Below are 57671 nucleotides of genomic sequence, written 5' to 3' on the forward strand. Positions count from 1 at the left end.
GGAATCATGATATACGGATATATTTCCGCTGCCAGGGTATAATGCTGGTACGCCTACTTTAGCAAAGTTGAAATGATCTGAACGGAAAAACCAGCCACCTGAAGGATTTGCTTCTGGTATTATGATTCTGCCTTGCTTCTTAGCGGCTGCCTCAGCATAATCGTCAAGATCAGACTGACCAAGGCCCATAATGGTAATATCTTTCGTACGACCAAAGAAATTCAGCACATCCATATTAATATCGGCAACAGTAGAATCCAGCGGATATACGGGGTGTGAAGCATAGTATTCTGAACCTAGTAAACCCTGTTCTTCACCAGTGAGTGCGATGAAAAGAACAGAACGTTTAGGGTGCTGTTTTAGTTTGCTGAAAGCAGTTGCCAGTTGCAGGAGTGCAGCGGAACCAGACGCATTATCTGCGGCACCATTGTAGATAGAATCTCCTTTGATCGCTTCTCCTACACCAAGATGATCCCAGTGTGCAGTATAGATGATATATTCATTTGGCAGAGAGATGCCTGGCCATTTTGCCAGTACATTATGTGATGTTGATTTCCTGATCTTATTGTTAATTACCATGGAAGTTGTTACATCCAATGGAATCGCTTTAAACCCGCGATGTTTAGCCTGTTGCATCACGCTATCGGATACACCGGCAAGCTTGAACAACTGTTTTGCAGATCCCTGAGAGATCCAGCCTTCCATTGCTGCGCGTGACATATTATCATCTGGCGTTTGCAAATCAAGACGGGGTTTGGACCAGCCACTACGCACTACAGCCCAGCCATAACTGGCGGGCAACTGATCATGAATGATGATAATACCGGTAGCTCCCTGGCGGGCAGCTTCCTCAAACTTATACGTCCAGCGACCATAATAGGTCATCGTTTTCCCTTTGAAAAGCGTCTTGTCGTAGAACCCTGGGTCATTCACCATCACAACGACAGTCTTTCCCTTCACATCGAGTCCTTCATAATCATTCCAGTTATATTCAGGAGCAACAATCCCAAAGCCGGCAAATACCAATGGGGAATTACTGATACTTACCTTCTCCTGTACACGACGGGTAGCAATTACGTATTCATCAAGATAAGGCAGACTAAGACTCCCATTCTTTCCCTTGAACACCAACGGCCCTTCAGGTTTAGACGTCAGCTCTACCATAGGTACTTCCTGGAAATAGCTGTTGCCGTTACCGGGTTGCAGACCAATTTCCTTAAAGCGCTGCTCCATGTAATGGATCGCTTTTTCTTCACCTGCAGTAAATGGTTTCCTACCCTGGAATTCATCAGAGGCAAGCATACCGATATCTTTTACAAACCCCGCGGAGTCAATAGCTTTAATGGCTGTTGAGTCACTGTTGGCATCATTGTCACCTGAACCCTTACAAGCTGCCAGGGTGGCCAGGCATATTACCAGATAGGATAATTTCATTGAGAGATAGTTTGGGGCTAAGATAAAAAACATATTCTAAATCAATATTGCTATGAGCTGTTCATGAAACACCTGATGGGACTGGTTTTATATTATCGCCATTTAAAAATAAAACCATAACCAATTAATAATGAATGAAATACAAGATAAAAACTTCACATGCTGATATAATTTATTGCAGGATAGCTCTGCAGACTATTGAGTCCAAGCAGAAAAGATGCATGGCCTTTTTTGACAGATACTCCGTTTTTTAGATAAATTGACACAAAAAACAGATTTGGCGTATTTTAGCTTCTTAAATAGCTGCCTGGTTTAACAGGTACTTATTTAAGTGATAATAAAATATGAGCGACCGAAAGTTAAAAGAAGTCACAATTGAAGGATATAAATCAATACAGAGTTTAACAATTTCTGTAAATGATGTAAACGTGCTTATAGGTGCCAATGGTGCAGGGAAAAGTAACTTCATATCTGCTTTTAAATTTCTTCGTAATATCATACAAGAACGTTTACAGATTTCTGTCAGGGAAGCCGGAGGAGCGGATACGCTACTATTTTATGGCAGTAAACAAACTAAAAATTTATCTTTAAGCCTCTCTTTTACATACGATCGTGTGTATAAAATTATCCTTACTCCCTCTGTTGATGACAATCTTTTCTTTGAAGGTGAATATTGTATCCCTGATTCGGGAATGGGTCCAGATGATATGGATAGGTACCTGGAGAATTTCAATCCCGGAGGACTGGAATCAAAGCTAAAGTACAATTCGAAGGCAGAAGATTCATTTTTACGCCCTAACCAGGAACTCATTTATAATACATTATCCACCTGGCGTGTTTATCATTTTCATGATACCAGTGAAAGTGCCGGGGTGAAAAAATATGGCTCGCTTTCTGATAATCACTTTTTATTTGAAGATGCCTCAAACCTGGCGGCATTCTTATATATGCTGCAACGTACAAAAGAAGATTATTATAACAGGATCATAAAGACAATCCGGCTCGTTATCCCCTTCTTTAGTGATTTTTTATTACGCCCTAATCGTCTCAACCCTGATACTATCCGTTTAGAGTGGACTGATAAAAATTCTGAGAAAACATTTTCTGCCAGTTCATTATCAGACGGTTCATTACGTTTCATTTGCCTCGCGACTTTATTATTACAACCAGTGTTACCCGGACTGATTTTATTGGACGAACCTGAGTTAGGGCTGCATCCTGCAGCCATCTCAATATTAGCGGATCTTATTAAGAAAGCTGCTACTAATACACAGGTAATCCTTTCTACTCAGTCTGTAAACCTGGTAAATGAATTTCAACCGGAAGATATTATTGTCGTTAACAGAGAAGGAGATCATACTTCTTTTAAACGGCTGGATAATGAAAGTTTGAAATCCTGGATGAAAGATTATTCGCTGGGGCAATTATGGGAAAGTAATGTAATAGGAGGACGTCCCCCAAAACGACCAACACAGCTTTCATTTCATTAACAACTATACTTCTGCCGTTACTGCCGGCAATGGTTTCTTCTCTGCTTTTGATTTCTTCTTCCCTTTATTCAACCATACCAGCAATCCCGTTACAGGTAAACTGGCGCAGATCAGGCTAATGATGAATGCCAGGATCTTTCCGGGTAATCCACCGATGGCACCCACATGGATATCGTAGTTCATTCCTATCAGCTTCTCTCCTGCATTTCTGTCTTTAGCGGTGATGCGACTGAGCACTTTACCGGAGTATTTATCAAACCGGAAATCATCACGGTTGTAGAATGTTTCCTTTCCATAATACCCGGACATATAGATAGGTGCAGAGGCTGCAGGTGCAACTGCACTGGCGCTAAAACGCCGTGCATCAGGCATTTCTTTTAAGAGATAACTATAGGCGATATCCAAGGCATTCGTAGATGGCATCTGCAAGGTATCGGATTTGAATTCTTTTTGTTCCGGTGGTGTGGTAGTACGGGCTGCAATTACATATACCGTTGCCTCAAACCATTTGAAAGCCCATACCATTCCGGTAAATGCGATGACTAACGCCAAGAGCATACTGTAAAATCCAAGTACGTTATGGAGATCATAATTGACACGCTTGAACTTGGCAGACCATTTTATTTTAAAGCTCTGTTCACGACTCGATTTAGTCCACTTTTTAGGCCACCATAGTATTAAGCCGGTTATAAGCAGGATCACAAAGATCAGTGTACTCCAGCCTACAATCCCCTCTCCGATGGGGCCATTGAGCAACAGGCTCCAATGGATATATTTTACGATAACAAAAAAGTCATGTTCATAATCATGGATTCCGGTGATCTCGCCGGTATAAGGATTTACGAATGCACTACCGTAATAGTCTATAGAACCGAAAAAGGTGATGGCTTTGTCATTGCCCGGTTTATATGCACTGAACTCCCAGGCTCTGTCAGGTTGCCGGTAGAAGGTCATATAAGTGATAGGGTTATCTTTACCCAAAGCTGTCTGTGCTTTAGCCTGCAATACACTTGGTGGTAATATTGGTGTGGACTGTGGTGTAACAAAAAGGGTCTTCTTATGGATGATTTGTGAGATCTCCTCCTGGAATACAAAAAGACAACCTGTGATACTAACAATAAGAACAACCAGACCGGACGCAAGCCCAAGCCAGAGATGTAACCAGGCATTTAGTTTTTTTAACCAGGACTTACCCTTTTTTCCTGGCTGCTGATTCATTTTACTCATTCATTAAAATTTGAATGCTAAACATCCCAGGAACTGCCTAGTGCTTTCATTGGCAAGTTAGTAATTGATAATAATAAATTACAATACATAGCTCTAAAAATTATGTTGCATAAGCTTCCTATATCCCCGAGCGCGCAAAAGTCGGTTAAGGGTATAACATGACCGAGACAAATCGGGAATATTTTTTACGAGAAGCGGAAATTGATCCAGAAACGCCTCTTCTACACACAAAACTGAGATCTTCTTTCCACGTACGAATTGCTAGTGACGGGGAAGACTTCCGGGAGAGTTCGGAGAGACTTCCAGGATTGACAGGTGATTAACAGGGGTTAAGCAGGGGTTTGGTCGGTGGGAGTCAAACTAACCCCTGTTTAACTCCTGTTTAACTGCTGTTTACCTCCTGCTTAACCCCTATCAAAGGTGCCACTCACTAACTTATTCCCCATTTACGCATATACAAACATCTCTCCTTTCCCTGTTTTTTGTAAATCATATTTTCATCGTACTCTTTTCAGTTTTGAAAAACTTTCTTGTATAAACTTTATTCAGGAATGGACTTTACCTACCATACCAGTCCGTTGAAAAAATAAAAGAATACTTTCAGGCAGCAAATAAAAAATAGTCACAATCCTCCTACTTTTTTTCAGTCATGACGTTCTGTTGCAGTGCATAGTTCTAAATTGCTATACAGATGACCCTCCCATTGTCAATTACGACCCCGATTGGGCAAGCGATCCTGTTCTCGCCTGGTTTGCCAGTTGCATTAACCAGTTTTCAGTTACAGGGTACTATTCCCTTTTATGCGCAGAGCGAGAGTTTTGGGCACCTTATCTTTCAACAGATAACGATCGATAGATATATTGCCTGGGTGAGCCATTATATTATCACTAAACCTACTGAATTCAGAATCTCCGCTAATGTGGGTGATCTGCTGATGCATTATACAGTAAAAGGTACAATGCATTATGTGATGGAAGAAGAGGAGATGGAAACCAGTGACCATCAGATGAATATCCTGGTAGCGGATATGTTACATCACGTAATCAGGTTTAAATCACCGGGGATTTACATGGCGATCAATGTACATATCCCTATTAAAGAACTGGAAGAATACCTCGACAGTTTTCCGGTAGTAGAGCTCTTTCTTGAAAAAATAGACAGCGGCACTGTTATTACGCTACTAGATCATAATATAGTGGCTCCGGAACGTTTGCGGAATGTTATTAACGATATCACAGAACGGCGCTTACCATGTGTTGCAAGTGAGAAATACAGAGAACAGAAAACAGGAGAACTCATTATTGAATCCCTTGACATGTTATCACGTTATCTGACAGACCACAATGGACTTAATACTGCGGATCATGAAAGAGGAGCGCGCACTGAGGTTTTGCTGTTACAGCACGTCCATCATCCTTCTCCTCCTACCCTGAAACAGCTGGCAAAGTTTGCGGGGACCAATGAGAAAAAACTGGAAGATATCTTCCGATCCCGGCATGGTATCACTGTATACGACTTCTTCCAGAACGCACGAATGAAAATCATACACCGCAAATTGACAGAAACAGAAATTCCGCTGCAGGACCTGGCAGAAGAATTTGGCTATACCGATTATTCCAGCTTTTCATATGCGGTTAAAAAACGCTTTTCTCTAGGTCCCAGAGAACTAAGAAAGAATAGTAACTGAGTTTGAAAAAATTCGCTATTCCCTAACTATTTTCCTTCCCTCCTAATTCTTTTTAGGAACCAATGAAGGAACTTTAGAGTACGACTTTAAAAACACATTTAATGGTATATTGAGGAAAACAAATGTCCCGGTTATCTAGTCGGGACTCTTTTTTTTATAACCCTCCAACTCTCACTTTTTATTCGCTATCTCCTAACAATTGTCCCGGTCAATTAGCTTATTTTTTACGACCCAAAGTTTAACCATGACATATCTACTTCTGGCTATCTGTTGTATTTGCCCAACAATCCTATGTGCACAGTCTCCCCTGCAAACCCGCTGGGCATCACAGGTGGACCCTGCACATCCGCTACAGGAATATCCGCGTCCGCAAATGGTACGTTCACAATGGCAGAACCTGAACGGCCTGTGGGAATATACTATCACAGATACCTCTGCTACACTCCCAAATCAATATGAGGGAACTATCATCGTTCCCTACCCTATTGAATCTGCTTTATCTGGCGTAAGGAAAACCCTGCTGCCTGCACAACGGCTCTGGTATAAAAAAATGCTGGAGAAGCCTGCCATCCAACCAGGGGAACACATCCTGCTGCACTTTGGGGCGGTCGACTGGCAAGCGATGATATATGTGAATGGCAAAGTTGTGGGTAGTCATACGGGGGGATATCAACAATTCTCTTTTGATATTACAGATGCGCTGCAAACCGGCGACAACGAACTACTGGTAAGCGTTTTCGATCCTACCGATGAAGGGCCTAATCCACATGGCAAACAGTCACTTCAGCCTCAGAATATTCTCTACACTGCCAGCAGCGGTATCTGGCAGACAGTTTGGCTGGAAACCGTGCCTGCGGCTTATATCAGCAGCATACAACTGACACCCGATATTGACAGTGGCCACCTGCGCATCCGTGTGAATACCACCGGCGCCACAAAAGATTATACGCTGGAAGCTGTTGCTTCCAATGGCCGCTCTATTAAGGGAAAGATTAATAGTTCTCTATTACTGCAGGTTCCGGATGCACATTACTGGAGCCCGGATGATCCTTATCTCTATCAGCTTAATATTCGTTTATTATACAAAGGGAAAGTGACAGATACCATTGGCAGTTATTTCGGAATGCGGAAGATTTCTGTACAGAAAGACCACGCCGGCGTTGAACGTCTTTTCCTGAACAATCATTACACCTACCACCTGGGCGTATTAGATCAGGGATTCTGGCCCGATGGGCTGTACACCGCTCCTACAGACGAAGCGCTGCAATTCGATATCCGGGCTATCCGCAATATGGGTTTTAACACCATCCGCAAACATGTAAAAATAGAACCCGACCGCTGATACTATCATGCAGACCAGCAAGGGATCCTGGTATGGCAGGACATGGTGACCTGCACTAATGCGAGTCGCGAGGCACAGGCGGAATTTGAAAAAGAGAACAGTGAGAATATTGCACAATTATATAATCATCCTTCTATTGTGGTATGGGTGCTCTTTAATGAAGGTTGGGCAAGGTATGACCAGGAAAGACTGACACAGACAATCAGACAATACGATCCTTCCCGGCTGGTAAACGGGCATTCCGGAGAGAACTATGATCGTGGTGCTCCACAGAATCCCAATGATAAATGGGCTGGCAGTGATTTGACGGATGTACATGAATATCCGGGCCCCGGACTGGCGCCTGCTCTTCCCGGCAAGGCCAGGGTATTGGGAGAATGGGGAGGGGTGAGAGTTAGCTCCCCCGGTCATCAGTGGAATGCAACAGAAGGATGGGGTTACATCCAGGTACCCGCCGCCGGATTTGCAGATAAATACGCTTTCATGCTGCGACACCTGGAACTGTATGAAGAAGAAGGCTTGTCGGGTTCCATCTACACCCAACCATTTGATGTGGAAACAGAGGAGAACGGGTTGATGACTTACGACAGGGAAGTGATTAAGATTCCCGCAGAAAAGCTCCGCCAGCTGCATAGTGCATTGCAACCGAGTGCAAGGAGTTATGCAGACATATTAGAGATTAAACCGGCAGACATCACGAACCCGGACAATCAGTATCCGGCACTGCTGGCGCAATATAATCAGGGTACAAAGGAATCTGAGTTCCTGCGCAACCTGGCTCTGATGGCGGTAAGAGTAAATGATAAAAAGAATGCGGAAAAGATTAGCGGGGAATATATCAAAGCAATGCCCGATCCCTACACGCGTGCTAATATTAGCTTTATCTCACAGTTTACCAAAAGTGTGATAGATCCCGGCTTCCAGATCTTTCTGAAGCACCCGGAAAGAATAGATGCGGTACTGGGAGCTAACCAGGCGGAGCAAAAAGTGATGAATATTATCTTCCAGGACGAGATCTTACCCTTTATCAACAGTCAGGGTAAAACGCCCAACTGGGCAATGTTTGAAAAACATATTACAACATTGTATGGTAATCCTGGTGAAGAAATTTACCTGCGGGCACGCGTTATCCATAGTTTAAATAATAATGACTGGGATAATTTTTCTGCCGCCATCATTCCTTACATCGTAAAATATGGGGAACGGATTTCTCCCGGTGATCTGAATATTTTCGGTGCCTTTGTAAGTGTCAATGCAGAACGTATGTATAAGCTGGGCCAGAAAATAGCAGCCATTGAATGGCTGGAAAAGGCGCTGGCAATGGTATCTGAAAAAGATAAACCGGCTATTAAAGCCTCCCTGGAAAAAATGAAGGGCAACCAAAAGGCCCCATAAGGGCCTTCCGGTAATTGAATATAGATTGAGAACAATAATCTTTTTTTTATTTCTGATGTTACCTTTTGCAAACCAGTGCTATTACAATGACAACGTAAATTATTCTACCAAGGATAACGTTGAAAGACACAACTATTACTTCGTCACATGTTTCCCCAAAAATCATCAACCGATTCCGGCTTCGCCCGGGATCGGTTTAGTGTAATGTTCCTGCGGGGTGAAGCTCTCTTTTACCACATATCCCAGCATTAATCCCCCAAAAGCAAGGGTGATAATGAACGGAAATGCCTGGTATCGTAATACGATAGGCGATGCCAATACACTGAATGCAAGATTGGACACCCATACCAGCAACATAATCAGCAGCGCTTTTTTATAATAAGTATCCACATTTCGAAATCCTCCCAGGAACATAAATCCTAAGAATCCCAGGAAGAAAATAATGTTGATCATAGCCAGGATGGGAGGAAAAAATGCTGTCAGGATGATCTTCCTGTCTTTTGACAACGAAGTCACTTTATTCTTTTTATACCCAAACCACATAACTGCTCCCTGATCTACAGAATCCTTGCCCATATTATCTATTGCCAGGAATTCCGGCGATGGTGAGTAATAGTTCACCAGATTGGGCAGCAGGTAATACTGCACGTATGCACTGGGATGTTGTTTAATCAACCATGCGCCGTACTGTGCGTACAATGGCGCAACACTTGACCATCGTTTTAAATAAGGAGTGGTACTGTCACGCGCATACTTTTGTGCCATGTAAATCTTTAATGGCGCCTTCTCATCCCACAGGTAATAAATACCCAGCTCATTATCCGGGCGTTGTTTTACATGCCTCAGGGAATCCATATGTTTCGTGGTGATCTGGTGGATCTTTTTAAATTTTGCGGGAACCGGGCTGGTAGCAGCTGTAGGGACATGCGCATACATGAATAACGCATTACTGCCAAGCTGCCATCCGCCGAAGGCAGAAAACTGAAACACTCCCGTTTTTTCCTTATACGTCCAGGAAGTATAAATCACAAACCAGGATACAGGCACCAGTATGATAAGTAATGAATATAATTTCGCTTTCCCGGTTCCCTTTGCGAGTAAAATTACCAGAATGCTGATAATAGGGTAATACAGTGCATTATAGCGCACGGAGAACACATATCCTAATACTAATGCATGCAGGATCAGCATCCGTAAATTGGGCAGATAAAGAATCCAGAATAAACTTGTGAACCATAACAGGCTGAGGGCTGCAAACAAGGCATCGCTGGATACAAAGTTGCTGATATAAAACCACAGCGGATTGAGTACCAGGAACGCAAACAGGATACGCATTACCCATTTACCGGGATGTAATAAATAACGGATGGTAAATAGGAAGAAGAGGATGCTTGCCTGTAATAATAAATATTGGATGAGTGCCATGCCTGTATCAGAACGATTAAACACACTGATAAAACGCAGGAACTTAGAATAACCTACCGGCCACATATTGATGTTCACATTATTAAATGCGGCATCTATATAAGAATAGGAATCCGGCAGAAAATTAGGGAAGGGATATAATCTTTTGAAGATAAAGAACAGGATCAATGCCGCGATAACTGACAATAACAGGGAAATACGATTCTCCCTGTCATGCCAGATATATTGCTTGAATTCATGGGGTAATAAAGGCGTTTTCATTGTCATAATGAGGATTATGTTTAAATACTTTTTTCTTCTGTTAAATAGTCCCTGAAGGAAGGCTTCAATTGACTCACCGGTATTGCAACAGGCGTGTCAGTTGAAGCCTTTTCTTCATGGTATTCCTGTTCTGTATTGATAGCCCAGATATTTTCTTTGGATGTGATACCCGCGCTGATGTTATCCACTGCTACCATCGCAGTAAGCATGGAATGGTCTGCATTGTTATATTTATGCATCCCATTCCGGCCCACCAGGAAAAGATTTTCCAGGGTATCGGTATATGCCTGCACTTTGCCGAAATGTTCATAGGCACCGAAATAAGCGGGATAAGTTTTCTCTACGCGTAATACAGTACTGTCCAGTACATTTTCGGCAGTAGCCAGTCCTATTTTTTCCAGTTCTTTAATGGCCAGTGCTTTAATCTCTGCATCGGGTAATTTCCAGAAGGCATCAGTTTCATTGCAGAAGAACTCCATGCCTACCCATATGGTATCCGGATCTTTCACCATGAAAGGGCTCCAGTTATTGAAGATTTGTAATCGCCCGACTGTCACTTCTTTTTCCTGGATATAGATCCAGGTATCTTCCAGTTTCAACGCCTTCCACTCTCCGGTATGTTTATCCTGGTAAGAAAGACGTTTGAGTAAAATACCTACGGTGATAAAATCCCGGTATTGCAATCCTGCAGCGATCTCTTTTACATCGGGAGGCACCGGACCGGCAATACCGGCAATCAGTTCTTTCACCGGCATGGTGCTGAAAAAGTAATCGCCCTGCAGGTGTAAGGCTTCGCCTGTTACCTTGTTCACCGAGGTAACTTCTGTTACCTTATTATATTCGGTATGGATATATTTTACATCCTGGTGCATGTGGATGATACCGCCCATTTCCTGTACCTGCCTTGCTACTTCCTCCCATAACTGTCCCGGGCCGAATTTGGGATACAGGAACTGTTCAATGAGGCTGGTTTCAGTATCCTTTTGTGATATATCGCCTGTTTTTTTCTTCGACTTTGTTGCCTCCTGAATGGCATGCTGTAAGGCTTTGCGGATACTCACACCTTTGATACGCTGAGCGCCCCATTCTGCCGGGATTTCATGGCAGGGTACTCCCCATACCTTTTCTGTATAATCTTTAAAGAAGAGGTTATAAAGGGTTTTCCCGAACCTGTTGATCATAAAATCTTCCAGGTTGTTTTCCGGTTTGCGGGGGAATAACTGAGCTTTCAGATAAGAGAAAAGTATGGCAATGGTTCTGAACACCCCCAGTTTACGCAGGGTTTCTATAGATAAAGTAATGGGGTAAGTAAAGAATTTCCGGAGGAAATAGATCCTGGACAAGCGCTTGCGAACCAGCATGACTTTATCCGGATCAGCTACAGAGTTGCCATTTGAATGGACATCCCTGGATTTACGCTGATAATTGATAGTAAAGGAGGAGCCTGCTTCCTGCTGGGGAGGCATGATATTCATCCACCAGTTCATTACACGGTCCGACTTCGAAAAGAAGCGGTGCCCGCCAATGTCCATGCGGTTTCCTTTATAGTTGATTGTTTTTGAGATCCCGCCTATATCATCACTTTTCTCGAGTATAACGGGAAGAATATCAGTACGTTTCAGCATTTCGTAGGCAGCTGTGAGGCCGGCCGGACCGGCACCAATAATAATAGCCCTTTTCTTTTCTGTATTCATGTTGTAGTCTCTGTTTGGGTGTAACAATGCTACTTCAGCATTTTTGAGGCACGGGGTCTTAATGCTGATAGATATCGAAGTTAAACCTGCTTAGAGGTTTTCTACTTAGGAGACAGAGAATAATTTTAGGAGATCCGAAAATTTACTTGCAGATGACCGTGTTACTATTCCTTTCCAGCTGCAACTTCACTTGTTCCATATTTTCTAATTTTTTCTAACACCAAACAATCAAACTTTCAATAAACAGCTATCATGAACAGACTGAAAAAAGCCCTTGCTCTTGCAATGGTGCTATGTGCTCCACTTTTACATGCCCATGCTCAAACGGCCTGGAAAATGCAGCCGGTAGGCATACAAACCCGCTGGGCCAAAGATGTGAACCCTGAGAATGTACTTCCTGATTATCCACGTCCACAAATGGTGCGGAGTGAATGGCAGAACCTGAACGGTCTCTGGGAATATGCCATTATGCCTAAAGGTCCGGCTATGCCCAGCGAATTCGATGGCCAGATCCTGGTACCTTTCCCGGTAGAGTCTGCCCTTTCCGGCGTAAAGAAACCTTTACTGCCAAATCAGTTGCTCTGGTATAAGCGAACTATTACCAAACCAGACATCAAAGGTGGCAAACGCATATTAATCCACTTCGGTGCGGTTGATTATCAGGCCACTGTTTTTGTAAATGGAAAAGAAGTTGGCGGGCACGTTGGTGGTTATCAGAATTTCTCTTTCGATATCACGGATGCCCTGAAAGCAGGCAATAATGAACTGCTGGTAAAGGTTTGGGACCCTACCGACCAGGGGCCTAATCCTCATGGCAAACAGGTACTGCAACCCCAGAACATCATGTACACCGCTACCAGCGGAATCTGGCAAACGGTTTGGCTGGAAACAGTTCCTGCTGCGCATATCAGCAATCTCGTAATGACTCCTTCTATCGACAGCAATCACCTGCGTTTAACAGTGAACACTGCCGGCAATGCAAAAGATTATACCATCGAAGCTGTTGCTTCCAATGGCAGTACTATCAAAGGCAAGCCAGGGGCTCAGTTGCTGCTGCCTGTAAACAACGCTCACCTGTGGAGTCCGGAAGATCCGTATCTCTATAACCTGAGTATTCGTCTTCTTTACAAAGGCAGAGTAATCGATTCCGTAGGTAGTTATTTCGGGATGAGGAAAATTGAAGTGAAGAACGATGACAAGGGTATGGCCCGTCTGTTCCTGAACAACAAATACACCTATCACCTGGGTGTATTGGACCAGGGCTTCTGGCCGGAAGGACTCTACACCGCTCCTACTGACGAAGCGCTGAAATTCGACATCCTGGCGATTAAGAATATGGGTTTTAACACTATCCGTAAACATATCAAACTGGAGCCTGCCCGCTGGTATTACCACGCAGACAAGATCGGGATGCTGGTATGGCAGGATATGGTGACTTGCGCCGGCGATGGTCCTGATGCCCATGAAGAATTCGAAAAAGAGAACAAAGAGAATATCGCGCAATTGCATAACTACCCTTCCATCGTCATCTGGGTATTATTCAATGAAGGCTGGGCGCGTTACGATCAGCAACGCCTCACCGAATGGATGAAAAAAGCAGATCCTTCCCGTGTAATTGACGGTCATACCGGAGAGAATTACGACCGTGGTTCCCCACAGAACCCTATGGACAAATGGGTAAGCAGTGATATGACTGATATCCACGACTATCCTGGTCCCGGTATTTCTCCTTCCCTTCCAGGCAAAGCCCGTATACTCGGCGAATGGGGAGGTGTGCGTGTGGTAACACCAAATCACCAGTGGAATGGTGCTGAAGGATGGGGTTACATCCAGGTATCTCCGGCTGAATTTGCGAAGAAATATGAGTTCATGCTGAAACACCTGAAAATATTTGAAGAAGAAGGTTTGTCTGGTTCTATCTACACTGAACCTTTTGACGTGGAAACAGAAGAAAACGGGATGATGAGTTATGACCGTGAAATCATCAAAATTCCAGCGGAGAAACTGCGTCAGATTCATAGTTCTTTAGTCCCTGCTGCAGAAAGTTATGCCTGGAATGGGTTCAAAGCACAGGCTTCTGATACTACCAATCCGGATCTCCAATACGCCTCTTTATTAAATCAGTACAAACAAGGCAAAAAGGATTCAGCTTTCCTGCGAGATCTGGCTCTGATGGCCACACGTGTAAATGATAAAGCAAATGCATCTATGATAGCATCTGATTACATCAAGGGCCTGCAAAATCCGTTCACCAAAACCAACATGACCTTTATTCAGCAGTACACTACTAGCAGTAAAGATCCCGGCTTCCAGCTGTTTTTAAAACAACCTGAAAACGTAGACAAAATCATTGGTGCTCATCAGGCAGTGAATAAAGTAATGGGCATCATCTTCACAGAAGAAATTGCTCCTTATGTAACTGGCAAAGATGCAAATCCCGACTGGAATACATTAGAGAAATCGGTAGTCAGCAAATATGGCGCTCCAGGCGAAGAAATCGTTTGGCGTGCTAAAACCATCCATTGCCTGAACAGGCAGGACTGGTCAAACTTTGCTGCAACGGCAACCCCTTACATCGAGAAATATGGTGCACGCATATCTCCCAATGAAATGAACAGCTTTGCATGGACCGTGTTTGAGAATGTATCCGATAAAGAGATCCTCACCTCTGCACTGGCGTGGAGCAAACGTAGTTTCCAGCACCAGGAAGATCCTAACTTCATAGATACGTATGCAAACCTGCTGTATAAACTGGACAAAAAAGAAGAAGCGATTACGTGGGAACAAAAGGCATTGAATATGGCGCCGGATAATGCGAAGCCTACTTTCCAGGCCACGCTGGATAAGATGAAGAGCGGAGAGAATACGTGGAAGTAAGGTTTACGCTTTCATTATACTAAGCATAGAAGTATCCCATTTTTAATAGCTTTAAAAATGGGATACTTTTAAAACTAAATGGTCCGGGCAAATTCATGATGAATAGATGTGGAACTGATTATCAAATCTACCCGACTTGAAGAACAGAAACTATCCGGAAGTTCCAGACAGTTCAAAAGAGAGAAGTAACAAGAAATATTGATTTCTATAACCTTGACGCTATTATATCGGTGGGTTACCGCATCTGGCAACTAAGCCCCTGCGTAAATTTATAATAAAAGGATTTGTGCTGGATGACAAGCAGCTGACCATATAAGGTTTGCAGAAAGACAACAGCTAGAAATACTAATGTGAAATCATATCGAAGGCTCCATGATAGTACTTGTAAGGGTGGAGATAAGGTGGACTTTTACCGGATTGGGGTTAGAAAAGGGTTATTTGTTATAATAAGCTTCATTAAAGTACTTTTTCCGGGAATAAAGTGCTGATTGCTGGAAGTAACCCGTTTAAAATATAGATAAATACTCTTATAAGGCATGACAATACTAACGGAAGCCTGTTCCGTAGTGTAAAAATCCTAATTTATATTGTGGGAGACCTGCCTGACATCACCCTTCCGGTAGGGAACAGAAGGCAACAGGTAGTATGTTACCAGAGCGTCTGGCAGGTTGAACATATGATGGAATGACCCTGAGTTTGGGAGCTTTGTTACGGTATTTCCTTTTTATTTCTTTAGGCTGTTCTGCTGGTGGTAGAATTGCAATAATATCCAGTGCAGATCCTTTTCTGTTCTGGCATTGATACAGCTGACCATTTACCTCATAACAGGATTGTATTTCCAGCATAAGAAGGGTAATATCCTTTCTACCAGGATTTAATGTAAGCGTGGGTAGAATCTGTTTTTCACCATATCTGATCACTACTGTTTCACTTGACAGTTGCCGGGTTGTTTGCTGTGTAAAATTGACTGATAGTGCTATCGCTTTTATTATGATATGGGTTGCTTTGTTATTGTTGATGACGGTTTCCGGGAATGAGATGCTGATGCCACCATCATCATTATTCCCAACAACAGGATTACCTCCTAAAAGGTGCTCAATACCTGTATGATGGTTAAACCGAAACCCACGTAAAGATTGCATATTAGCAGCTACCGGTATGCGTACACCGGCTTTGTGACCGTCATCGGCGCGAACTATTTCACCTAGTGTTTTATTCAGGCGGTTAGTCAATGAGCTATCGTAAGAATGCTGCAGGAATTCACTCAGCGCATGGCGGATAAGCCGGCCGGCTTTACTGGCGGTTCCAAAATCCCTTGCAGCTCTTTTGGTAGCAGATGTTTGCCTCACGACAGAGGAAGCACTGCGTAGTAAATAGTCTTTCTTGTTCCGGTAACCGATCACATTTCCCAATTTACCGGTGAATTTTAGCAGGCTTTCCTGTCTGGCCATAACATAATACTTTGAGTAATCTTAAATTACTGAAAATCTGTGATTCTAACAAAATCAGGGCCCGGATCAATTACAGTTCCCCTCTCTATATACTATCCTCATAGGACTCACTCAATAGTCATGGTATCTCATCTAATGATTCACTTTACCTTTACCCTATACGGTATTAAACCATTAGTTTTCTTATCCGTTAACCTCACATTAACTTCCCGCAGTTTTTTAAATAATACTTTTGGATAGCAACTATTGTCATGTAATACAAGGGAAACGGCTATGTTATATACAAATGATGAAGAAATGCTACAAGGTATAATAGCAGGGCACGAACCTGCTTTTACTGCCACGTACAATCATTACCAGCATATGCTACTAATGGAGGCTTATTATAAGATCCGTTCCTATTCAGAAGCTGAAGATATGGTACAGGAAATTTTTGCTTCTCTATGGCAAAGGAGGGAAAAACTTTCAATATCAATTCCGTTGAAACATTATCTGCTAAAAGCAGTGCATTTGCAATATGCTTATAAATGCCGCAAAAGTGAAGTAGCCAGAAGGTTTATCCAGCATACATTGTATGTATCTAAAGAAGCGACCGTTAATTACGTACTCGAGAATAAAGAAATTTACAGTCAAATAAGAGATGCCATGGCCTGCATTACTGCACCTGCCTGCCGGAGAGCATTTGAGCTGTTGTATATAGACAACAAAAGCCACAAGGAAATAGCTGTTGATATGAATATTAAGCCACAGGTTGTAAAGAACCAGGTAAGCCGCGCGCTCAAAGTGATCCGCACGCACCTTAAGAAAGTCATATGACAATATGTTACTTTTGGGGCTTATCGGCAATTCACAGTTATCATGAAGATAAAAAAAGAACTGATACATCACCTTGCTCTGGAAGAACTGGCAGGTGTAATCAGTGAGGAAGATCTGGCCTACCTCAGCCGTATTATCCGTGAAAACCCCGAAGCATTCGAAGTATGGCAGGAAACAAGGACCATACTAAATACTCCGGATGTAAAAGAATTTTTAGCACGCCCCAGATCTGCAAAAGATATCCTCCTGTTACCGAATTGCCCAAAACATACTAATTTCTGGCAACCATTTTCTCTCAGCGTTACTGCATTACTAATTATCAGTTTAGGCTTTTCTTTCCTGCTTCACCCACTGGAAAAAACCATCCCTGCCACGAATGTAGTCAGTCATAAAAAACTGCTTTCAGAAGAGAAAACAGTAACCCTTCCCCTGCAAAAAGGAGCTGTGAAAACAGAAAACATTAGCCTGCCAGATAGTACTACTATATGGGTTAACTCCGCAACAACATTACAATTTCCATTAGCTTTTACCAGATGTAAAAAGGAATAATATCACTGTCCCTCATCATCATAAACCAACCAGTCCGGCCATTCCATCCCTGTTACTACAATGTAAGTATACGGCCATCCGCCAATTGTCGTTGTTGTCCAGGTAGTACTGGTGTACAGCCGCATTGTTACACTAACAGTGGTTTGCGTAGGTGAGGTTTGAAATGTGCGGTAAGGAGAAAGTGTGGCATATGTGAGGTGCCGTCCTGCCCCGTTTAATACGAATACTCCTGTGGTTCTGTAAAATAAATTTGTGAGTCCCATCCTCTGGACTTTAAACGCCGTTAATCCACCAAATACGGCTATGAGGATGATTGTCCCTAAAACGATTCTTGCCCTTTTCATAATAGATGTTTTTATTGATAGAAAGGTAAGAAGACTAAAGAGGATAAGAGTTAGGAGATAGAGAGGATAAATTTAGAATGCCGGTTTTTTTTATTCATAACCTACATTTTGTTTGAGATGAGTGTTCAATAACAAATCACTTTGGGGAATGGGATATAACTGCAGATAAGTTTTCCAGCTCCCACCTTTTTGTGTTGTCATTCTTTCCATCACTGCATCCACAGTTCCAGTCCGTTTTAAGTCCAGCCAACGGTGGCCCCATTCCGCAAAAAACTCTACCTGCCTTTCATGCATAATAGCTGCTAATAATTCTGCTGAGGTAGAAGCAGTTGTATTTGCCAGTCCGGCGCGATGCCTGATCACATTAAGATCTGCGCGGGCGCCGGCCAGATCTCCCAGTTGCACAAAGGCCTCTGCACGGATCAGGTACTGTTCTGTGATCCGTAATACCATCAGGTATTCGGTGATCGTTTTTGCCTCCCGGGAGGTTTTGTATTTAAAAGGATAACAAGGGTTTCCTTCCCGCGAATTACTTTTCAGCCAGCTGCTTTTGCGGAGGTCGTGAGGTTCAAATGCCTGTAACAGGGAAGGACTGATATATACCGGAAGAGACGAAATGAAAAGTTGCCCATCTTCTGTATACTTACCATTCACCGGCTGCAACTGCCAGATAGCTTCTTTGCTGTTTTTCAGGAAAACCTCATTTAACGGCGCAATATCAAACAAGGAAGTATGATCAATCACTGTTTTAGCAGCAGTAATGGCAGCGGCCCAGTTGCGCCTGAATAACTGTACCCTGGCCAGTAAGGCTATCGCCGCCCAGCGCGTGGGGCGTAACCTTTCACTGGTAAGCGTTGTAACATTCGCCTCCAGGTATTGATCACTTAACAGCGTTTGCGCAGCTTCCAGGTCGGTGGCGATTTGTATATATACAGCATCCATATCTGCACATGAAAGACCCTTGTTAACTTTATAATCAGTGCTCACTACTAAAGGAACTTTCCCAAAGAAATTCACCAGGTAGAAATAACATAGCCCGCGGATAAATTTTGCTTCACCCATAAGTTGTTGTTTTACAGACAATGTGAGGGCAGTAGAATTTGATAATCCTTCGATAGCTGCATTTGCATGAAAGATATAATTATAAAATTGGGTCCATAATGGTACATTGGCCGATGTGAGCGCATTCTTATAGGCTGATTGCGCCAACTCATCCTGGTCAGATAAAGTAAATTCGTCGGCAGATAAACTACCATAATATGTACAACTCAGTTCACCAGTTGCCGGCCCACCGCTACTCATTATGTAATAGAGCCCGGTAAGCACATCAGCAGCATTTGCATCAGATTTATATACAATGGGTGAAACAATCACACCTGATGGCGATCCCACATCCAGTAAATTCTTTTTATTACAGGAAATACAAAAGAAGAGCATTCCCAAAAGCAGCATTCGCATGATAGTTTATTTTAAAAGAGCAGTTGCATACCTGCCATCAAAATACGCAATGGAGGTATCGCTGTTCTTGATTGTGTTTCCGGATCCATCCCCTGGTATGGGGTTAGCGTAAACAGGTTTTGTGCCTGCAATGAGAATTTACATTCCCTGAAATGGATCTTATGTAAATAGTGTTCCGGCAACTGCCAGGAGAAAACCAGGTTCTTACACCGGATGAATGATGCATCGGTATATTTCAGGTTACTCTCAATCGCCATCAAATACCCTTTCCTTAAATTTCCGTTTTGTGTGAACCGTTGCCTGTTACTCACATCACCTGCAGTCTTCCAGGGATTTGACACCGCTGCCGCATATTGATTTACCTGATAACCCGGCTGGTATACCGGATCAAATGCATCTGTTACTCCCAACTGGCGGGTAAACTGTAACAGTACTTCCAGCTGGAATTGTTTATAGCGGAAAGTATTCATCAACCCGCCAAAATATTTTGGAACAAGATCTACCGGGGTTACCCTTGGCACAAAACCATCTGCAGAAACGATATTGCCGGTAGCATCTGTAAACCGGTAGGCACCCGTTGCCTTATCCACATCTGCCATCTTATATACAAAGAACTCCGACAAAGATTTACCTACCAGTGTGGCTGGCCATTCGTTATTATTCCTTCCGGGATAATATAAAAGACGGTTACGTGCAATAGAGATGTTAAAAGATGTAGTCCATACAAAATGACGGCTTTGTATATTCTGCATCGTCAGCAGGAACTCCCATCCGGAATTACCGATTACGGCAGGAAGGTTTGCCAGGATAGTTCCGGCACCCTGCATGTCTGCAATAGGGTATTCCACCAGTTGATGAGTAGACCTGTAACGGTAGTAACTGGTTGATAACAGGATACGGTTATCCAGAAAACCTAATTCTGACCCCAGTTCCAGCTTCCTTGTAAGTTCCCAGGCATAATCAGCATTAAACAGGCTCACAGGCTGCAGCCCCACTACACCCTGATAAGTACCTCCTACCCGCTCATAACGATCCATGAACTGGTAATCACCAATCTGGTCATTGCCTGTAGCACCATAACTGACCCTTAATTTACCATAACTCATAAAAGGAGAGAGGCGCCGTGCAAATTTCTCACTGGTAAAGATCCAACCGGCACCAATGGCACTGAAAACAGCATACTGCATACGTGGACCATACCGGCTGCTGCCATCCCGGCGTATGCTCAGGTTTAACAGATATTTCTCTTTCCAGTTGTACCCCACACGACCAAAGAGTGCCATATATTTATAGGCAGTATGTGCCGTTGTGCCGGAGATTGTTCCCGCAAACGACAGGTCATTCAGTTGTCCATCATCCTTAAATCCTTTTGCCTTAATGATCTCCTGTTCTTCAGTATATTGCTGTAAAGTTCCCCCTATTAAAGCTTCCAGCTTCCCTTTCCATAAACCACGGGTATAGGTGATTTGCGGTTCAAAGATCCGGGAGGTGGCCTCATAACGGTTCGTAGAACTTGAACCGGTTACCCCCTGCCGCTGATCCGGAGCCATAAGTGCAATAGGTAAAATAGATAATCCATGCCCGCTGAGAGTCTGGTACCCCAGGTTCGCCTTTACATGCAGGCCGGGAAAGATCTCATATTGCATGCCCGCATTTCCCAACAGGTTTTTCACATTGATATTTACCGGCGCTAACAGAGCCCGGTACGGATTTACCCAGGAGTAATTCAGTTTCCCGGCCGCATCATAAGCAGGAGGAGCATTCGGAGATACTGTAATACTGTTGATGAAATCATTCGCCGGTAGTATTGTACGATCTACCAGGAAGCTACCCGTTAATGTTGTTTTGAACCGTTGATTAGCAGAAGAACTGCTGATACTAAAGTGTGTACCCCACTTTTGAGAACCAAAATCATCCGGAAACACGGTTGTCTCTTTCCGGTAACTGCCACTCACCAGGTATTGCACGATGGTATCTCCCCCGGAAACTGATAGCTGTGCATTGGTGATATTGGAGGTGCCACCAATAAATTCCTTTTGCCAGTTGGTATACCTGCTGGTATCCCATACCAGGAGATCGGGCGCATTCACAGAAGTAGGGGTAACACCATCATTTTTGAAAGCACCCCGCCTCATTTCAAGGTATTGGGTAGTATTGAGCAGTTGAACAGGATGTGCAATAGTTCCGGCACCATAACTAACATTAGCCCGTACGGCAGTTTTTCCTTTTTGCCCTTTTTTCATGGTAATCAGCACCACCCCGTTTGCACCACGGGAACCATAGATGGCAGTAGCATCTGCATCTTTTAATACATCTATACTTTCAATATCGCCCGGATTAATATAACTGACAGCAGAGGCATTCACGCCAAAGATAAACGACCCGAAACCGCCATTCACTTTAGCATTATAAGGAATTCCGTCCACGATTATGAGCGGTTCCGTTCCATTACTTAAACTGTTCTTACCACGGATCTGGATCTTTAGTTCTGTACCGGCAATGCCTCCCGTTTGCATGATACTCATACCCGGTACCCGTCCTTCAAGCACCAATAAAGGATTCGATATTGGTTCAGCATCAATATCGGCGGCCTTCACCGCGTATACATTTCCGGTATTAAAACGCGGAGTTGTAATACCATATGCAATGACCACTGCTTCGTCCAGCATTTTACTAAAAACGTACGTTGTATCCCTCAGTGGCGCCTTTACCGCAGCAACCGGCTTTCCTGGTTTTTCATTCAGGGATATGAGCCGGTCATTATACGTCCAGCTAATATTGATCTCCCCCAATAAAAACGCCAGCACATCATCCAGCGGTGTATTGTCAAATGCCACATTTACTTTCCTGTTCTTATCTATTAGCGGTGAGAAATAACTAAACCGGAGTTCTGTCTGATCTTCTATCTGTAAAAAAACATAACCGACAGTCACCCTTTTCTTTTTAAGTGTGATCTTCTTATTGCCCAACTGGCGGCCTGATACCTGTGCAGGGATGCAGGTATATAGCAGTAGTAATAACAATAAGGACAAAGCAGGCTGATGGCCTGAAAGTACGGGAATCTTCATACAAAGCATTCGTTGTATTTAATATTGCAACCCTCTAAAGCGAATCTATTATGTCATTCACCTACTACATTGTTGCTCTTATTATATATAAGTACCCATATAATCCACACCGTTAACAGCTTATTAACTCATTGCCATTTAGGATTCCCTACATTTAATGCTCATAATGATATTTAGTTTTTCATATGAAATCATTTGCGCAATTTTCGGAGGATGAGATTTTTCAATTTTTCAGTAATGGGGATAATAGAGCTTTCACTGCGCTTTACAATCGTTATGCAGAAGTGCTTTTCATCATGGCGATGATTAAACTGAAAGATAAAGCGGAGGCGAATGATGTAGTGCAAATAGCATTTCTCGCACTGTGGAAGAGGAAAAATACTGATATCAGGAATGTAAAAGCATACCTGTGTGGCACGGTAAACATGCTGTGTAAAAATATTACACGTACTAATTTCAATTTGCGCGGTCAGCAGCAGGAATACATACAACTGCAGAATATTTCAATAACTGAAACACCGTTTGAAAGAAAAGAACTGAACCAGGAACTGGTTATTGCCATCAATATGGTTTCTCCTGCCAGCAGGGAAGCATTTATTAAATTGTACATCCAAAAGAAAAGAATAAAAGAAATTGCCATTGAAATGGACATTACTGTCCAGTCTGTAAAAAACCATATCCAGCGTGCCCTGAAAATACTCCGCGGGCATCTGAAAAAAAGTTTGTAATCCGATAAGTACCTTTTTTTATTTCGTACCACTATATAGTGATTCACATATGAATTGATCACTATTACAGGTATTTATCATGCCCCACAATACGGAATACATTGAACAGCTGGTACTGGAAAAACTTGCAGGGGTTATTTCCCCTGAAGACAGTGCTACCCTCAAAAAAATGATTGAAGAAGATCCCGCAGCACGGGCTATATGGGACGATTTCAGTCAGCAACTGGACAATCCTGACATGAGCGCTGCCCGGGAAGAATTTCTCAATACTCATACAGCAGAGCAACTGGTATCCGGAATTAAAAAAAGAAAACAACGATATATATATAGGGCAACGGGCCTTGGTATTGCAGCTTCATTATTAATAATGCTGGTGACAACCCAGGTGAGGCAGCCCGAAAACGTAAAACAATCACCGGTCTCTCTCCATTTTACCCAAAAAAACGTTGCTTTAAAGCTGCCCGGATTTCCTTTAATGGAACTGGGCAGCGAGAAGCAACAGAAAATTGCCTTCGGTGATGCCATTTTCTACCAGCAGTCCGATCAGCTGTTCTGGACTACCGGCCCCCGTGCCAGCAGGCAACCAGCTACCATACTGGTTCCACGGGGTAGAAAATATACAGCAACCCTTCCGGATGGCTCTACCATTATCCTTAATGAGGAATCGACTCTTGAGTTTCTGATAGCCTTCAATGGCCCCACCCGTGAAGTTACCATCAGCGGTGAAGCCTACCTGAAGATAATGCCGGATCCGCAAAGACCATTCCTGGTACATGTACCTCATGGCACTGTACATGTACTGGGTACAGAATTTAATGTGAATACCCGCGACAGCAAAAAGGTAAAAATTGCACTGGCTACAGGTGCCATTAAAGTAGTGACAGCTGCAGATACCCTTACATTACGCCCCCGGCAGATAGTGAATTATGAGGAAGGTAAACCACTGCACCCCGAAAATCTTAACAACCAGGATCCTTTCTACTGGAAAGATACCTATCCTTTCCAGAATACGCGAGTCCACGACATTTCGCTGAAGCTGGTACAACTCTATCAGATTAATGTGAGCATAGATGATACAGCCGCCAGCAACCTGACATTTACAACCGTGCTTGATCATCATAAACCTCTCAAAGCTTTCCTGGATGAGTTAAAAGGAAGAACTTCTTTATTTGATTACTCCTTTAAAAAAGAGGGCAAAGACAGTGTCTTGCATATAAAATACGTACACTAAATTCATTTTGCATTTGTCGTAAACAATTCATTATATGCATTCCATCTTATTTAAGGCCAAACTGCTGCAGATCGAGAAAAATAACACCGGCTATCTCCCAACCAATATGCTACCGGTAGAATACCTGAAACTGCTGGTGCCGGCAGCAGGGATCTATTTCAGGGAAGATGAGGAATGTGAGATCTTTTCCCAACATCTGCAGGTACATCCTTTCTCATTATGGTTGCATGATATCATTGCTAAAGAAGACATCATATTACACCCTTATACACCTTATCATATCCTGGCACTGCATTACCTGTTTGAAGACAGCCTCCAGAGTGATACATTAACACTCGAAGAAAGAGAATGTAACCTTTTTAACATCCTGCCAGGTTTACAACGCATTTCAATGCATGGAGGTAAAAAGGTACTGTCCGTCCATATTAATATACGTCCGGAAATGTTAACCTCTCTCGTATCCAAATATCCGGACCTGCAATCGTTGGCAAAAAGCACCCTGACAACCACATGCGCTATTAATGAACAACCTTATCATATTAATGCAGTTTGTGATCTGATCATCAAAAAGATACTCACCTGCCGTTATACAGGGAGCCTTGCACAACAATTCATTCACCGCTGCTGTGTAGACCTGTTCCTTAATTTCGCCAATCAGGATGCCGCGGTACAACAGCCTTTCCTGTTCACCACCATACTGCATATGGAAACTTACCAGAAGATTTTCAACTATCTGCTGGAACATCCTCATAAAATGCATTCGCTGCCTGAGCTTGCATACACCTTCAACCTTCCGGAAGAACAACTGGCCCACGGTTTTAAACAGCATTTCTCCATTAGTGTGGAAGCTTTTATGTATATGCTGAAAATGATGCTCACATATCAGTTACTGCTGAAAAGTTTCTGGTCACTGCAAATGATTACCGAAGCCGCAGGCTTTCAGAACATCGGGGAAATGACCTCACAGGTGGAGGCATACTATGATTGCACTATCAAATCACTCAGGAGGGATTAAGTTCCCTCCATACACTTATCCGTACCTCCTAAGTTATTTGCTCTATCTCCTAAGTTTCTCTCCCTATCTCCTAAGTTATTTACCCCATCTCTCCCCTAACTTTGGGCAACAGTAAGCTGACATATATTTGGTCATCCATTAAACTACAATGCCCCATATGAATAACCCTCATTCTCAATCTGATAAGAAAGCTATAATCATTGGCGCTGGTCCTGCGGGATTAACAGCAGCTTATGAATTATTGAAACGTACAGGTATTACCCCCATCATCCTCGAAAAAAGCGGTGATATTGGCGGTATCTCCAAAACGATCAATTACAAAGGCAACCGCATGGATATTGGCGGACATCGCTTTTTCTCCAAATCAGACAGGGTAATGAACTGGTGGCAGAACATCATGCCTCCCCAGCAGGAGGCAGGCTCCGCGTTTACGATCCAATATCAGAACAAGTCCAGAGAAGTGAATGCAGCCATTACACCTACAGATCCTGACAAAGTGATGCTGGTACGCAAACGCCTTTCCAGGATTTATTTTCTCCGCAAATTCTTTACCTATCCCATTACATTATCAATAGAAACGTTACGTAAACTGGGCGTAGGCAGAACTATCGCAATACTTTTCTCTTATTTGAAAGCACAGATATTTCCGCGGAAACCGGAAAAGAGCCTGGAAGATTTCATGATCAACCGTTTCGGGAATACATTATACGAACTATTCTTCCGCGATTATACAGAGAAAGTATGGGGAGTACCCTGTCATGAAATATCTGCAGAATGGGGCGCACAGCGGATTAAAGGGGTGAGCATCCGTAAAGCAATACAACATGCGGTACAGGAAATTACCAGGAAAAAGAAGAAAACAGGTGATATTTCACAAAAGGATACAGAAACAAGTCTCATTGAACAATTCCTCTATCCCAAATTCGGCCCCGGCCAGTTATGGGAGGAAGTAGCCCGGCAGGTACAGGAAATGGGCGGCATCATTCATATGCATCATGATGTAAAACAGATCCATACCTTCAATAATAAAGTGAGTGCCATCACTGCCGTTAATAAAAAAACCGGAGAAGAAATTCTGTTAGAAGGCGATTACTTTTTCAGTACCATGCCCGTAAAAGAACTGGTAGCAGGGATCCAGGGCAATGTACCGCTGGAAGTACAGGAAATAGCCGCAGGACTACAATATCGCGATTTCATTACAGTAGGTGTGCTCTTAAAACGCCTCACCCATAAGGATATGGAAGATACCTGGATCTATATCCAGGAAAGGGAGGTAACAGTTGGCAGACTGCAGTTATTCAACAACTGGAGTCCTTTTATGGTCAAAGATCCCAATACGGTATGGGTAGGTATGGAATTCTTCTGTAATGAAACAGATGCCTTCTGGAAATTACCGGATAAAGAAATTGCCGCACTGGCAATACTTGAACTGGAAAAAATAGGGCTGGCAGATGCCGCAGATGTATTGGACAGTACCGTGCTGCGGGTGGAAAAAACCTATCCTGCTTATTTTGGCGCTTATGAACGTTTTGACGAAGTAAGGGCATTCACAGACCAGATCGAGAACCTGTTCCTGGTAGGGCGTAATGGCATGCATAAGTATAATAATGCAGACCATTCCATGCTCACCGCTATGGTTGCCGTAGATAATATTGCCGCAGGCATTACTTCCAAAGAAAATATATGGTCTATCAATACGGAACAGGAATATCATGAGGAAAAGCAGGAAGGAGCCGTTCCTGTTGAAACAAAATCCAATATCTCCCTGAAAGATTACATTTTCAAACAACCGGAGAACAGGCCATATGTATGGACAGCAGTGATTGGCCTCCTGGTACAGTTGCTCTTTTTTAAATACTGGTATCCGTTTGCCAGTTATATCAATGGAGATTCTTATGCTTACCTGGAAACTGCTTATTTTAATTTAGATATTAATACTTACCCTGTAGGATATTCAATGTTCCTGCGGCTATTCAGTGTATTCACACATTCGGATAAAGCCCTGGTTATATTCCAGTATCTGCTGCTGCAATCAAGTATTTTATCATTGGTATTTACCTTATTCCATTTTTATAATCCCGCAAAATTTACCCGTATTGGCTTATTCGGCTTCATGTTATTCAACCCCGTATTCCTGTATCTGGCAAATTACGTATCCAGCGATACCCTGTTCCTTTCACTGAGTATTATGTGGTTCACATCTTTGATATGGATCGTTTACCGCCCTACAACACGGTTAATGGTTTTCCACGGACTTGTATTATTCCTGGCATTTACAATCAGGTACAATGCAATGTTCTATCCCTTAATTGCTGGCGTTGCATTCCTGTTGTCCAGAAGGCGCTACCTGCTTAAGATTGCCGGACTTGCAATATGCGTGTTATTAATAGGCAGCTTTATCCTGTATAATACCAGCAAATACAATGAACTGGCCGGGATCAGACAATTCACTCCTTTCACCGGCTGGCAAATGGCGAACAATGCCATGTATGCTTATAAGTTTGTACCAAAAGCCGAGAGGAAACCTACCCCTGCCCGGTTTCAGAAATTAGATAAAATGGTACGGGATTACTTCGACAGTACACGAAACAACCGGATGCATCCGGAAGAAGAGCTTGTAGCCAGTACTATTTATATGTGGACACCAAATGCTCCATTAAGAATGTATATGCATCAGCAGTTTAAAAAAGATTCTACAGCACCGGAAATGAAACGCTGGGCAGCCGTAGCCCCGTTATACAAAGACTATGGTACGTTTCTTATAAAAACATATCCCGCAGCATTCTTAAAATATTACCTGTTTCCCAATGCACTCAAGTATTATGCCCCCCCGGTAGAATTCCTGGAAAGTTATAGTACAGGTGTAGATAGTGTACATCCCATTGCGCAAAACTGGTTTGCCTATAAAAGCAATAAGTTAACCACTATATTCAAAGACTTTAAGGTTAACATCCTGGACTTCTATCCCATTCTGGTAGGTACAATGAATGTGATCTTTTTCCTGGGCATGCTTAGTTTCCTTGTATTAGAAGGATATAAACAGCATAGGATGATGGGAAAAGGGCTGCTGCTGGTAGTTTGCCTGTGGTTAGTGAACTTTGGATTTAGTGTATTTGCATCGCCGATAGCATTGAGGTTCCAGTTATTTCCAATTATTGTGATGACATCGTTTGCATTCCTGTTTATGGGATTCATAATAGCAGAAGCGAGTAAAAAAGAAGAGAAATAGGATTGCAGATTATTCAATTTCCAAAGTCTTAAATTCATTAACTGTGAGTTAACATATAAAAAGGACAAAAATCATAGCTTCGTTATATTCCTAAATCCCCATCCTATTAAAATAGGGCAGATCAAAGCATTGACTGAAAACGACAATAAACGTATTCCTCAATATATAAGGTGAACAAGCTATTATTCCTCGAAAGAACCCGGCATTCATACATGGACCCTGAAAGTCTCCAGTCAGAATTGCATAATCTTCTGATTCCTGAAGCTGGCATCTATTTCCGGCATGATGACGAATGGGATATCCTTTCCCAGCATATCCGGCTACCCGTCTTCTCTCTGTGGGTGAATGATATCTTTTCAAAAAAGGATATTGTATTACGTCCTTTTACGCCAGTTCCCATCTATGCGCTGCATTTCATGTTTGAAGACAGCCTGCAGGCTCAATTGCGGCAGGATCCGGGATATTTACTGGAAGAAAGCGAGTGTAACCTGTTCAATCTTCCACCGGGGTTGCATAAGATACCCATGCCCAATAGCAAAAAAATACTCTCGCTCCATATTAATATAGATCCGGCAGCTATTCCTGCACTGATCCAACAAGAGCCCATCTTACAATTCCTGGAAGGCTCAAAAAATGCCCGTATTGGTGGGCCGGTCAATGTCTATCCCTATCAGGTAAATCGTACCTGCGACTTTCTCATCCAACAGATCCTTACCTGTGATTACACAGGTGAAAACGCCCGAAAATTCCTGTATCGCTGTTGCTTAAACCTGTTACTCAACATCGCACAACAGCAGCATGCAAACAGTCAGCGGCTTCTATATTCAACCGTTATGCATGGAGCTATTTATCACCAGTTGTTCCAATATCTGGAAACCCATCTTCACAAACAACATTCCAATACCGAACTGGCATACATATTTGATATTCCTGCAGAACAGCTGGCATATGGGTTCCAACAGCTCTTTGCTACCACCGTAGAAGATTTTACACATATGGTGAAAATGATGTTCATTTATAACCGGATACAGGCAAAAGCACTTCCACACACACTTATTGCAGAGATAACCGGATACAGTAGTGTGTTGGGGATGATGCGGTGCGTAGAGGATTATTATCTTTTATAAATGCATCCGGGTCGCAGTAGTATTCTCTACCTTAAAGTAGCATGCGCCTCTTCAACCAGATCACATTCTTTTTCCTGTGCCTGTGCTATACACAAACACGGGCACAGAAAAAGCTTGTGACCAACGACTCTTACCTCACCTGGCAATACCTCTACCCGGACTATAATATCAGCAACAACGGACAATATATCTGGTACCGGTATGGCGCTCCAGCAACAGGAGATTTTCTCGTTCTCCAGACTACTGACGGTAACAATAAACACATATTCCCCCAAGGCTTCCAGCCTGCATTTACAGATAGCAATCTGATTTTCCGTTTACCAGGAGATACACTGGTTATACAGGCAATGAATAATACTGCCCCGCAGTTTATCACAGATGTAATTAGTTATACACTTGCCGGCAACAGATTACTGATGCAAACAACCAATGCACTTATTTACGAACATAAAACAATATACCAGGGAGCTGTAGACCATTACACATTAGATCAAACAGGAACACAACTTGCATTCACGGTAAACAATACACTAAAATATTATCATACAGGCATGGATAGTTCCATCCTATTGCAACAGCATGTGACAGGACCATTACGTTTTAGTAAAGATGGTACACTATTATTTTTTCAGCGTTTGCGGATAACAGATATTCCTCAATCGGAGATCCGGATCTGGCACTACAATGATTATTACCTGCCTACCCAGCAGATGCCCAGCACCAGCACCTGTATGGCAATTGATCTGCAACAAAAAAAGGTAACCCGGTTAGACAGTACCGGAATTCAGATATGTGATTATGGGAACAAATATGTGCTTGCTCAAAACAGTCTCAACTCATCCGAATATTACTGGAACAAATCCATCATCTCATCTCTTTACCTTATAAATACTTACAATGGTGCACGCACCATGATCAGGCAAAATAAAAAAGACCTTATCATCCTTGCAAAACTTTCTCCGGACGAAAAATTCATCACCTGGTATGAAGATCAATATTACTGCTATGAAATAACTACAGGAATTATAAGGAACATTCCTGAAGCCATAGAGATTGCCCAATGGCTGCCGGAAGACAGCGCACTATTAATCTACGATACATACAATATCTGGCAGGTAGATCCTTCAAAAAAAAGGCCACCGGTTAAATTAACAAACAGCCGTACTACTATATCCAGAATGATTTTCCCGGGTACGATAACAACATTCAATACCCGGAATAAATATAACAATGCAGCCCCCTGTCTTTATTACTTTCCACAATATCCATTAGATGCATTTAAACCAGTTAAAGCTAAAGACACGCTCCTCTATCTTCTTCAGCGTATGAGTGATAAGGAATCGCCCAACCTGTTTATCACAAATGATTTCAAGTCATACACAAGTATTACCCGCTTTGAGCCGGAAAAATCATATAACTGGATTCAGGCTACATTGGTAAATAAAGGCATCCTCTACAAACCTGAGAACTTTGATCCGCAAAAGAAATATCCGCTCATTTTCCATTATTACGAAAAAAGCAGCGACCGGCTGTATTTGTTCAGGAAGCCTGATTTGAGCCCTGGCGACCTGAATATTCCCTGGTATGTAAGCAATGGTTACCTGGTATTCATACCTGACATTCAAAGGCCATCCGGCCATCCGGGAAAAGGCGCCAGATCTGTACTCCGTGCGGCAAAACATCTCCGCCGCTATCCCTGGGTGGATCCGGCAAAGCTGGGATTACAGGGTCATAGTTTTGGAGGATATATCACCAATTACCTGATCACACACAGCACATTATTTGCCGCCGCGCAGGCGTCTGCCGGACCTGCAGACTTCATCAGTGGTTATGGTGCTATCAAGAAGCAAACAGGAAATACAATGCAGTATTTATACGAACGCGGACAAAATAATATAGGCGCTACACTCTGGCAGCAGCCGGATCTATATATAAAGAACTCGCCTGTTTTCAGGGCAGATAAAATTACTACCCCGTTGTTAATTCTGCATAATGAGGAGGACAATTCCGTGCCGGTAGCACAAAGCATTGAGTTATTTACCGCGTTGCGCCGTTTACAAAAGCCTGCGTGGATGTTACAGTATAACGGAGAAGGACATATATTAATTAATGAACAGCATAAGCTGGATTTCTCGCAGCGCCAGCAACAGTTTTTTGACCACTATCTCAAAGGAAAGCCCGCACCGGAATGGATGAAAGTACAATGATCTATAATTTCTACAGAAACACCGATAGCGGTATCCCACAATCAATTATCGCAGAGTTATTACACTATCTCCGGATCCTGAATATCATTTTCATTTATTTTCAGATAAATATGATAACCATAATGTTACCTTATACGCATATGTGCAATTTTCAATGTCTGGCTGCCTATGAGTAAACCAATCATGTGAAACTATTAATAACATTAAACCTTTTAAAGTTTTATGAATGCCAATTTTGTTCGGAAAGTATTGTTCATTGAAAGAGTAAGTCCATTATTTGCGCCAATATCAACCATTCCGGAAGAGTACCATCAAGAGTTATTATCCTATAGAGGAGAGTATTTCGATGAGGATGCATATTGGACTATGTCAAGTACGCATGATCAGCTGGGGCCATTTTCTTTGTGGAGACATTATGTAAAAGCTCACACGGAGATTTTGCTATGTCCATTTACCCCTTATAGTTTACATACGCTGCACTTTATGTTTGCCAATAGTCTGAATGTAAAATTATATGACGATTTAAATTTTGATTTGGAAGAAGGACAGTGTAACCTGTTCAATCTTCATGCAGACAAACATGAGGTGCTTATGACTGCAGGACAGCATATAAACTCTTTTCATATTAACATGCGATTGCGTACCCTTAAAGAACTTTCTGTAAGGTATCCGGTTCTTCGTCGGTTGGCAGAAAAAAAAATCAGTTTGTTAAGTAATGCGGTGAATGAACACCCTTTATTTACTACCGCTACCAGTAAGCTTCTGATTAACAAGTATAACAGGTGTAACTATCAGCAAGAGGACCATAGGCGCTATTTCGGCGAGCGTTGTTGCCTTGACCTGTTGCTCAACTTTGCCTATCAGGAACAACAAGGAGATCAGCCAATGCTTATTTATGGTGTACTAAATGCAGCGACCTTCAGAGCGATATTCAATTACATCGTAAATCAGCCATATGAAGAGCATTCGATACCGGAATTAGCCAAACAGTTCTTTATACCAGAAGAGATGCTTAGAATTGGCTTCAGACAACATTTTGCGATCACTATAGAATTATTTATCAGGATGCAAAAAATGATGATGATTTACGATCTGGTAGTATTTAATGATATTTCATTACCTGAAATAGCCGGTTTAATGGGTTTCGGGAGTGAATCAAGGCTAAATAGCGCATTTAGATCATATTATAAATGCGATTTAAAAACGTTACAGAAACCAAGATAAGCATAGGGAGCAAGTGCTCCCTACTCTCCATTATTACAATAAAGCTATGTTACTTAATCTGCCATTCTGCAATTAACATTGACAGCCAAAATAACTCATTAGCCAAAAACATTACCTAAAAGACTGATTAGTAACCTAATAACAACCAAACCCATCATACCATTTTTGTTATGCTGACACCAACACCCAACAGTCCTGAGAAGCTGTTTTATATTGAGAGGGAGGAGCCTGGCTATATACCAGTTGCTGCCATACCAGAGGAATATCTTCAGTTAATCCTTCCGTATGCAGGCGTCTATTTTGACAGAGACGAACATTGTGATATACTGAGCCAGCATATCCAGGTAGGTCCGTTTTCATTCTGGATCCAGGAAACATATGCAAATGCAGATATTATCCTTTGTCCGTTTACACCACGTCCTACATGGGCTCTTCATTTCATGTATGAAACCAGTGTAAATGTTAAATTATATGAAAACACTTCCTTTTCCCTGGAGGAAAAAGAATGTAATCTGTTCAATCTTGTATCGGATCTGCATAAAGTTCCTATGGAAGATGGTCAGAAACTCACTTCCTGTCATATTAATATTTTACCGGAAGCACTGGGAAAACTGGCGGTAAAATACCCTGCTCTTCGCAGACTGGCCAGCAAAAAACCGGCAAATGTTACCGGACCAATTAATACACATCCTTATTTTATCAACTCTGTTTGTGATTTTCTGATCCAGAAAATACTTACCTGCAGGCATATTGAAATACCAGCTCATCATTTCCTTTACCGTTGCTGCCTGGACCTGTTTATGAACTTCGCCTACCAGGATGCTCATTCCACACAACGGTATTTCATCTCTGATGTACTGAATGCAAGTTCCTTTCGCCGGTTATTTGACTATCTGACAGATCATCCACATATCAATAATACTTTGGAAGAACTGGGTGAGATGTTCCAACTGGATATTATAACACTTCAAAAAGGTTTCCTGAAAGACTTTGGTATGCCAATCAAAGCCTTTATCAACATGACAAAGATGATGACTGTATTTGAAATGCTGACGGTAAAGGCCACTACTTTATCCCATATTGCCACCATAGTTGGATTCAAGAGCTGGGAAAAGCTGGATCAGGCCTTTATGGCGTTTTATGGTTGTGATATGGAGACGTTGAGAAGAGCCATGTAGTCATGTTACTTTTTCCCTGATTGTGCTACTTATAATATATCCCCCAATAGCATGACAGAACAGCTCGCTGACTTACTTACAACTTTTACCTGCCAGTCCAACAAGCAGTTATCAGAATACTTTTATGATAATTCCGGGAAGATTGACTCCCTGATACAACTTTATTCAGCTTTCAACCGCCAAACCACACAATTGCAGATTAAGCGAATTCAGGAATTAAGATGGGCCATCCAGACAATTACCAATGATCGTAACTGGACGGCTCCTGATGGACTCGAACTCCAATGTATCCTGTATAATACAGCACTGACTCCCATCATACTGGAAGGTGGTTTTGAGTCTACAAAGGGAAATCCATTGGGGAAATTCGTTATCAGAATCACGACAAAGACCATCCAGGCCTGGAACTATTACGAAGATCAGCTAATGAAAGATTACCCTTCAATAGAGCCGATAATAGCCGATGACACAACCACCCTGGAAGTGAATACCATTTGGGGAAATGATATACCCGAGATCATGGAGTCACTGATGAGTGTGTACACTTATCTCCAGGGTCTTACAAATCATAATGTAATGTTCTAGATGGTTATTTCTGCAATGTATTGTTGTGCTTTATCTCCCAGTTTCTGTTTAACAGTATTTCGTACGGTGGCATAAGTTTCTTTATTGAGCGCACATGCCATTGAATTACTGGAAACAGTAGCTTTTTCTTTTTTGGAAGAGAAGAAAAGAATCCGCTTAACCTCACTGGAAGTAGAAATAATGAAACCGGCCATATGTAATGCCACAGCTCCATTCACTTCTTCTACCATAGCCAGTTGGAAAGTTCCTTTCCCTAAGCTGTGGGTGTTTTTCTCAAACGCTACGATTTTGCTGTCACTGTCGCTAAGGCTTTTCAGGGCATCCAGTACATTAGTAACAATAGCAACATAATTTCCGCCAAAAGCAGCACTAACAATGCCCAGGATAGCATTTTTCATTTCGAACAATGATCCGGAAGAAGAGACCTCCGAGAACTCATTTAGCTGTATTGTCCAGCCGATATTCCTTAAAACCTCTGTATATTTTTCATACCATAGTTTGAGATCCTGAGGATTGGGATACAAATGTCCCGCGGCCAGTTGAGCCAATAATGTAGAATCAAGAATGTCCTGCCGGTTTTCAGGGCTCACACCTGCCACAAAAGATACAATTGACTTGTTATCAAAATAAGCCTTGTCTTTATCACTATCCTCTTCTACACTTTCAATCTCAGTGGGCACACCTCTTACAATTCGTTTATAAGCATTCTCCGGAAAAGAAAGCTGCAAAGCAGCTATGTAGGATTTAGGATCCTGTTGCATCATCATAATTTTGATGGGTGAAAGACAGAAGGCATTACACCTTGTTCACTGCAATTTAAACAAATTACAAATACTAACGATACCTGGCCCTTCTCAGGTACATATCTATCAGCAATACAGAAAATGTTACGCCCAGAATCATATTGAACAGCTGATACCTTAATACTACCGGAGACGCCAGTACACTAAAACCGAAATGCACTATCCAGTAAAGGGTTGTTATTCTAAAGGCATTCCTGAACCTGGGAGCAGTAAATTTACGCCCCCCTATCAGCAAATATCCTATCCATACACCGGTAAACAGCAAGATAATAAATACCATAAATGCAGGATAGTATTCGAAAATTTGCATTTCACGTGTATCCGACCTCGTATAAACGTTATTTGTTTTATATCCGAACCAAACCTGGGCAACCGGCCAGACAGTATCGGAGCCATCATTATATACTGCCAGGTTTTCTGCAGGAGGGTTTGCATACTGCAGGATATTGGGAAGAATGTAATAACGGATATATTGCAACGGATATTGACTAATCAGGTACTTACCATATTTATTATACAATGGGGATACTGCAGCCATTTTTTCCAGGTGCAGTTTATTATCGGCGATATGTTCTGCATTAGGAACCGGTTGTAAAGGAGAGCCCGGGTTCCACAGATAAAAAGCCATCAGCGGTTTGTCCGGTCTCAAATCCATTGGGATATGCTGCAGGGAGTCCAGATAATTACTCACCCGTGTATGCACAGCCGTGAATTCTTCCGGCACCTTAATGGCGGGTCTTTCTGTCATATGTGCATAGGCATACACTGCATTGCTGGCCATTTGCCAGCCACTGAATGCAGAGAACTGCCGGGTTCCCATAACCTTCTCCGTTTGTGCTGTGGTATAAAGAACAAACCCACTGATCAATGCAAGAATAGCTACAATACTGAATAACTTAGTCCGCAAAGACACTGCACAGAAAACGATAACTATTATGCTGATTACGGGGTAAATCAATGCATGATACCTTACTGTAAATGCCAGTAGCAGCACCAGTACATGCGTTACTAATAACAACACTCCGGGTTTATAAATCAGTTTAAAAAGCTGGGAGATCCATATCAGGCTCACTCCAATGAAGTACACATCACTGGTAATATAATTGCTCAGGTAGAGTATAACAGGATTGAGGAACAAGAATATAAATATGGCCACTTTCACCCATTTTCCTGAATTAGTAAGGTCAAGGATTGTAAAAAAGAAATACAATGCACAGCAATGGTAAAAGAAATACTGCATAAATACCAGCAGGGTATCTGAATGAGAGAAGAACCCTGCAAAACGGATCAGCTTTGCATATCCTACGGGCCACATATTAGCGTCCGCATTGGTATAGGCACTGCGTAAATAGTTATAAGAATCCTGCATAAAGTTGGGGAACGGATACAGGCATTTAAAAAACAGGAACTGTATTAACATTGTAATTCCTGCAATATATAAATACCTGCTTCTGCCTTTTAGATGGATCTTCATCATAATGTTTATGACTACAAATATAGTTACCCCATTATTTTTCTATTCGTTAACATGTTATTAACGAGTATCATTTATCAATTTGCTAGCTTAGCTTTTCAAATAACAACTGGTTCCAATTTACCCAATATTTTGTTATCCATTTGATCGATACTCATTGTTTAGAAATTCCCATCTCGGATTGCATACACACCGGTTAAGACGACAACGCATTGTTCGGGCCGTATAGTCCGGGTTGCCTTGTACAGGCTTGTTGCCCATCCATGTGAAAGAATAAAAAACTTTTAAAGAATATTTATGTACCCGCAATTACATGACGAAAATAAGCTGCTATTAATTGACCGGTTCAAACAGAACTATCTCCCTGCTACATATGTCCCACAGGAATATCTACCACTGATCATCCCTTACGCAGGACTATATTATGAACAGGATGAGGATCACGACATGCTCTCCCAGCATTTTTCATTGGGTCCCTTTTCCCTCTGGGTGCATGATATCTTTGCCAGGAAGGATATTATGCTTTGCGCATATACTCCATTTCATTTGTGGGCTCTGCACTTCATGTATGACGATAGTCTCCGGGCTGAAAAATTATTCAAAACAAACGAATTTGTTCTTGACGAGAGAGAGTGTAACCTGTTTAACCTCTACGCAGAAATACACCGTGTACCCATGCCTGCGGATAAAAAGATTTTATCCTTTCATATCAATATCCTTCCCCGCGCATTGGCGCAACTGGTACAACAGTACCCTGCTCTTTGTTATTTAACCAATAAAAAAACGGATAAGACGAGTGGTGTGATTAATCAACAACCGTATAAGATTAATGCCGTTTGTAACATGCTTATCCAGAATATTCTCAGCTGCCGCTACGTTGAAAATCAGGCACATTTTTACCTGCACCGCTGTTGCATCGACCTCTTCCTTAATTTTGCCCAGCAGGATGCTGCCGCCCCTAACCCTTTCCTGTTATCCAATCAGACTAGCACCGAACTGTTCAACAATATCTTCTCCTATCTTGTAGAGAATTCTCACATTGCTCACAACATAACTGAACTGGCCAATATGTTCAATATGCATGGAGCTAAGCTGTCGCAGGGTTTCCGTCAGCACTTCAGTGTGGGTATTACTCCTTTTATTAAAATGAACAGGATGATGTTCCTCTACAACCACCTTATGCAAAACTCATTTAAATTATCGCTGCTGGCAGAAATTACCGGATACAGGAATATACAAGAGATGATAAATGATGTGGATGGGTATTATGGCTGTAAAGTAATAGTAATGAGGAGAGAGATGTAAAATAAAAACGTCAGTCAATCCCTGATGCAGGGATTGACTGACCGAAGTTTAAACAGTTTGATCTTCAATAATTGCAATTGGCGCATTTTTCTTTACAGAAGCAATACCATTATCCCGGCCAGTTGTTGATTCATACATTTCGCTGGTACCAATAATCTGTCCATTCGTGGCTTTCAGATTAAAGTAATACTTGTTGTTAGCGGAAGTTTTCTTTTCATATCGCTCATCGTGGAGAGCGTTCGTTCTAATAGACTCAATACCGCCATTACAGCCGGCTTTTGAAGCATATCCTTCACTTACAAGGATCACTTCTCCATTAGCCGCTGTTAATTTAAACCGGTATTCTCCATTGGAACTTTTGGTGATAACAAATTTGCTCATATTGGGATATTTTAATACAGGAAAGTTAAGTAAAAATCTAATTATCAGCTCGTTAAGGGGTGATATAATTTCCCGAAGGCCGGAATATTATAAATCTTTCAGGTTAGTTGAACATATTTAAGTGTGGGGTGTTGTTTAATCAAAACACCCCTATAGCATGATACTATTAAGATCCCCAAGCCTCATAATTTAAAGGCTACGACAGATACCAGTTTCTCTATGGCGTATAAATAACCGAAACATTACTACAATCCCACTTATAATAATAAACTATAAACTATGGACTTCAAAGACCTTATCAAGCAACTTGGTGACCGGGTTATTAAACTTAAAGACCAGGTGAATACCGAGGAAGCCACTAAAAATGCTTTTATAATGCCTTTTATCAGAGAATTAGGATATGACGTTTTTAATCCATTAGAAGTAACTCCTGAATTAGTTGCTGATATAGGTTTAAAGCAAGGAGAAAAAATCGATTATGCTATCATGGAAAATGGGCAACCAATTATCCTGATAGAATGTAAACATCACGCAATGCCATTAAATGTTCAAAATGCATCTCAACTCTTTAGGTACTTCCATACTACAAAAGCTAAATTTTCAATTCTGACAAATGGAATTGAATATCGCTTTTACACAGACCTGGTGGAGCCGAACAAAATGGATGAGAAACCATTTTTTACATTCAACATCACAGATATAAAAGATAATCAGATAGAAGAACTTAAAAAGTTCCATAAAGCTTATTATAACTTCGACAATATTGTAAATACCGCAAGTGAGTTAAAATACACTAATGAGCTCCGAATCTTACTTACTTCAGAGTTTAATAATCCCGGTGCTGACTTTGTTAAACACTTTGCAAGGCAGGTATATCCCAGCGTAATCACCGCTAAGGTTTTAGAACTATTTACTAATTTAACGAAGAAGTCTATTCAACAAAATATAAATGATCTTATTACAGATCGGCTAAAAACAGCACTGACAAAAGAGGATGAAGTAATCAAAGAACAGGACGCTGTTCTGGCGGCTACAGATCAATTAAAAACAGAAGATACTAAAGTTGTAACAACTGAAGAGGAACTAGAAGCCTTCATGCTTGTAAAAGCTATTTTACGACAAAAAATTAGTACTACCAGAATATCTCATAGAGATGCACAATCATACTTTGCAATTCTCCTGGACAATAACAATCGTAAAACAATTTGTAGGCTCTATCTGGATGGAGCGAAAAAATGTGTGGGAACATTTGACGAACAGAAAAAGGAAGTTAAAAACAACATTGCTACTTTAGACGATATCTTTAAGTTTGCCGATATCCTTTTAAAGACTGTTGAGAATTACGATAAGGTGAAGGAATTGGTGTAATAGAATATAGAATATATTACTAATAAAAAAGCCGGACACGACTGCCCGGCTTTATCTTTATAGACTAAAAATTCAATCAGAATACAATGGTAATACTTTACCGTTAAATTTTCGGTTAATGCCACGTTAACGACATAAAATCAGATGGTTATGACCAGATCTCATTCATCTCCGTTAGAATCACCGGTTCCCCATCTGTTACAATGATGGTATGTTCATGTTGTGCTACATAACCACCTCTGTTACCGATTAACGTCCAGCCATCCGGTTGTGTATTAGCAATCGTAGAAAGTGTAGAAATGAAAGTTTCTATTGCAACAACAGAATTCTTTCTGAACCTGGCCGTGTTAAACCGGTCGCAGTAATTAGCTATTTCATGGGGTTCTTCATGAAGGTTTCTACCCACACCATGACCGGTGAGATTCCTGATCACTTTATAACCTGCTTTTTTCGCTTCGGTTTCAATGAGCTTTCCGATATCTGAGATACGAACGCCGCCTTTAATATTATTGATCGCCTTTTTCAAGATCCGTTTTGAAGTATCTACCAGCGCCTGATGATGATGAATATCTTCTCCCAACACAAACGACCCGCCATTATCAGACCAAAACCCATCCAGTTCTGCAGACACATCAATATTTACCAGATTTCCTTCCTGCAGTATTTTCCTCTCTGAAGGAATACCGTGGGCTACTTCATTATTGATACTGATACAAGTCCAGCCTGGGAAGTTATATGTTAGCCTGGGGGCCGATTTAGCACCTAATTGCTGAAGCACATCTCCACCAAAATCATCTAACTGTTTGGCTGTCATTCCGGGTTTGGCATAGTTGCGCATTTCTTTAAGTGTAGTCGCTACGGCTTCACTTATCTTCTTCATTCCTGCCAGTTCGGCATCGTTAGTTATCGACATACTATTTCTTTTTTTTCTTCTTCTTTGCCAGTTGTGCTTCCGCCTTATTATGTTCATCCAGCAGCAACTGCCAGTTATCATTAGGAATATCTTCGGAGAAACTGATGGTTTCCCGGTAATCGTTTTTATCAATCTTCATCACTGTGATTTCTTTACCCAGGTAAGTCTGGATGGCATCCAGCACCGGCTTTTCCTCATCACTGCAGAATGATACAGCCTGTCCCTTCTTTACCCCACGGCCAGTACGGCCAACACGGTGTACATAATTCTCAGGAACGTCCGGCAAGTCGTAATTTACCACATAGTCTACATCGGGAATATCAATACCACGTGCATTCACATCTGTAGTGATAAGCACTTTTGCATCTCCCTTTTTAAATTCAGCCATCACTTCCAGGCGGTTATCCTGTTCCTTTCCCCCATGCATGGTTAAAGTATTAACCCCAATCCGTGCCATTGCAGCAGACACCCTTTCTGCCCGTACTTTGGTACGCACAAATACGAGAATCTTATTTTCAGGGAATTCCTTTACCAGGCGTTCCAGGAAGAAACGTTTATCATCCATCCCTACATAAGCCACTGCATGCTGTACATTCTTAGACACGGGGTCCTGTGGAGAGATCTGGATGCGGATAGGATTATATACCACTGAATAGGCAAGATCTTTAATATCCTTGTCTATTGTGGCCGAGAAAAAGAGGGTCTGGTGTTTACGGGGAAGATGTTTCATCACATCGCGGATATCCCGGATAAAGCCGAGGTCCAGCATATGATCCGCTTCATCCAGGATTAGTACAGCTACCTGGCTCAGATCTATAAATCCCTGGCTGATAAGGTCGAACATACGGCCAGGAGTGGCTATCAGTACATCTACGCCCTGGGCCAGCTTTTTCAGCTGAGGTGCCTGATCTACCCCACCGTGCAGTCCGAGAATGTTCAGTTTTGTGTATTTTCCGATCTGTGTAAATACTTCGGCTATCTGAATAGCCAGTTCCCGGGTGGGGACCATTACCACACAGCGCACTTCTCCTTTCGTTTTCTTCGGATGCCGTTTTTGCAGCATATCCAGGATGGGAATAGCAAAAGCAGCGGTCTTACCGGTACCTGTCTGGGCGATAGCCAGCACATCGTCGCCCTTCATGATACTTGGTATCGCCTTAAACTGGATATCAGTAGGACGCTTAAAACCTAGTTCTGCCAAACTCTTTTTGATCTCCGGGGATATATGATACTGCTCAAACTTCATAGGGCAAAGGTAGAATTTTAGTATGAATGCTGTAATTTAACAGAAAATCTGTCCAATGCACGGGAACAAACTCATGTTGCTCCATCCTATTAACCGCAGTCTGATTGGCCTTGGTATTACAGCATTGGTCTTTTTCCTGGTCAGGAATGTTGAGCTTTCCCCATTGATCAGGATCATGCTCTTATGGGATGTATTTGCCCTTTCCTTCACCGTTACCTGCTGGATCGTGTTTTTCACCCGTAGTGTGGATGATATCAGGCAGTATGCCCGGGCTGATGACGGGAGCAGGACATTCGTATTCATCTTCATCCTGCTGGCCAGTTTTGCCAGTATGATCATGGTATTACTGCTGATGTTATCCAAAGAAACCAATGCTGACTTATATATTCCGGTGGCAGTAGCGGGGATCTTATTATCGTGGGCAATGGTACATACTATGTTTGCCTTACATTATGCCCATATGTATTATGACGATGATGAAAAGGATAACAGCAAACAAGCCGAAGGACTGGAATTTCCAGAAGAGGATCGTCCCGATTATTTAGACTTTGCTTACTTTTCATTCGTAATAGGCATGACCTTCCAGGTATCTGACGTGGAAATCACTGCCCGCAAAATCCGCAGGACAGCATTGCTGCATGGCTTACTGGCCTTTGTGCTGAATACATTTGTAGTAGCATTGTCTATCAATCTTATAGCAGGACTAAGAGCCTGATCTATTCCATGTTCCAGAATGCCTGAGTAGCCACCATGCCTGCTCTCCGCAATCTTTTCCGCTCCCTTAACGGAGTTACTAAAGAAATGTAAGCACTACGAACATAAGGCCATCCAAAGGCAGCAGTATTAAAGATGATCATAATGGCGGAGAATAGTTGCAGTCCCATGAAAATGGCAATACTGATATGCAGCAATACAACTGCCAGGTATCCATAAGGACGGGACCGGGACCAGAAGATATATAACGGATAACAGGTTTCAATGATCAGCGTACTCCAGCCAAGGCATTTAGCGAACCAGGGATATTGGGCTATCCAATGCATATCGAACCGGGCAAACTGTCCCTGCATCAGCGTTTGCCAGATGGCTTCCCCGTTCCACCATTGCACACCCATCGCTTTTTCTGTACCAGACGCAATATATACCAGGCAAAGATGCAATTGTAATACACGGATCGACAATGTATTCCATTCATTATTTTTCGACCCTGGCTTCACAATAGCATCTATGGAGAATGTGCTACCTACCGGCATCAGGATACAATAGAACAATGCGATATGCATGAAGGTTTCAACTCCATAGGCCGCCATAAATCCGGTATTGATAAACATGAACTGTAATGCCCATGCAATAGTAGCTGAAGTACGTGTATAGTTTCCCGTAAGTAATCCCAACAGGCTAAGCAGATATAGTCCCATCAGTGAGTACACCCAGATATCCGGGTTTGTACCGGTAGTGGTAATCAATGGCTGTAACCATGAAAGTTGTGGCATATAGGGAGATACGATCTCTTTACTGAGCGACCAGGGAACCAGTCCGTCGGCACCATAAAGTAAGCTGATGTTAAAGACCAGCCAAAGTCCCTGGATAAGCCCCAGGATAGCAATGGCAATTCTAAAGAATGCAAGAGGCTCTGCAGAGGAGGGTTTCAAAAAGCGGTTCATGTTCTAGAGATTTGTTCTTTTATAATTCTTTATTAAAATGGGTTCCCACTTTGCGGTGGCACCCTGACGGAAGGCGCTCATATCCGGCACTTGTTTACTGATTACGGTTACCCGCACCATTTCTCCTTCCGGATATTGCCGCATCATATAAGAGGCGCAGCTTTTGGCCAGCAGAGATTGGGCCTCATCGATACTGAAAAAATTATAAACTGTTTGAATACGGCGGTTACATTCTGTATTAGCCCCTTCCAGGCGGGTTACCCGCTGTTGGGATTGTACATCAGCAATGGTATATACTACAGCAATTTCATTACCAATATGAGGAGCAAAAAAGCTGAAAATGTTACCCGCACCGGTAAAATCGGCATAGGCTTCCAGTTGAGTAAGGAACCATGATTTCTTTGCAAACCATTCTTTCAGGTGAGCAGCATGTAAACCGGCTACTAAAAGGTGAAAAGACGCCAGGCTTATCCAGCAAGTATGTTTCCACGTGATCATAGTAAAAAGATTGAAGTCCAATCTCCGTCGGGAGTCCGCTGTTAATAGGAGCTGTATCCGGGTAGTACAAACAGATGCTACAAAACAGGGACTCCTGACAAAGTTTGGTATGAACAAATATCTTAGAATCCTACAATAGCACCACCAGCCACTTCTTCAACATTCAGACCAGTAAACACCCCTTTATCAATAACGATAAATTTGGAACGGATATCTTTCAATATTTCCGGATCAAAGCAACCTATCAGGTTAGGAAAGCGTTTGCGAAGAATATCTTCCCATCTGAGTCCAATGTATGCAGTTGTGCGGGCGCCGGCATTTGGTATTGCAGTAATATCACCAATACCATAAAAACCACGGGTAAAGTAAGGCAGTTTGTTATTGGCAGGTAATGAGAGCCTGAATTTTCCAAGGCTAAGTCCAGACAGTCCTTTATCTATAGCATCTGGTTGCAGGCGGCTGGCTGCGGTCAGGAAGGTTTTAGTAGCCAGCAATTGCTGTTTGTCACCTATTTCAGTCACTGCCAGATCTGCAAATGATTTACTATCTACCTTTTTGAGCAGTTCCCTAACACGGCCCGCAATGTCTGTGTAGGGGATCATTGTAGGGCAGGTTTTGATCCAGATCTTTTTAAACGGAATTGTAGTGTAACCTAGTTTGTACAATGCAGGAATTGGGCTGGGGTAACGTGGTCCGCCAAACTGAGTTTCATCGGATAATGTTCCGTAAATAGATTTGGTGATGTAATTATTAATGGGCAATCCATCAAAACCAAGCAGATACGTTTCCGGGGGAAGGTCTTTCAGGATAGCATCAAGTTCATCACTACCAGCAGCTGCTTTTGTAATGGCAGTGCCTGATTGTAATAGTAGTTGATCATCAGTTTTCAGATCTTTGGAACATGAGAAGAGCGATAGTGCAGCAATACCAGCCACACCCATCAGCATGAGATGATTACGCATTTTTTTGGGGTTTTGTGATTAAGTAATTAAATTTTGGTTGTACAAAATTCAACTAAATATCTCTCCCCATCAAGTGCATAAACACCTGTTTTAATTACGTATTAATACGTGATTAATGATAAACCAGGGGGATATGGGCTGCATCAGCTAAGATGCAGCCCATAAGGTCTATAACTGAAAAAGCATGCTGATACTATCTGATGAACAGAATTTTACCATACTTGGTGCGTACATAATTACCAGTCGCAGCATCCAGATGATAGGTGCAGGCACCAAATTGGGACCAGGCACATTCGTAATCATAACCTTCTACACCGGCAGGGTAGTAGTTACCGTCGCTGGCCAGGTAATACTGAGTCTCTGCCCGGCTATCTTTTGTTAAAGAATTTGCCACTGCGCCGCCGGCAGCCAGGATAATAGCTAATGCCAATAATGGGAATTTGTTCTTTTTCATCTTCATGGGTTTTACATTTTTTTAGCAGGTGATGGGACTAACAAGTTCGGTTACTCAAGTAATTGGATGATAAAGGCCGTGCATTTAATGATGAAACGAAGGTATATTAATCTGCTGCGAGAAGATTGCAGTCGTAAACAATATTTCAGCTAGTAGTATTACAATTTCAATAATCCTTCATAACTTTGTGTCAAATCAACACAAACAAGCATGAAACCGTTTCATAGTTATCAGAATCCCTCACTTGCGATAGACCTTGTAGTGTTTGGTTATCAGCAGCATACATTATCAGTATTGCTCCTGAACAGAAATGAAGCGCCGTTTAAAGATACCTGGACTCTGCCGGGAGCATTTTTACAAATGGAAGAACGTTTTAAAGATACCTGCGCCAGGGTATTAAAAACGAAACTGGGAATGGATGATGTATACCTGGAACAACTTTATTCATTCGATGAACCGGATAGGGATCCACGCGGAAGGGTAATCGCCGTTGCTCATTATGCACTGATCAATCCGAAGAATTTTGCCATTACAGCCGGTAGTATGGCAAATGATGTGAAGTGGTTTAACATACACGAAATGCCAGCTCTGGGATTTGATCACAAAACCATTTTCACTCAGGCACTCCAGCGTTTACGCTCAAAAATCCTCTACTTCCCTGTAGGATTTGAACTGTTGGACGACCTGTTCACTATGCCGGAACTGCATGAACTGTATGAATGCATTCTTGATATTTCGATAGACAGGCGCAACTTCAGACGGAAAATCCTGGACTCACAATATATTATTAATACAGGCAAAAAAAGAGAAGGACTGCAAAACCGGCATCCAGATCTCTATAAGTTTAATAAGAAGCTGCCAAAAAATGCTTTCCAGCTTAATATCAATTAATACAATGGACGAAAAACATAAGAAGAATATCAGCAAATTTTTGAGCCTTATCCTACGGCATAGCCCGGAAACTATTCATTTACAATTAGACCCGAACGGATGGGCAGATGTTGACGAACTTATTCAAAAATCCTCCCTCCGCTTTACATCTGAGGAACTGGAAGAGGTGGTTGAAACCAACGATAAACAACGTTTTGCCTTCAATGCAGATCATACCAGAATAAGGGCCAGTCAGGGGCACTCCATTGACATCAACCTGGATCTTCAGCCACAACAACCGCCTGAATTCCTGTATCATGGTACAGTGGCGAAGTTCCTGGCAAGTATTCAAAAAGAAGGATTACAAAAGATGAGCCGCCAGCATCTGCATCTGAGTCATGACAGACAAACAGCTGAAAAAGTAGGCAGCCGGCGCGGATCTCCAGTGATTCTTAATATTAAAAGCGGGCAAATGCATAGAGATGGTATTCTGTTCTACCTCTCAGATAATGGCGTATGGCTCACGGATCAGGTATCTCCTCAATACATCGATTTCTGATACGGACACAACCGCTGCAGTGACCGGTGGGATAGCAGGTCTGCTTTATGGATGGGAGACTATTCCAGCTGAATGGCTGAATCTTTTGGCAAAAAAAACTACTATTGACAAGTTGATTATTAACTTGCAGACCAAAATATATAGATAAATGGCCCGGACCTTCGTAATTGGTGATATGCATGGCGCGCTGAGAGCAGTGAAACAGGTGATCGAGAGAATACAGTTGCAACCTGATGATTCACTAATCTTCCTGGGCGATTATGTTGATGGATGGTCTGAATCTGCTCAATTGATAGACTACGTCCTGGAGCTGCAACAACAAAGGCCTTGTATCTTTATTAAGGGAAATCATGATGCCTGGTGTGAATCCTGGCTCATGGGAGAAACTCCGGACCCGGTATGGCTGGCAAATGGGGGGCAACAAACGGTTAACAGCTACGCCAATACTTCTTCAACACTAAAAGCCCGGCACATCGACTTCCTCAATCGGATGAAATTATATTATATTGACGAAGAGCAACGCTTATTTGTTCATGCAGGTTTTACCTCTATGGGCGGCCCGGTAAGAGAACGGTTCGAGATTACCCTTTACTGGGACAGAACTCTTTGGGAGATGGCTATTGCCATGAATAAACACATCAAAAAAGATGAACGCATCTATCCTAAAAGATTATTATTATTTAAGGAGATTTACATCGGTCATACGCCAACTACCAACTATAACGTGGAAACGCCAATGAATGCCTGTAATGTGTGGAATATTGATACAGGTGCAGCCTTCTATGGCAAGGTATCCGCATTGGATATTGATTCAAAGGAATTCTGGCAAAGCGATCCTGTAAATGAATTATATCCGGGAGAAACCGGCAGGAACAAATAATTATCGCAACAACATTTCTTTCTTTACAAGAGAGAAATTCTCGTCCTTCATATCAGTATCATAATAATAAACAGTGCCATCTTCTATCACTATTCTATCCTTTAATTCTTTATCGCTTATGTAATCACAGAAGTAAGGCAATACCCATGTTCTTGTGATACGTTTCCATTTACCATTCATATAAGACCAGGTACTTACCTTATAAGCTCCTCCTTTCGCAGATTCCTGGAAAATACTCAGATCATCTCTCCCGTCGTTATTAAGATCCTCTTCATTTACCAATCGGATTCGCCCTTCAGAAAGAGGCAACGATCTGATACTATCTGAAGAGAAACGGACCACATATCGCTTTTCCCGGTACAAAACTGCATAAGCAACATCCACAATATGGTCTCCATTAAAATCACCTTCTACACGCAGGGTGTCGGGAATTCTCTCTGCTATCTGTGGAGGTGATGGCATTGTCATAAGGCTCGTGTCCGCTATAATGGCCCGTACAGCGATGGCATTCACATTTGAGGGCTGCTGCCTGTTTTCTTCATCCGAATCATTACAGGATAATACTAAGAACATCAATACAATCAGGCATTTGTTCATAGGAAACGTCAGTTACTTCCATAAATGTATTAATTTACTTTGGGCAGTTGATAATAATTATACCATCTTTTCATGATTACGCAATATTCAGCGCTAGCCATCCATTACCACAGAAATAAAAATCGAAAATAGTAATGTCACCATTACCATCGAAAAATGTTCTGTAATCTGCCATATTTGTCCAAATTAAATCGGGAACGATTGCGTAAATTCCTTACTGGCAGAGGCTCAAATCATGTAAATTCAAATAAAAAATTCCCCGATTATGAAAAAGCATCTACTCATGATGCTATGCCTTGTCTTTGGAGGTATAGCCTATGCCCAAACCCCATTATATGTTTCCCCCAGCGGATCATCGTCCAACCCCGGTACTTCCATTAATGCGCCTACCACATTGGTAAATGCGATTGCAACTATACCGGCTGGTGGTACTATTTATCTACGCGGCGGTACATACGCATTTTCCGTTTCCGTTATAATTGCAGACACGAACAATGGTACATCATCTGCTAATAAGAACATTTTTGCTTATGGCAGCGAAGTACCAGTGCTCAACTTCTCCGGACAGGCAATTGCAGATGCCAACCGGGGTTTTGTACTTGATGGAGATTACTGGCATGTTACCGGCGTCACCATTCTAGGTGCCGGTGATAACGGAATGCTGTTATCAGGTAATAACAACACTATTGAGAAATGTATTTTCAGCGGAAATCATGACAGTGGTCTTCAACTCAGCCGGTATAAAACAACAAACACGGCTATCAGTCAGTGGCCGGCTAACAACCTCATATTAAATTGTGAGGCATTCGACAACCAGGATCCTGATAATGAAGATGCAGATGGTTTTGCAGCCAAATTAACCTGTGGTACCGGGAATGTATTCCGGGGCTGTATTTCTCATAATAATATTGACGATGGCTGGGATTTCTATGCTAAAACCGAAACGGGAGCTATCGGTCCGGTTACATTAGACGGATGCGTATCCTATAATAACGGACAGTTAAGTTCAGGTAGCACTTCCGGCAATGGTGATAAGAATGGATTTAAATTAGGAGGCTCCGGTATTGCAGTCAATCATATTGTACGTCGCTGTGTTGCCTTCGGAAACGGACATCATGGCTTTACGGATAACAACAATCCCGGTAATATAGAAGTGACCAACAATACAAGTTACAACAACGCAGAATCGAACTTTAATTTTCGCGAAGGCAGCACCGCTACCTTTAAAAACAACCTGTCTTTTAATGCTGGTTCAAGCGATAAAAGTAACGGCACCGATGTGGGTACCACTAACGTTTGGTGGAAAAACAATGTAAGTACAAACTCCGGATCTCTAGTTGTGAGCAGTGCGGATTTTGTTTCACTAACGGCTTCCGTAGCAAAGAATTCCGATGGTAGTCCGAACCTGGGAAACTTCCTTGCACTCGCCAGCGGCAGTGACATGATCAATGCAGGTGTTACTTCTACCGGTATCACGTATATTGGTTCTGCACCAGACTTAGGAGCCCGCGAGTCCGGCAGTACATCCAATCCCGGAACATATACTTTAACATTAACAGCTTCCCCTGCTGCAGGAGGAACAATTACCGCCAGCCCTTCTGCATCCTCTTATACTTCCGGCACGGTGGTAACCTTAACCGCCTCTCCCGCCAGCGGCTATACATTTACAAGCTGGAGCGGCGCGGCGAGTGGGACTTCTACGACTGCAACAGTTACTGTAACATCCAACATTTCCGTGACGGCAACATTTACCGGCACCTCTACCGGCGGAAACACTTTACATATTGACGATGCTGGCAGTGGCTATTGCAGTGCAGATGGCAGCCGTCAGAATAGCTATACCGGTGCAGATGGCGGTTATTATATCAATTTATCTAATTCAGCGGCTAAAGGAGTTAATTACGCAGTGAATGTACCTGCTGCTGGCACCTACTCTTTTAAATGGAGATATGCAAACGGCGGCAGCAGCGTATCAACCGTAGCCAGATTAATTGTTAATGGTAGTACCGTGGTAAGCAGTGTATCCTTCCCTGTTACAAGTTCATGGACCACCTGGACAACAACAAGTTCTATAACCGCGAATCTTGTTGCGGGAAATAATATTGTCCGCATCGAAACTACTGAAGCAAAAGAATTTGCTAATATAGACTGGATGGAGGTAACTGGAACTACTCCTTCAGCAGGAGTTTGTTCATCTGCAAGATTAGCAGCTAAAAATGATTTTGAGCCAGTATTAACACGCGTTTATCCGAATCCAACGTCGAGCCTTTCATCCATTGCATTTTTCAATAAACAACAAGACAGGGTTATCATCAGGATCTTTAGTACGAATGGCAACCTGGTGAGAACATTAATAAATAAAGTATATCCAGCAGGAAATAATCAACTGACATTTGATACGAATGGACTAGCGAATGGAGTGTATTTTATTAAGGTTGAGAATGAAGGGAAGAGTGAAACGTTAAGGTTGGTGAAAGAGTGATGAGATAACCCGATTTATTAAGTTCAACTTTTAAGAATATAAAATAGGGAGAAAATTGGCTCAGGCTCAATTTTCTCCCTATTCTTTTTTAATACCCAACCAGTTATTCGCTTTTAACTTAAAACTTACATTGCTCCCCTGGTTTCAATTCCCTTCCTCTTTGTTTCTCTGCCACTGCAAAAGCCTCATCTCCTAATGCATGAAAACCTTTAGGTGCTTTAGACTTCGGTCCTTTGTAAATACCCACAAATGGTTTTGAAAACACCCTTCGACTCACAGGATCTGTCATTTTAAAGAACTGTACATACCAGCCCTGTACAATACTATTATCCGGAGGAGGCTTTGGTGCAGCTGCCTTCTCACGGTTGTGCAATATTTTCTCCAGCGAAACTTTCTCTATATCAGCAGGTTTGAAAAAGAATACACGTTTACCTTTCAAGGATTGCCCTGTGGTGCTTTTAAAAACACCGCCATGATGCCATTCAGTGGCAAAAGGCTGCAACTCCAATGCTGTTATTTTGATCTTAAATTTCTTAGTTAATAACGCCGCAACTTCCCCTGCTTTCAATAACTGCTTATCTTCCGCATCCTGGTAATTTTCAGACTTCCCTTCCTGCAGATATTTACTCATTTTCATAATGGCAAGTTACTGAGATTTCCTTATACCCGAAACCGGCATGCAACAGACATCTAAATTCGCCGCTCAGCAAAATTCCCTTCAAACAATCCCCAATATTTCATATTTTACTTCAAAGGAAGTTATTCAAATCAACCAAATGTCCATTTCCAGGAGAGATTTCTTAACCAAAACGGGGAAGATAGCTGCTGCATATCCCGCCATGCTGGCTTTAGGCATGCTAAAAGAAGCCCCCGCTCACGCTTTTGCACTAAAAGGAAGTGGCAAAGGCAAGCATATCATCATTTTAGGCGCAGGACTGGCAGGGCTTGCCTCTGCTTATGAACTTACTAAGCTGGGATACCAATGTACCATCCTGGAGGCCAGAAACAGGGCGGGAGGGCGATGCTGGAGTATCAGGAAAGGTGCCGTACAAGAGGAAACGGATATCGCTCCGCAAACTGCGGCTTTCGACGAAGGACAATACTTCAATGCAGGCCCTTCCCGGATCCCCCATCACCATGAGCTTACATTACATTATTGCCGGGAACTGAACGTTCCCATCCAGGTATATAATAATGTAAATGAAGCTTCTTACTATTTCAGCGAGGGAAAGGGACCTCTTTCGAATAAGAAGATCCGCTCCCGGGAAATACATAATGATCTTAGGGGCTATACTACTGAATTACTGGCCAAAGCCATCGACCAGAAAAAAGTAGATACTGCCCTTACAACAGAAGATACCCAAAAAATTCTTGAATACTTGCGGGCAGAAGGCGGACTGGATATTGATAAACTCTACAAAGCGTCCGATAGAAGAGGGTACACAGAATCTCCCGGGGCTGGAGATAAACCAGGGAAAATTGCGGATCCACACAGACTGGCAGATATCATTGCCTCCGGACTGGCAGATCCCGATTTTTATAATGTGGCAGAATACACCTACGAATTGCAAATGACTATGTTCCAGGCAATTGGCGGGATGGACCAAATTGCCCTGGCCCTGGAAAAAAAGGTGCCCAATATTCGCTTCAACTGTGAAGTAACTGCTATATACAACCAGGAGCAGGGTGTGAAAATTACCTACAAAGATCCCAAAGGTGAACAGGAAATAATAGCAGACCTTTGTATCTGCACGCTACCCTTGCCGGTATTGAGTAACATTCAGCATAACTTCTCTTCGGATGTAAGCAGGGCAATTGATTATGTTCCTTATATCGCCACTGGTAAAATAGGATTACAATTTAAAAGAAGATTCTGGGAGGAAGATGAGCAGATCTATGGAGGCATCACCCATACCAATAATGAACTGACACAGATCTTCTATCCTTCTTATGACTACCTCAGCAAAAAAGGAATCCTGCTGGGGTATTACAACTTTAATGATAAAGCCAGGCATACAGGGAATCTTACACATCAGCAAAGGGAACAGCTGGCACTGGAAAAAGGCAGTCTCATCCACCCGCAATACAAACAGGAATTTGAGAAGTCGTTTTCTGTGAGCTGGCACAAAACTAAGTATAGCATGGGTGGCTGGGGATTATACACAACCGCTACCCGGCAAACCTTGTATAAAAGCCTCCTGGAGCCCGACAAACAAGTATATTTTGCGGGAGAACATACCACTTATCTGAATGCCTGGATGGCTGGCGCTTTTGAATCAGCAAGAAGAACAGTGGCAGATGTGCATGGCCGAATGACAGAACAACGTATTGCCTATCCACCAACCAAATAAACTAAACCGCTATGAACAGACGTAACTGGTTAAAGAACACCGCTCTCCTCACAGGAGGAATCACGATGTTACCCCCGGCAATCAGCCGTTTACAGGCAGCTGCAAAACCGGTGCTCAGCAGTAACACAGTCAGTGATATGACTTTTGCGGCAGGGATGCCTCCTGATTTAAAGGCAAGATTATTCGCCAATGAGAATCCTTTTGGTCCTTCTGCAAAGGCCAAACAGGCAATGACAGATAGCATGGGCACCAGCTACCAGTATCAGCTGACACAAGTGAAAGAATTAGAGGAAAAGATCTGTGCCTTCGAAGGACTCGATCCTAAAATGATAATGACTGGTTCAGGCTCTTCTCCCCTGCTACTGGGAGCCGCACTGGCATTATTGTCCAAAGGTGGCAATGTGGTAACTGCCGATCCTACTTACGATGATTTGCCTACCCGTTGCGAACATATCAATGCTACATGGATTAAAGTACCGCTCACCGCGGAATATAAACATGACCTCGATGCAATGGAGAAGGCCATCAATGCAGATACAAAACTTGTATATATCTGTAATCCGAATAATCCTACCGGTACTATCGTAGACGCAGAGAAACTGAAATCATTCTGTGAAAGAGTGTCTAAGAAAGTGACTGTATTTGTAGATGAGGCTTACATCGATTATCTCCCCGATCCGCAATCGACAACACTAATAGGAAATGCAAAAAAAGGACAGAATATTATCGTAGCACGTACCTTCTCCAAATTATACGGGCTTGCAGGTATGCGTGTTGGTTATGTAATAGCGCAGCCAGAAATGATTTCCCTGCTGGGTAATTATGCGGCTACGGGTCTGTTCTCATTATCAGCACCGGCTATTGCTGCAGCACTGGCAAGTTATCAGGATAAAACCTATATGCAGGATGCTTTGCAGAAAATGGTGAAAAGCAAACAATACCTGTATGATGTATTAAAAGCAGAAGGATACAGTTACATCCCATCCAATACGAACTTTGTGATGTTCCCTTTAAAAATGGATGGTGTCAGGTTCACAGATGAAATGATGAAACGTGGAGTAGGGCTGCGTCACTGGAAATTGAATAATGCCGAATGGTGCCGTATCAGTATCGGTCGTATGGATGAAATGGAAGCTTTTGCTGCCGCCTTTAAAGAATTATCTTAATCAGTATCATGAAAAAATATATTTTATCACTTCTCTTTGCCTGCATCGCCTGCCAGTTATGGGCACAAACACGGCCTTTGCGACTGGAAGAATATGAAAAAGCAAAGACCTTCACCGTAAAAGATCTCGACAAGGATACTTATGTAAAGTTCAGCAATGCATATATACTGGACCGTTATGAAATGAGGAAGCCTTACGTGATAACCGGTGATGATAATCTTAAAAAGCGTATTGATCTGTACCGGTTAGTGGCAAAGGATAGCATGCTGGACATTGGTACTGTGATCTTCTATACTAATGAAAAGGGTAAATTATTTACTGCTGTTATGCCACTCTTCAATAGTAATGCAAGCATCTGGGAAAAATATTTTGAAGATATTCATGCTATTGACAAAGAAGAAAAGAACTTTGTGCTTAAACTCTCCTATGTATTATCAAAAGAGTTTAGCTTCCAGCTCTATAAAGCTATTAATGGTGGAAAGGATCTAAAAACAGAATCCGGTACATATGGTACTGATATTTGTTTTCCGGGAGATCAGCTGGTAACACTTGCGGACGGCTCACAAAAGACGTTGCGTAACATTGTAACAGGCGATAAGATTACCACTCTTGATGCTGTAACACATCAAACGAGTATTGTCAGCGTAAAAGAATTAGTGGTACATACTCCTAAGAACTATGCGATTACCCAGTTGTTAGTTATGAATGCGGTTGAAAAAGATGCTGCCAATATACATATGGTAACCCTTTCAGGGAAAGTGTTAAAGGCAACACCCAATCATCCTGTACAGACGGTGACTGGCAAAAAGCAGATAGGTGAAGTAGTAACGGGAGATGAGTTGTTATGTATGGATGAAAACACTAAAACATTCCGGACTTACATCGTAGTTAACAAAACTGAGTCTGCTGGAGGATTACAACCAGTATATAATATTGTGACGGATGCCGGGAATACATTTATTATGAATGAAGTGATGGTATTGCAGAAATAAGATTATTTAAAAGCAGGTAATTACTACCTGCTTTTAAATAATTTCAGATCACATTGCAAAGAAAGAATGAAATACCTTCCAGCCAGTTGATTTCTACTTTCCGTAACAGTATTTCCAGACACAGATTGTGATAAACTTATGCCTTCATCCAACAGGTTATATCCCTGCAAACGGCAGGTAAGCTTACGTTTGAAGAAAGTCTTCTCCAATGTACTATTCACCATCATTGGATCTGTACCTGTCCCTCCCCTATACCCTGAGTTTAGTTGCTTTCTTACTTCTGTATATAGCGAAAAGCTCTTCAGGAAATATATCTTTCCATTCATATTGAAAGCCCAGGTAGTGAGATTCGTAACACTACTCTCTGTTTGCGCATATACATTCCTGTTATAAGAATACCTTATGTTTCCCGTCAATTCCAGCCATTGCAGCAGCATACTTCCTCTTATGGATTGAGACAGTGTAAGGTTCTGTGCGGCTTTCTGCACGTTATCCAGAAATAATATATTATTGTTGTAAGAGCCATTCCCATTCAGATGAATGTTATACTTCCCGTCATTGAACCTTCTTGACCATCCATAATTTAATCCAACATTATAAGCACCATCCGCATTCAGAAAGCGTGTTTCCTGCTTCACAGTATTAAAGCTGTCTTTTACTAATACTACATTTGAAACAATGTTATCTTTTATATAACTGCCCGAAAGAGACAGGAATAAAGCGTTTTGTCCGCCGGAACGGTAACTCAGCGCAGAGCTATGAGTGAAGGAAGTACGCAAATCAGGATTCCCTATTACGGGGAATTGTGCATTAGTGAGATCCGTTACAGGTAATAATTGCTGGTAGCTGGGAAACCCTACATTACCCATATATGTTAGCATAAAGAATCCCCTATGTGGCAACTTGTATTGTGCAGTAAATACTGGCACTAATGGCGTACTGCGTTTTATTGCCCGTTGACCGGATATGATACTACTACGCAACAGGGAAGGCTGCAAACGTGCGCCCAATGTGTAATCCAGCTTCCCCTTATTCCTCCGGTAATTAAGTTCGATCTGCTGCTGGATCATTGTATAAGCATACTGGTTGCTTAGCGAATCCATGAATGTTTTCTTCCCTGCCGGATTTATCCACTCTGTTTCCAGCTTGTTTGATGTTTGGGTGGTATTGATCACATATTTTAATTCCAGGCTGGAAGTAGAATCTAATGGTTCTATATAAGAGAATTGTGAATTTGTGTTAAGGTTATTATTCGTTTTATATAACAGCTGGTGTAAAAGAGAATCCTTCAACACTGTATTATCTGTTTTATAATAGCGTAAGCTATCGTAGCTATCCTGGTTACTTTTGTTATCTGAATTATTAACAGAGAAATTTAATGATACAACTCTCCCCAATCCTTTAAACCGGTGCGTTGCAAAAATACTAGCTCCAATATTAGGCGAACTACTAGTTACATAATTAGAAGTAAGTTGGTCTTTATGCTGAAATCCCGTTTGATTAGCTGAAAGAATATTATTACCGATAGATGAACCAGAATTTATGCTCAGGTTCAGATTGCCCATTGTATTTACATCCGGCCTATATTCCGCTCCCCCATTGAAACTATAATTATCGCTGCTGTTACTGCTATTATTGCTATTCGCACTAAAAAGTGTGCCCTCACT

47 protein-coding genes (2 of these 47 only partly in view) are annotated in these 57671 nt (G+C 42.2%); 27 read left to right on the forward strand and 20 right to left on the reverse strand.

What is annotated here, in order from left to right; translation table 11 throughout:
* Positions 1–1434: the 5' portion of a M28 family metallopeptidase gene (locus BM176_RS04955; RefSeq protein ID WP_090100159.1), read on the reverse strand. 198 nt of this gene lie to the left of the window's left edge; 1434 of the gene's 1632 nt are visible here — the first part of the coding sequence; its start codon is at positions 1432–1434; the stop codon falls past the left edge of the window.
* Positions 1435–1778: 344 nt separating this feature from the next.
* Here BM176_RS04955 and BM176_RS04960 point away from each other — a divergent pair, with 344 nt between their 5' ends.
* Positions 1779–2924 carry an AAA family ATPase gene (locus tag BM176_RS04960; RefSeq protein WP_090100161.1) on the forward strand — a complete coding sequence of 382 codons (1146 nt, stop codon included), beginning with the start codon at positions 1779–1781 and terminating at the stop codon, positions 2922–2924.
* A gap of 3 nt (positions 2925–2927) precedes the next feature.
* Here the strand turns inward: BM176_RS04960 and BM176_RS04965 are convergent, their stop codons facing one another.
* A complete protein-coding gene (locus tag BM176_RS04965; RefSeq protein ID WP_090100163.1) occupies positions 2928–4151 on the reverse strand; it encodes a PepSY-associated TM helix domain-containing protein in 1224 nt (407 codons plus the stop codon).
* A gap of 691 nt (positions 4152–4842) precedes the next feature.
* On the opposite strand from BM176_RS04965, the gene BM176_RS04970 reads away from it, so the two are divergent.
* The 3 genes from BM176_RS04970 to BM176_RS32865 all read left to right on the forward strand — a co-directional run bounded on the left by BM176_RS04970 (position 4843) and on the right by BM176_RS32865 (position 8575).
* A complete protein-coding gene (locus BM176_RS04970; protein WP_090100165.1) occupies positions 4843–5838 on the forward strand; it encodes a helix-turn-helix domain-containing protein in 996 nt (331 codons plus the stop codon).
* Between the two features lie 244 nt (positions 5839–6082).
* A complete protein-coding gene (locus tag BM176_RS32860; RefSeq protein WP_255373436.1) occupies positions 6083–7180 on the forward strand; it encodes a glycoside hydrolase family 2 protein in 1098 nt (365 codons plus the stop codon).
* Positions 7181–7222: 42 nt separating this feature from the next.
* Positions 7223–8575 carry a glycoside hydrolase family 2 TIM barrel-domain containing protein gene (locus BM176_RS32865; protein ID WP_255373437.1) on the forward strand — a complete coding sequence of 451 codons (1353 nt, stop codon included), beginning with the start codon at positions 7223–7225 and terminating at the stop codon, positions 8573–8575.
* Positions 8576–8740: 165 nt separating this feature from the next.
* Here the strand turns inward: BM176_RS32865 and BM176_RS04980 are convergent, their stop codons facing one another.
* Both BM176_RS04980 and BM176_RS04985 read right to left on the reverse strand, forming a co-directional pair.
* On the reverse strand, positions 8741–10267 hold the full coding sequence (locus BM176_RS04980) for a hypothetical protein (RefSeq protein WP_143097711.1): 1527 nt from the start codon (positions 10265–10267) through the stop codon (positions 8741–8743).
* Between the two features lie 14 nt (positions 10268–10281).
* On the reverse strand, positions 10282–11955 hold the full coding sequence (locus BM176_RS04985; RefSeq protein WP_090100169.1) for an NAD(P)/FAD-dependent oxidoreductase: 1674 nt from the start codon (positions 11953–11955) through the stop codon (positions 10282–10284).
* A 252-nt stretch (positions 11956–12207) separates the two neighbouring features.
* Here BM176_RS04985 and BM176_RS04990 point away from each other — a divergent pair, with 252 nt between their 5' ends.
* The gene (locus BM176_RS04990) at positions 12208–14832 is read left to right on the forward strand and encodes a glycoside hydrolase family 2 protein (RefSeq protein ID WP_090100171.1); all 2625 of its coding nucleotides are present in this window, start codon (positions 12208–12210) and stop codon (positions 14830–14832) included.
* A 608-nt stretch (positions 14833–15440) separates the two neighbouring features.
* Here BM176_RS04990 and BM176_RS05000 read toward each other — a convergent pair.
* Positions 15441–16283, reverse strand: a complete 843-nt coding sequence (locus BM176_RS05000) for a hypothetical protein (protein ID WP_090100174.1) — start codon at positions 16281–16283, stop codon at positions 15441–15443.
* Between the two features lie 297 nt (positions 16284–16580).
* On the opposite strand from BM176_RS05000, the gene BM176_RS05005 reads away from it, so the two are divergent.
* Positions 16581–17099 (forward strand): RNA polymerase sigma factor, encoded by a 519-nt coding sequence (locus BM176_RS05005; RefSeq protein WP_177230299.1) that lies wholly within the window; start codon positions 16581–16583, stop codon positions 17097–17099.
* A gap of 42 nt (positions 17100–17141) precedes the next feature.
* Entirely contained in the window at positions 17142–17648 is a 507-nt protein-coding gene (locus tag BM176_RS05010) for a hypothetical protein (protein WP_090100178.1), read from the forward strand.
* Between the two features lie 2 nt (positions 17649–17650).
* On the opposite strand, the gene BM176_RS05015 is transcribed toward BM176_RS05010, so the two are convergent.
* The 3 genes from BM176_RS05015 to BM176_RS05025 form a co-directional block, all read right to left on the reverse strand.
* Positions 17651–17992: a hypothetical protein gene (locus BM176_RS05015; protein WP_090100180.1), complete on the reverse strand. Its 342-nt coding sequence runs from the start codon at positions 17990–17992 to the stop codon at positions 17651–17653.
* 90 nt (positions 17993–18082) lie between these two features.
* Entirely contained in the window at positions 18083–19450 is a 1368-nt protein-coding gene (locus BM176_RS05020; RefSeq protein WP_090100182.1) for a RagB/SusD family nutrient uptake outer membrane protein, read from the reverse strand.
* A gap of 11 nt (positions 19451–19461) precedes the next feature.
* The gene (locus BM176_RS05025) at positions 19462–22518 is read right to left on the reverse strand and encodes a SusC/RagA family TonB-linked outer membrane protein (protein WP_177230300.1); all 3057 of its coding nucleotides are present in this window, start codon (positions 22516–22518) and stop codon (positions 19462–19464) included.
* Between the two features lie 185 nt (positions 22519–22703).
* Between BM176_RS05025 and BM176_RS05030 the strand changes: the two genes are divergently transcribed.
* The 9 genes from BM176_RS05030 (at position 22704) to BM176_RS05070 (ending at position 35042) form a co-directional block, all read left to right on the forward strand.
* Positions 22704–23246 (forward strand): RNA polymerase sigma factor, encoded by a 543-nt coding sequence (locus tag BM176_RS05030; RefSeq protein WP_090100186.1) that lies wholly within the window; start codon positions 22704–22706, stop codon positions 23244–23246.
* A 79-nt stretch (positions 23247–23325) separates the two neighbouring features.
* Positions 23326–24477, forward strand: coding sequence for a FecR family protein (locus BM176_RS05035; RefSeq protein ID WP_090100188.1), 1152 nt, complete (start codon positions 23326–23328; stop codon positions 24475–24477).
* Positions 24478–24511: 34 nt separating this feature from the next.
* Positions 24512–25492: a helix-turn-helix domain-containing protein gene (locus tag BM176_RS05040; RefSeq protein WP_090100190.1), complete on the forward strand. Its 981-nt coding sequence runs from the start codon at positions 24512–24514 to the stop codon at positions 25490–25492.
* A gap of 157 nt (positions 25493–25649) precedes the next feature.
* On the forward strand, positions 25650–28721 hold the full coding sequence (locus tag BM176_RS05045; RefSeq protein WP_090100192.1) for an NAD(P)/FAD-dependent oxidoreductase: 3072 nt from the start codon (positions 25650–25652) through the stop codon (positions 28719–28721).
* A gap of 170 nt (positions 28722–28891) precedes the next feature.
* Entirely contained in the window at positions 28892–29848 is a 957-nt protein-coding gene (locus tag BM176_RS05050) for a hypothetical protein (protein WP_143097712.1), read from the forward strand.
* 41 nt (positions 29849–29889) lie between these two features.
* Positions 29890–32055, forward strand: coding sequence for an alpha/beta hydrolase family protein (locus BM176_RS05055; protein ID WP_090100196.1), 2166 nt, complete (start codon positions 29890–29892; stop codon positions 32053–32055).
* 222 nt (positions 32056–32277) lie between these two features.
* Positions 32278–33279: a helix-turn-helix transcriptional regulator gene (locus BM176_RS05060; protein ID WP_090100198.1), complete on the forward strand. Its 1002-nt coding sequence runs from the start codon at positions 32278–32280 to the stop codon at positions 33277–33279.
* 170 nt (positions 33280–33449) lie between these two features.
* Entirely contained in the window at positions 33450–34457 is a 1008-nt protein-coding gene (locus BM176_RS05065) for a helix-turn-helix domain-containing protein (RefSeq protein WP_090100200.1), read from the forward strand.
* Positions 34458–34508: 51 nt separating this feature from the next.
* Positions 34509–35042, forward strand: a complete 534-nt coding sequence (locus BM176_RS05070) for a hypothetical protein (protein WP_090100211.1) — start codon at positions 34509–34511, stop codon at positions 35040–35042.
* Here BM176_RS05070 and BM176_RS05075 read toward each other — a convergent pair.
* Both BM176_RS05075 and BM176_RS05080 read right to left on the reverse strand, forming a co-directional pair.
* Positions 35039–35809: a hypothetical protein gene (locus BM176_RS05075; protein WP_143097713.1), complete on the reverse strand. Its 771-nt coding sequence runs from the start codon at positions 35807–35809 to the stop codon at positions 35039–35041. The two genes, BM176_RS05070 and BM176_RS05075, sit on opposite strands and share 4 nt — an antisense overlap.
* A gap of 67 nt (positions 35810–35876) precedes the next feature.
* Positions 35877–37322 carry a hypothetical protein gene (locus BM176_RS05080; RefSeq protein ID WP_090100215.1) on the reverse strand — a complete coding sequence of 482 codons (1446 nt, stop codon included), beginning with the start codon at positions 37320–37322 and terminating at the stop codon, positions 35877–35879.
* A gap of 294 nt (positions 37323–37616) precedes the next feature.
* Here BM176_RS05080 and BM176_RS05085 point away from each other — a divergent pair, with 294 nt between their 5' ends.
* On the forward strand, positions 37617–38624 hold the full coding sequence (locus BM176_RS05085; RefSeq protein WP_090100217.1) for a hypothetical protein: 1008 nt from the start codon (positions 37617–37619) through the stop codon (positions 38622–38624).
* 48 nt (positions 38625–38672) lie between these two features.
* Here the strand turns inward: BM176_RS05085 and BM176_RS05090 are convergent, their stop codons facing one another.
* Positions 38673–39005, reverse strand: coding sequence for a YegP family protein (locus BM176_RS05090; RefSeq protein WP_090100237.1), 333 nt, complete (start codon positions 39003–39005; stop codon positions 38673–38675).
* Between the two features lie 279 nt (positions 39006–39284).
* On the opposite strand from BM176_RS05090, the gene BM176_RS05095 reads away from it, so the two are divergent.
* Entirely contained in the window at positions 39285–40373 is a 1089-nt protein-coding gene (locus BM176_RS05095; protein WP_090100239.1) for a type I restriction endonuclease, read from the forward strand.
* 148 nt (positions 40374–40521) lie between these two features.
* Here the strand turns inward: BM176_RS05095 and map are convergent, their stop codons facing one another.
* Positions 40522–41286, reverse strand: coding sequence for a type I methionyl aminopeptidase (gene map, locus BM176_RS05100; RefSeq protein WP_090100241.1), 765 nt, complete (start codon positions 41284–41286; stop codon positions 40522–40524).
* A gap of 1 nt (position 41287) precedes the next feature.
* The gene (locus BM176_RS05105) at positions 41288–42532 is read right to left on the reverse strand and encodes a DEAD/DEAH box helicase (protein ID WP_090100243.1); all 1245 of its coding nucleotides are present in this window, start codon (positions 42530–42532) and stop codon (positions 41288–41290) included.
* 55 nt (positions 42533–42587) lie between these two features.
* Here BM176_RS05105 and BM176_RS05110 point away from each other — a divergent pair, with 55 nt between their 5' ends.
* Positions 42588–43247, forward strand: coding sequence for a DUF1345 domain-containing protein (locus BM176_RS05110; protein ID WP_090100245.1), 660 nt, complete (start codon positions 42588–42590; stop codon positions 43245–43247).
* Between the two features lies 1 nt (position 43248).
* Here BM176_RS05110 and BM176_RS05115 read toward each other — a convergent pair whose 3' ends face one another.
* The 4 genes from BM176_RS05115 to BM176_RS05130 form a co-directional block, all read right to left on the reverse strand.
* The gene (locus tag BM176_RS05115; RefSeq protein WP_090100247.1) at positions 43249–44193 is read right to left on the reverse strand and encodes an HTTM domain-containing protein; all 945 of its coding nucleotides are present in this window, start codon (positions 44191–44193) and stop codon (positions 43249–43251) included.
* Positions 44194–44196: 3 nt separating this feature from the next.
* On the reverse strand, positions 44197–44691 hold the full coding sequence (locus BM176_RS05120; protein WP_090100248.1) for a hypothetical protein: 495 nt from the start codon (positions 44689–44691) through the stop codon (positions 44197–44199).
* Positions 44692–44813: 122 nt separating this feature from the next.
* Positions 44814–45653, reverse strand: a complete 840-nt coding sequence (locus tag BM176_RS05125) for a hypothetical protein (RefSeq protein ID WP_090100250.1) — start codon at positions 45651–45653, stop codon at positions 44814–44816.
* Positions 45654–45846: 193 nt separating this feature from the next.
* Positions 45847–46107 carry a DUF6520 family protein gene (locus BM176_RS05130; protein ID WP_255373438.1) on the reverse strand — a complete coding sequence of 87 codons (261 nt, stop codon included), beginning with the start codon at positions 46105–46107 and terminating at the stop codon, positions 45847–45849.
* A gap of 210 nt (positions 46108–46317) precedes the next feature.
* Between BM176_RS05130 and BM176_RS05135 the strand changes: the two genes are divergently transcribed.
* Genes BM176_RS05135 through BM176_RS05150 form a run of 4 tightly spaced genes read left to right on the forward strand, consistent with a single transcriptional unit; the run spans position 46318 to position 48416 of the window.
* Positions 46318–46998, forward strand: a complete 681-nt coding sequence (locus tag BM176_RS05135) for an NUDIX hydrolase (protein WP_090100254.1) — start codon at positions 46318–46320, stop codon at positions 46996–46998.
* Between the two features lie 4 nt (positions 46999–47002).
* On the forward strand, positions 47003–47536 hold the full coding sequence (locus BM176_RS05140; protein ID WP_090100256.1) for an RNA 2'-phosphotransferase: 534 nt from the start codon (positions 47003–47005) through the stop codon (positions 47534–47536).
* The gene (locus BM176_RS05145) at positions 47487–47684 is read left to right on the forward strand and encodes an ADP-ribosylglycohydrolase family protein (RefSeq protein WP_090100258.1); all 198 of its coding nucleotides are present in this window, start codon (positions 47487–47489) and stop codon (positions 47682–47684) included. Before BM176_RS05140 ends, BM176_RS05145 begins: the two co-directional genes overlap by 50 nt.
* Positions 47685–48416 (forward strand): metallophosphoesterase family protein, encoded by a 732-nt coding sequence (locus BM176_RS05150; protein WP_090100270.1) that lies wholly within the window; start codon positions 47685–47687, stop codon positions 48414–48416.
* Here BM176_RS05150 and BM176_RS05155 read toward each other — a convergent pair whose 3' ends face one another.
* Positions 48417–49013, reverse strand: a complete 597-nt coding sequence (locus BM176_RS05155; RefSeq protein ID WP_090100272.1) for a hypothetical protein — start codon at positions 49011–49013, stop codon at positions 48417–48419.
* Positions 49014–49278: 265 nt separating this feature from the next.
* Here BM176_RS05155 and BM176_RS05160 point away from each other — a divergent pair, with 265 nt between their 5' ends.
* A complete protein-coding gene (locus BM176_RS05160) occupies positions 49279–51495 on the forward strand; it encodes an InlB B-repeat-containing protein (protein ID WP_090100274.1) in 2217 nt (738 codons plus the stop codon).
* Between the two features lie 118 nt (positions 51496–51613).
* On the opposite strand, the gene BM176_RS05165 is transcribed toward BM176_RS05160, so the two are convergent.
* The gene (locus BM176_RS05165) at positions 51614–52132 is read right to left on the reverse strand and encodes a hypothetical protein (RefSeq protein ID WP_143097715.1); all 519 of its coding nucleotides are present in this window, start codon (positions 52130–52132) and stop codon (positions 51614–51616) included.
* Between the two features lie 139 nt (positions 52133–52271).
* Here BM176_RS05165 and BM176_RS05170 point away from each other — a divergent pair, with 139 nt between their 5' ends.
* Genes BM176_RS05170 through BM176_RS05180 form a run of 3 tightly spaced genes read left to right on the forward strand, consistent with a single transcriptional unit; the run spans position 52272 to position 56004 of the window.
* On the forward strand, positions 52272–53846 hold the full coding sequence (locus tag BM176_RS05170) for a flavin monoamine oxidase family protein (RefSeq protein ID WP_177230301.1): 1575 nt from the start codon (positions 52272–52274) through the stop codon (positions 53844–53846).
* A gap of 11 nt (positions 53847–53857) precedes the next feature.
* Positions 53858–55012, forward strand: coding sequence for a pyridoxal phosphate-dependent aminotransferase (locus BM176_RS05175; protein ID WP_090100278.1), 1155 nt, complete (start codon positions 53858–53860; stop codon positions 55010–55012).
* A gap of 8 nt (positions 55013–55020) precedes the next feature.
* Positions 55021–56004 carry a Hint domain-containing protein gene (locus BM176_RS05180; RefSeq protein ID WP_090100280.1) on the forward strand — a complete coding sequence of 328 codons (984 nt, stop codon included), beginning with the start codon at positions 55021–55023 and terminating at the stop codon, positions 56002–56004.
* Between the two features lie 23 nt (positions 56005–56027).
* Here the strand turns inward: BM176_RS05180 and BM176_RS05185 are convergent, their stop codons facing one another.
* Positions 56028–57671, reverse strand: partial view of an outer membrane beta-barrel protein gene (locus tag BM176_RS05185; RefSeq protein ID WP_090100282.1) — the 3' portion only. It continues 966 nt past the right edge of the window; only the last 1644 of its 2610 coding nucleotides appear in the window; its start codon lies off the right edge, out of view; its stop codon occupies positions 56028–56030.

This window comes from Chitinophaga sp. CF118 (assembly GCF_900112615.1).
Classification (GTDB): domain Bacteria; phylum Bacteroidota; class Bacteroidia; order Chitinophagales; family Chitinophagaceae; genus Chitinophaga.

Bases quoted from the DNA above. Each gene is read 5' to 3' on its own strand.
- BM176_RS04960 (WP_090100161.1), top strand. From the start codon at position 1,779: ATGAGCGACCGAAAGTTAAAAGAAGTCACAATTGAAGGATATAAATCA.
- BM176_RS04965 (WP_090100163.1), bottom strand. From the start codon at position 4,151: ATGAGTAAAATGAATCAGCAGCCAGGAAAAAAGGGTAAGTCCTGGTTA.
- BM176_RS04970 (WP_090100165.1), top strand. From the start codon at position 4,843: ATGACCCTCCCATTGTCAATTACGACCCCGATTGGGCAAGCGATCCTG.
- BM176_RS32860 (WP_255373436.1), top strand. From the start codon at position 6,083: ATGACATATCTACTTCTGGCTATCTGTTGTATTTGCCCAACAATCCTA.
- BM176_RS32865 (WP_255373437.1), top strand. From the start codon at position 7,223: ATGGTGACCTGCACTAATGCGAGTCGCGAGGCACAGGCGGAATTTGAA.
- BM176_RS04980 (WP_143097711.1), bottom strand. From the start codon at position 10,267: ATGACAATGAAAACGCCTTTATTACCCCATGAATTCAAGCAATATATC.
- BM176_RS04985 (WP_090100169.1), bottom strand. From the start codon at position 11,955: ATGAATACAGAAAAGAAAAGGGCTATTATTATTGGTGCCGGTCCGGCC.
- BM176_RS04990 (WP_090100171.1), top strand. From the start codon at position 12,208: ATGAACAGACTGAAAAAAGCCCTTGCTCTTGCAATGGTGCTATGTGCT.
- BM176_RS05000 (WP_090100174.1), bottom strand. From the start codon at position 16,283: ATGGCCAGACAGGAAAGCCTGCTAAAATTCACCGGTAAATTGGGAAAT.
- BM176_RS05005 (WP_177230299.1), top strand. From the start codon at position 16,581: ATGCTACAAGGTATAATAGCAGGGCACGAACCTGCTTTTACTGCCACG.
- BM176_RS05010 (WP_090100178.1), top strand. From the start codon at position 17,142: ATGAAGATAAAAAAAGAACTGATACATCACCTTGCTCTGGAAGAACTG.
- BM176_RS05015 (WP_090100180.1), bottom strand. From the start codon at position 17,992: ATGAAAAGGGCAAGAATCGTTTTAGGGACAATCATCCTCATAGCCGTA.
- BM176_RS05020 (WP_090100182.1), bottom strand. From the start codon at position 19,450: ATGCGAATGCTGCTTTTGGGAATGCTCTTCTTTTGTATTTCCTGTAAT.
- BM176_RS05025 (WP_177230300.1), bottom strand. From the start codon at position 22,518: ATGAAGATTCCCGTACTTTCAGGCCATCAGCCTGCTTTGTCCTTATTG.
- BM176_RS05030 (WP_090100186.1), top strand. From the start codon at position 22,704: ATGAAATCATTTGCGCAATTTTCGGAGGATGAGATTTTTCAATTTTTC.
- BM176_RS05035 (WP_090100188.1), top strand. From the start codon at position 23,326: ATGCCCCACAATACGGAATACATTGAACAGCTGGTACTGGAAAAACTT.
- BM176_RS05040 (WP_090100190.1), top strand. From the start codon at position 24,512: ATGCATTCCATCTTATTTAAGGCCAAACTGCTGCAGATCGAGAAAAAT.
- BM176_RS05045 (WP_090100192.1), top strand. From the start codon at position 25,650: ATGAATAACCCTCATTCTCAATCTGATAAGAAAGCTATAATCATTGGC.
- BM176_RS05055 (WP_090100196.1), top strand. From the start codon at position 29,890: ATGCGCCTCTTCAACCAGATCACATTCTTTTTCCTGTGCCTGTGCTAT.
- BM176_RS05060 (WP_090100198.1), top strand. From the start codon at position 32,278: ATGAATGCCAATTTTGTTCGGAAAGTATTGTTCATTGAAAGAGTAAGT.
- BM176_RS05065 (WP_090100200.1), top strand. From the start codon at position 33,450: ATGCTGACACCAACACCCAACAGTCCTGAGAAGCTGTTTTATATTGAG.
- BM176_RS05070 (WP_090100211.1), top strand. From the start codon at position 34,509: ATGACAGAACAGCTCGCTGACTTACTTACAACTTTTACCTGCCAGTCC.
- BM176_RS05075 (WP_143097713.1), bottom strand. From the start codon at position 35,809: ATGATGATGCAACAGGATCCTAAATCCTACATAGCTGCTTTGCAGCTT.
- BM176_RS05080 (WP_090100215.1), bottom strand. From the start codon at position 37,322: ATGATGAAGATCCATCTAAAAGGCAGAAGCAGGTATTTATATATTGCA.
- BM176_RS05085 (WP_090100217.1), top strand. From the start codon at position 37,617: ATGTACCCGCAATTACATGACGAAAATAAGCTGCTATTAATTGACCGG.
- BM176_RS05090 (WP_090100237.1), bottom strand. From the start codon at position 39,005: ATGAGCAAATTTGTTATCACCAAAAGTTCCAATGGAGAATACCGGTTT.
- BM176_RS05095 (WP_090100239.1), top strand. From the start codon at position 39,285: ATGGACTTCAAAGACCTTATCAAGCAACTTGGTGACCGGGTTATTAAA.
- map (WP_090100241.1), bottom strand. From the start codon at position 41,286: ATGTCGATAACTAACGATGCCGAACTGGCAGGAATGAAGAAGATAAGT.
- BM176_RS05105 (WP_090100243.1), bottom strand. From the start codon at position 42,532: ATGAAGTTTGAGCAGTATCATATATCCCCGGAGATCAAAAAGAGTTTG.
- BM176_RS05110 (WP_090100245.1), top strand. From the start codon at position 42,588: ATGCACGGGAACAAACTCATGTTGCTCCATCCTATTAACCGCAGTCTG.
- BM176_RS05115 (WP_090100247.1), bottom strand. From the start codon at position 44,193: ATGAACCGCTTTTTGAAACCCTCCTCTGCAGAGCCTCTTGCATTCTTT.
- BM176_RS05120 (WP_090100248.1), bottom strand. From the start codon at position 44,691: ATGATCACGTGGAAACATACTTGCTGGATAAGCCTGGCGTCTTTTCAC.
- BM176_RS05125 (WP_090100250.1), bottom strand. From the start codon at position 45,653: ATGCGTAATCATCTCATGCTGATGGGTGTGGCTGGTATTGCTGCACTA.
- BM176_RS05130 (WP_255373438.1), bottom strand. From the start codon at position 46,107: ATGAAAAAGAACAAATTCCCATTATTGGCATTAGCTATTATCCTGGCT.
- BM176_RS05135 (WP_090100254.1), top strand. From the start codon at position 46,318: ATGAAACCGTTTCATAGTTATCAGAATCCCTCACTTGCGATAGACCTT.
- BM176_RS05140 (WP_090100256.1), top strand. From the start codon at position 47,003: ATGGACGAAAAACATAAGAAGAATATCAGCAAATTTTTGAGCCTTATC.
- BM176_RS05145 (WP_090100258.1), top strand. From the start codon at position 47,487: ATGGCGTATGGCTCACGGATCAGGTATCTCCTCAATACATCGATTTCT.
- BM176_RS05150 (WP_090100270.1), top strand. From the start codon at position 47,685: ATGGCCCGGACCTTCGTAATTGGTGATATGCATGGCGCGCTGAGAGCA.
- BM176_RS05155 (WP_090100272.1), bottom strand. From the start codon at position 49,013: ATGAACAAATGCCTGATTGTATTGATGTTCTTAGTATTATCCTGTAAT.
- BM176_RS05160 (WP_090100274.1), top strand. From the start codon at position 49,279: ATGAAAAAGCATCTACTCATGATGCTATGCCTTGTCTTTGGAGGTATA.
- BM176_RS05165 (WP_143097715.1), bottom strand. From the start codon at position 52,132: ATGAAAATGAGTAAATATCTGCAGGAAGGGAAGTCTGAAAATTACCAG.
- BM176_RS05170 (WP_177230301.1), top strand. From the start codon at position 52,272: ATGTCCATTTCCAGGAGAGATTTCTTAACCAAAACGGGGAAGATAGCT.
- BM176_RS05175 (WP_090100278.1), top strand. From the start codon at position 53,858: ATGAACAGACGTAACTGGTTAAAGAACACCGCTCTCCTCACAGGAGGA.
- BM176_RS05180 (WP_090100280.1), top strand. From the start codon at position 55,021: ATGAAAAAATATATTTTATCACTTCTCTTTGCCTGCATCGCCTGCCAG.